This is a genomic window from Microbulbifer mixtoriginis (SeqCode), from assembly GCF_052466765.1.
On sequence record NZ_CP174289.1, the window covers coordinates 4,404,044 to 4,461,714 of the forward strand.

Genomic DNA, 57,671 nt, shown 5'->3' on the forward strand with positions numbered 1-57,671 from the left:
AGCCTGGATGATGAAGTTAATATTTTACTTGTTTAATGGAAAGAGTTAGCACTTCATGCTGGTCATGAAGCTGGTCAAATAGATGCTAAGAAAATGGTAAGCTGAGTAATAAATGAAGAAAATATTAGTAGCGATTGTTGGAATAGTGCTTAACTCCAAGGTGTTAGCATTATCTTTAACTAATATGGGGGAAATCAAGGAAATTAATTCATATACTGATTATGGTAATGGTGATGTGCTTATCTATTTTGATACTGGATTAAATGCGTGCCCCAGCGGTGGCTATATCAGTCCAAGTATGCCGGGATATAAAACTGCACTTTCTATAGCCCTCACGGGCTATACGGCACAAAGAAATGTGAGGATGGAGGTTTTTACGAGCAACTTATGGTCTGGAACTTCATCAAAACAATTCTGCGCCATTCGTAGAATTGATCTAAAGTAGGCTCTGCAAAAGAATTATTTTAAGGTTTTAGTAAGGTTTGATTTCTAATGGTCAGGTCTTACTAGGGCCAATAACTTTATTTTTTATGTTTAATGTATGTGTATTGCAGGTCGATATAGAAGGAAAATTTTGCTCCGGCTAATAAATACAAAGTCTTGTTACGGTATATCTTATAAGTTGCTGGTCAATCCAGGATTTTTTTCTTCAGATTGATACTTATCTGTAACCAACGAATGTTTTCGTTATTGACGTCTGATTTTCTGGGGTGTTTTAGAAGCGTCAAACCATTTGAGTTTTCTGAGATGGTACGATTAAATACTCGGTTATAGTGCCTAGTGATTAACGGCTGTTTAAATGTGCTATTAATATACATCTATTTCTATAACGTGCTCAATAAAGATCAAATAACGGTTGAAAATGCCTCGGCTGAGCTTATCCAAGAATTCATATTTTCTCCGCAGATGCTAGCTATGATCCTACTAGGCGCTGTACTTTGAGAGGTAAATATACCTACCGCCTACTCGATTTGCCCGACGTGCAGGATAGCAAGAGTGGTACACTGATCGGCCTGTACCACCATATCGATGATCACTTGAAGTGGCGGCACAGCTTCACCGATTTTTCCGATGATCTCACCCTGCTGAATTACGAAAGCCAGGGGATGTTTTTGAATATTTTTGGCAAGTTGTGATTTTATGAATTTGAGGGGTGGCCAGAAATCTGAATAAACTGCTAGTTAAGTTGATGTTGGATTTAGTAATTAAGTTGTTACATCAGGTTCCTTTAACTTGAAGATTTGTTTTTACTCACAGTACGAAAAAATGAAGGCTCGGTGGAGTATTTGTACTTAGTTAGATCTTTTTTTTGTGGAATTATCCGATCAGCTTCATTAACTTATTATCACTAAGGCGTAGAGAAGTGAGGCTTCTAATCGCTGCTAAGTAGTGTACTTATCTCTTTCTAGAAAATAGAGGCGTAGCTGTACTCAATTCGGTTTTCTAGGCTTTTTAGATTCAAGCTTTACTTGAATGAATATTCCAAGTGGGCGGTGGCCTATTAGCTAACTCATGATTTCTATTAGCTGGTTGTGTATATGGATCATAATTCTATCTAAATAGAAAATGAAATGACCGTGGGGTATTTTCTACTATTGAGGTTGGAATACTAAGGGCTAGGGGGGGGCGGAGTTTCTTGCGATGTTCGTTAGAAGCTGGAATGATCTAATTTTAAAGTAGCCTGTCTTTGGCCGATATTGATTAATATCGGCCAAAGACAGGCGTGCTATGTTGGCAATCAAATTAAGATCGCAAGAAATCGGCTTGAGATTATTGCTTGGCTAATTTTGATATATCGACTTCAAGCCCTGCCAGGTGAGCAGTAAGCTCCTCAGGGATTTCAGGATTCAATTCACCACCAAGGTGCTCAGCAAGAAACTCTTCCATCTTTATTAAATAAGCCATCAGGTTATTTCGCTTGCTAAATCCATGCCCCTCATCTTTAGCTAAAATATACTCGACAGCCAAATCTTTTTGATACATTTTTATAGCAATTTGATCAGACTCAAGCTGAGTAACACGAGGATCATTTGCACCTTGCACCAACAGTAAAGGAGCTTTAATTTGATCAGTAAAGTTTATAGGTGATCTGTTTTGCATATCTTCTCGATCAGCTTGTACCAATGGGTCACCGATTGCTTTTAATCTGTGAGAAAGAAATTCTCGTTCATACTCCGGGAATGATTCTATCAATGTGATTAAACTTGATGGACCTACAAAAGATATGGCGGCTGCATATACATCTGGGGTGAAAGTCAACCCAGAAAGTGCCGCATAGCCTCCATAAGAGCCACCCATGATGGCCACTCTATTTTTGTCTGCAATACCTTGTTCTACTAAATACTCAACACCATCCGTCAGATCGTGTTGCATCCCACCGGTTCCCCACTGGCGATTGCCCAAAGCAATAAAGGTTTCCCCGAAGCCTGCAGATGCGCGAAAGTTGGGTTGCAACACGGCATAGCCACGATTTGCTAACAGTTGAGACACACGGTTGAAAAAGTCAGCACCAAGTCTCCAGTAATCTCTATACCAAGGGCCACCATGCGGCAATACTACTAGCGGTAACTGACTACTCTTGCCTTTAGGTAGCGTTAAATAGGCCTGGATGGCGATGCCATCACGGGCTTCATAGGTAATAGAACGTCTTTCTGCCAGAGATTCAGGGTTTAACTTTGTATCTTTATCAATCAAGCGCGTTAGCGACTGGTCTGTTTGATTGTAGGTATAAAAAGCTCCCAGATCGACATCGCTAGCAATGTCCAACAACCAAATGCCAGACTCTTCATTTATAGAGATAACATCGATCTCTACTCTGCGAGTAAACTGAGTAGTGATAAATTGCCAGTGTTTTTGGAATTCCTTACTAATCGGATAATCTTCTCGGTATCCATAGTAGTAAGAAACCAGCTGAAGCTCACCATCTTTATTGAAAAGACTCTTGTAAACATCAGCACGTTTATTGGGGTCTGTATGCACATCAGTAATTTCTCTTGAGGCCAGGTTCAATTGCTTTAACCCCGATGTGTCTGCCTCACCGTAACTAGACTCGAAATAGACTCTCTCGAGATCTGAATTATAACTGGACAGGTGTAAGATTTCTCCCGGCTCAGTTTTCAGAGACTTTTGCCAGGATTTATTCTTGTGAATAAATAATTCCATGGATGAATCCGGGTTGGACCTTACACCGGCAACAGGAATTCCCTCTTTGTCTATCAGCACATCATGGAAGTGCTGATTATTCGACATTATTGATGTCAACTTACCAGTTTGGGTGTTCAACTGATAAAAACTTAACAGCTTTGGATCGTCGTGATTAGCGAAGAGGGTTAGACTGTTGGGCTTTTCTGAAGCTTGCCCTAAAATTATGTATCTCGCGCTGTCTTTTGAGGTTAATTTTTGGGTGTCGAGCAAACTTAGATCTTTATCTTTTACCTCCAGATCCAATCTGTAGATCTGGTGCAGTTCATTCCCTTTCGAGTCTTTAGAGACATACATACCGAGCTGATGCTTATCCCAATAAAAGCTATCTGCGCCGTCGGCAAAAGCGGTCAATGGGAAGGCATCTTCAACACTTCCGTTACTCGGCATTACATAGATATTCGGTGCTCCATTGTATTGCTGGAGCCAAGCTAGCCATTGCCCATCAGATGATAGTTTGACCCCACTAATTGCAGAGTCATTAAAGAAGCTCTCAACAGGGAGTAGCTTCTGCTGAATTTCTGCCGATGCTGAATCCTCCACGAGGAGGTTCACACTACAGCCACTAAATGCGGCTGCAAGACTCAGCCAACAGATGGCTTTGCGTACTGACCAGCGATGATTTTGTAATTCCATGAGTTTTACTCCTTATCAACAATGACTACACGGATACTGTAGATAAGCAATAAATTATTGTAAAGCAATAATTTATTGCTTAATTGCGAAAATATTATATTGTTGTATAATGCCTGCCTATCCAGTGGGAGCAAAATTGTGAACTACAAGATCCAGGTTTTAAGTACACGTCTACGTTGGGCAATCGTGGTAATTAGCCTTATTGCTGTTACTAGCTTACCAATCATTTATTTTTTCTATGATATAAATGGCTTCAATAGTAGTAATCCAGTTTTTCAAGAGTTGTGGGGGTTAGGTGATCAGTTCAGACCGATGCTAATCCTCGGCCAATTGCCAACTTTTGTGCTTTCCGGTTTGTTTATCTACTGGCTTTGGCGACTTTTTGGGCAGTATGCCAAGGGTGATTATTTTGGTAAGGAGAGTGACCGATGCTATCTATGGCTAGTTTGGCTATATGGAGTTTCAATCCCATTAGGTATGTTGGAGTCGCTGTGGCTTAGTTATCTATCGTATGTGCATAATAATGAGTTTACTTTATTCTTTGCACTCGATATTGGCAGGCTATTTACATTGTTCGTGCTAGTGAGCGTCCTCTATATTTTGCGTGCAGCAAAACAAATCGATCAAGAAAACAAAGAGTTTGTTTAGCATGGCTATCATTGTCAATCTCGATGTAATGCTGGCCAAGCGAAAAGTCAGTTCAAAGTCGTTGGCAGCAGAGATAGGAATTACTGAGGCTAATCTTTCCCTACTGAAGCGTGGTAAAGTGAAGGGCGTTAGGTTTGACACCCTATCGGCAATATGTGAGGCACTAGAGTGTCAGCCAGGTGATATTTTAGAGTTCAGGCGGGATGAGTGACTTGTTCACTGGATTTTTTATAGGTAAAGGTTAAGGGGCTAGGTTATAGCCAATTAAAATTTCGCCAGAATCTAACATTAGTGTACGGAGTTACCTTTATGAATTAACTCATAGACTCCGTATATCTGCATACATTGTATTACTTTCCTAAACATTTTTTCCGTAGTGGTTCATTAACTTCCCACACTTAAAGCTGACCAGTAATTCAGCAGCTATCTTCTTTTATGGCTAAGCTATACCCTATAATTGTTAGCCGCAATATGGCAATTGGTAGTTTCCACTCATCAATATAAGTTTTCGGGTGATAGTAGTGGCCTTTAAACTGCATATCATTGCATATTTATATTTACTTTCTTTTTCCCTTATAGCTTTTGCTAATAACTTTTCTGGTCAGTCAACCCTTGTGGTGGCACCGCCCTCTGAAGTTGAAATGGCTGTCTCGGAAATGAAAAGTCGAACTGGGGATATAACGTTAACTTGGCATCCTCCCCCAGAGACGGTAGACAGCTATGAGCTTGTAAAGCAAAACAATGATGGAGATTGGTCTAAGCCCATAAAAATTGCTGGGCATTCTTATCGGGTTAAAAAGCTATCTACAGGATCTTGGGGGTTTAAGGTCCGGGCTTGTAATAGTAGTGGATGTGGCGCTTACTCCAATGAAAAGTGGGTAAATGTAGCTATCCCACCTTCTTCGCCAAGAAATGTTACCGCTTCTGGTGCCGAGGGAGAGGGAGTTCAGCAGGTACAGCCTCCTGTACAGTCAGCCCCCTTATCAGTGATTACAGCTTCAGACAATCCAGAATCTCATGGAACGGTCAAAGTTCAATGGGAAGCTCCAGATACTGGAGCAAAAGTATCAGGGTATGAAATTGAACAGTGTAAAGATGATTGCGCAACATGGTCCTCAGTCTATATGGGAGCAAAAGCTGTTTCAGTAACCCTCCCAATTGAAAAAAATAATCGATTAAAGAGTGGCTCTTACAAGTTTCGAGTTCGGTCTTATGCTACGGGAGGTCGTTTTACGTCCTACAGTAAATGGGTAGCATCCCCAAGGATTGCTGTGATCCGAAAGGGGCTGATAAATCCCAAAGAAGTTAGATTTACCCAGGATAGTATTAAGCCAACGTTTTCAAATGGTCGTAAAGTTGAAGATTTAATTCAAAGTCTTAAAGAGGGTAAAGTAACTGCGTATGATGTTCCTCCTATTCGGGTCTTTGGTCGTGACGGAAAGATTTACTCCCTGGATAATAGAAGGCTCAAAGCTTTCCAAGAGGCGAATAAGCCGATAAGAATAATTCCCGCCACATCAGAGGAGTTATCTACCAGATCATTTAAGTTTACCAGTCGTAACGATGGTACATCTATTCGTATCCGTGAAGAAGGTGAAGATCGATGAAATCACTAGATCTGCCAAATAAGCTGGGTGAAATTAAAACAAGGGCTGATTTTTCCAGTTTCATTTTGGATGTACTTGAAGATTTCAAAAATAACGCATCAACCTGGGAAAATACTGATTTAGCCAATTTTCTCGAAGCAATGGCTGCATGGACGGAAGATATGGATGGATTCTATGCAAATCAAGGGAAGGGTATGCCTGAAAATGTTCAGTGGAAAGTCTTTGCTGAAATTATTTATGCAGCAAGAATTTATGAATGATTTGCCAGGGAATCCTACTTATCTCCTAGGATAATATGTTTAGATATTAATAGGCGGTTATCCTGGAGCTTGCCAAATGTTTTCCATTGGTGATTAGGCAGGCAAGATGACACTCCCTGATAATGGTCTAGATGGTGTTGGGTGAAATCCATATTTACACCTTCAAAGTTATTTAAGTGATATAGTGATTCTGAGTAATCTTATTCTGACTCTTGTCGCCGTTTACCTTAAGGTATCCATTTTTTACTCTCCAGATATAAACTGTGAATAAACGTTTCAATTGGGGTCGATACATGAGTAGTCGCTCAATTTTATGCTATTTGACTCTTTATAATGTCATTTATTTAGTATTTGGCTTATTGGTACCTTTAAAGGTTGATTCTGCGACACTGGCTCAGCCCTGCTTTTCAAGGCCTAATCCGTTCTGGCAGGAATCTAGTGCCATAAAAGGCAGTTGCGTTATTGATTCTAGATGTTATGTCATTAATTTATTTGTTGGGAACTCAACGAAAAATAAAAATTGGTTGCCTGTTGGAATTGAGTCCCATCAGTATGTATCAAATCAGGCTTCCAATAACGATCGGTCATCATTCCTCTCTGAGAAGATCGAGGGCTTTGATGAGTTATATGCAAAAGCTCCCGCAGCGAAGAAAGAAATTGACCTCCTAGCTGATAAAATAGCGGCTATGAATGAGGGGAGTGTTGCTAAAGTGCCGATAAAGTCATTAGAGAGATCTAAGGAAAAAGTTATTAATGATTACGGCGGCGACCCAACTCGAATCAAGGATCTTGCAAGGAATACCATTGTGGTACCGCAGGATAAAATCCCTATAGTGGTTGGAATGCTTAGGGCAAAAGGAGCAATGGTAAAAGTTATCGATGGATCTGTGGATCCGTTAGGTTATAGCGGAGTAAACTCTAAAATTAAAACGAGTAGTGGTTTGGTTGCAGAAATACAAGTGAACTCCCCTGAGATGATATATGCAAAAGAATCTCCTGAGTCTGCAATAGCTTTACTGGGTAAGGACGCATATGCATCTATTGCAAGTAGAGCCACAATTGAAGGTGGAAAAGGACATGAGTTATACGAGAAATGGCGCTCTTTGAAAGAAGATGATCCACGAAGAAAGAAGATTGAAGTTGAAAGTAAAAATTACTATACGTCTTTGAGGTCTGAGCTGATGCCGATTAAAACAGGTGAATATTTAAATCTAAGGCATATTTTTATTGACTATCCTTTTGAGTCAGTCATGTTTAGGAGGGATCATCATACTAAAAATATATACAGAAAATTTTATGGTGAAGAGGAAGGTCAAACTCCAATTCCCAATAATAATCGACTGTTTAATGATGCTCTCCGGTATGGGCAAGAAATATCTCAGGAAGAATACCTTAAAGGGAAAGAAAATTAGGGTTAATGTCTAATTATGAGTATATCCAAAGAGTTAAAGATAATAGCCTCTTGGTCTTTATGGTGGTGTGGGGCTTATAAGATGTTTTGAATTTTTTATGGCTGGGTTTGTTGAAGGGGGTGTTCTTTTGTGTCAGATGAAATCATAAGATCTTAAGGTTTTTAAAGGCTTCAACATTGAATTGTTGCTTGTCAGTTTTAATTGTAATTTTGTGGATCATGAAACTGCCTCCCATAGCTGCACGCTAACTCGAAAAATTAAAATCAACCCAGATACAAACATGATCGAAAGTGCGTAGCTGTTGAATTTTTGTATGCTTATTATCTTTAGGAAATGTTTTGCTATAAACATGCCTGTCATAATTCCCAGTCCAATGGTCAAGCCGTAAGTGATTAATTCAGTGTTAAGTGCGCCAAAATGGAAGTAAGCGACAAGTTTCGTCGAGTGCATCATTAAAGAGCTTACCCCCCTGGTTGCGACTAGCTCCTCTTTGTTAAGTCCGTAATTTAAGAAAAAAGGATTTTGTACGGGGCCTACAGCGCCAATAATTGAAGAGAAGAGTGTGGTGACAAAGCCGAGCATGGGAAAGTACGGCAGGTACATAACAAATGAACGTTTCTTATGCCCGAATCCAAACTGAAATATGGTCGAAACTAAGAATAAGCCGACAGTAAACTCTATTAATAGCGGGTGCATCTGGGTATAAACGTAGGCGCCAATAATTGCTCCAGGTATGATGCCTGGGATTAGCCATAATGCCACCTTCCAATCTATGTGCTTCCAAAATAAATACACGCCGAATGGAGATGCAATCGCATTTCCTGTTGTTAATACCGGGGCGACTAAATGGGGGCCAACTAGAAATCCTACTAGGGGGACCAGCAGCAGTGCGCCACCACCTGCAGCCATAATAGAAATGTAGCCAGTAACCAGGCCGAGAATTAGAAGGAGGGTAATGATCATGTGTCAGCGGATTTTCGTGCCTACAATAGGGATTTTTATTTCTTAAAGGTAAGCATAAAAATATTTTAAGGCTAGTGGTTGTGGTAAAGGATATCTATTTTTGATGAGGTCGAATTATATGAAAATATCTACAGTTTCCTCACATTATTTCACGTCAAATCTGTCTTGTTAGGCTGGTAAATAATAGAATGTTATCACTCAATAGTTTTTTATGATGGCAGATAAAAGTACGCTCACATCACTTCACTATTGGGGCTTATCTGTTCTCTCTCTTGCCGTCTTCTTGGTTGCAGGGGACTTTACAGCTTTCTCTCCTGCGTTGCCGGCGATTGCTGCCAATTTTTCCTCAAATTTTACTTCAGTCCACTGGGTAATAAATGCTTACTCTCTTACTTATGGAGTGATCATTGTGACTGGTGGTCGACTGGCAGATGTTTACGGCCGTAGGCGCTTATTTATATTTGGCGTTATTGTCTTTGCGTTGTCCTCGCTTGTGGGTGGTTTGGCACAAGATCTATGGGTCCTTCTCTTATGTCGGGCATTAATGGGGTTTGCTGGAGCGTTGATCTGGTCCGCGATTCTTGGGATGGCTTATAACCTGTTACCTCCAGAGAGAGCCGGTTTGGCGGGAGGGTTAATACTGGCTGCCCTTGGTTTGTCGACATCCCTAGGGCCCGTATTGGGTGGTTTTTTTAGTGAATACCTAACCTGGAGGTGGGTCCTTTTTGTCAACATACCATTAGCATTTATAATAATTTTTTTGTGTTGTAGGAAGTACCCAGCTGATGAAGTAGTGAGAATTAAGGAGGATGTTGATTATCTGGGTGCATTATTGCTTTCAGTGTCACTATTTTGTTTCTTGCTGGCTATGGAAGTGCTGGCTCAAAAGCATGCTTTTGGATTATTTTCCACTTTATTGTTGTGTTCTTCAATGGTATTTCTTGTGGGGTTTGGTTGTAGAGAGATCAGTAAGGGATCTGCTGCGCTAATACCCGTTGAGTTGATAAAAGATACCAGTTTTCTATCTATAGTGTTTAGTGTTTTGTTGGTTGCAACAGCCTTCTTTGCTGTCCTTGTTTATATACCTCTACTTTTTATTAAGGTTCATAAATATAGTGCCCTTATGGCAGGGGCTGCACTTTTGCCAATGATGATAAGCTCCAGTATTTTTTCTTTTATATCTGGATTGATACACGAAAAGTGTGGTGCAAGGCTGTTAATTTGTAGCGGAGCCCTTGGCATGAGTGTCGGGCTCTATTGGCTGTCAGTACTCAATGAAACCACAAGTTATGTTTTTTTTATCCCTGGGTTGGCATTGGTCGGGGCAAGTTTAGGAGTCTATTCACCAGCCGCGGTTACTGCTGCCGTTGCTTTGGTTGATCCCAGTAAGTCAAGTCTCGTGGGGGGGATTGTTTATATGTTCCGTTTTTTGGGTGGTGCGCTTGCTCTTGGGTTCAACGCAATAATCCTAGCCTATTATGATGATATTGCTGAAGGTGTCTACAGGATTTTTGAGGTGGATGCTTTTATAACTTTTCTTGGTTTTTTATTGCCGCTTTATTTTTTGAGGGGTGTTGATGCACGTTTTTCTTGAGGTTCGTTTTGACGCTTTATATATCTTGTCTGCTGGGTAAAATTTTAAGATCAATTTTGATTATCTGTTTGCGGAGCAATTCAATTTAACAGTGCTTTGCAGGGTGTGAGATCTTACTCTTTTTACCGAATGGAAGATTGAAGGCTTTGTGTTTGGGTAAACATCAGCTTCTTTTTCAGTATTTTTCTATTGTGCTTGGCTAATGAATGATTCACTTCATGATTTACAGTTGTGGAAGGGGACTAAGGATTATTTTTAAGTGATGGTCACTAATGAATGCTCTAATGAAATAGTGAGATGGGGATGCTATTTTAGTGTGATTTTTGACTTGACAGGTAAAATTTAACGACTTATAGAAAGGGCTTTAATAATGCTTGGAGTGCAAAGTAGCGGAGTTTTAAAGTTGCTGTATTTGTTGGGGGGCAGAAAATGGAGTAGTCGATAAAACGTGTTTTATGGCTAGGTGAGTAAAAAATAATGAATTTAAAGGGGTTAACGGTTTCCGAAGCCCGCAGTTTGGGGCTGGCGGCGTTAATTTTCTCTATTTTCCTTATTGGGTATGACTATACGGCCTTTTCTGTTGCTCTACCTGCGATCCAAAAAACCTTTAATATCGATCTTACTACAACAATGTGGCTGGTTAATGCTTATGCCTTGGCTTTTGGTGTTTCTGTAATATCGTGTGGGCGTTTAGCCGATATGCTGGGTAGGCGCCGAACTTTCTTCATAGGCGCCTCACTTTTTTCGATGTTCTCATTGCTGGGGGGCTTTTCCATTAACATCTGGATGTTGATGGGGTGCCGCGTAATGTTAAGTATTGGTGGTGCTTTGATGTGGCCCGCCGTGATTGGAATGACATACCACCTTTTGGATAGTAAACGCGCAGGAGTGGCTGGTGGGTTATTAATGCTTGGATGTGCTGTCGCTAACGCACTTGGTCCAATTATTGGCGGTATTGTGACTGATTCTTTAGGCTGGCGGTGGATTCTCTTTCTTAATCTCCCGATAACTTTGGTAGCAATGTTGGTTTGTTGGCGACTGATTGGTAGTGACTTGCCTGAGGCTCCCTCTGAGCGTGTGGACTTAATGGGGCTACTCTTCCTCTCATTGGCATTACTTGCGCTATTGGTTGGATTGGACCTGTCGGTAGATATGGGATTTACTGACTATAGAGCCATACTTTTATTTTTGGCGTTTGCGATTTTCTTTACAGTTTTTATCTTTTTGGATTACCACTCCTCAGAAGAGCCGCTAATTCCCATCGATGTGGTGAAGAATAAGAAGTTCTTAGCGGAGGGAGTGGCGACCCTTCTGGTCTCTGTGGCATTTATTGCTGCACTTATGTTTATCCCCCAATTTCTAAGCAAGGTTTGGAGTTTTTCTGCAATCCAATGTGGTATTGCATTGCTCCCCATGATGCTTGCTTTTGGTGCCACCTCTTTTCTGGCTGGACATCTCTATGGGCGGTATGGGGCCAAGCGCCTTTCCAGTCTAGGGGCCTTATTTATGTGGGCCGGTATGTTGGTTCTTTCGAGGCTTAGTGCTCAAATTGATCCAACTACTTTTGTCCCGGGCCTGATATTGATGGGGGTTGGTATGGGCTTGTTCTACCCAACTGTGACGACGGCAGCGATATTGATCCTTCGTTTCAACCGTGCAAGCCTCGCAGCAGCCATTATTTATATGTTTCAGATTATTGGTGGTGCTATTGGCCTGGGCTTGAATACGACAATCGTTGCACTGGCTCCAGATCTAGCAACAGGTATGAGTAGGGCCTTTTTGATGAATGCACACTTGGCTTTGTTGGGTGTGGTGGTGAGTGTGTTTTTTATTAATGGAAGGAAGCGAATTGTAGGGAATGGTTGCTGTTGAAATAGGAGCTTTTATATTTTATTCGGTGATTACTTCTAAGTATTCCTCTGAGTTTTTTTTGAGTAGATTGGCCCAAAATTATCAAGAAACCTATTGTAAAGTTCTATATCATACTCGCAAAGCTTTTCAATTTTCTTCAATGTCCCCGTTTCGGATTTTATCTGTTGAGCAAGTTCACTGTTTGGGCTTATGTTTATTTGGGGTATGTTTAAATTGACTTTAAAGTCTTCGCTGACCTGGTTTGCCAGCAGGTGTAAGTGTTTGGTTGTGCCAACAATTGAAAATTGTTGCAGGTTGGAAAGTGCTTGTTCGATGTAGTCTGCAGGGCTTGGATTACGGGTTAGGCTTAAATTTGAGAAATAGTAGAGAAAGGTTTGGCCGGCAACAATTCCTTTGTTAGATTGGATGTATTTATTTAAGGGGAGTGTGTTTTTAGACCATTTACTTTCTTTGAAGCTGTTGTAAACATAGAGTGATATCCATCTTTCGATAGGGTCCCTTAATACTGTTAAGAAATTCCATTCGTGATAGAAGTTTCTTATCAGGTTGGGGCGGCAGAAGCAGTGCCCCCGGCCAAAAAAGTTTGATTTAATGGATAGATTGTAAGCAAGTACAGTCTCTCTTACAGACATCATTGAGGTTTCTAATATGTCGGCTGCATATTTACTTTCCTGCAGTTTGATATCGAACTCTCCCAGTCTATGGGGAGTATAAATATCCTTTTTAAGAGATAAGTAAACTGATGAGCCTGCGCATTTAGGGACATGGCTGAAATAGATTTTGGGGGGGGGAGGGTAATTCTGGGGGAGTATTTGGCTATGTGAAACTTTTCCGTCTGAAATATCCTCAGTAGAGGGAGTAAAGGTCAATTTTCGTAAGAGCTTTTTCATTTGAATTTTTGTAATGATAATGAAAAATCTACTTGATAGAGATTGAGTAATAAGTTGTTTGTACTACCTAATATTCGCAGGTTATGCCATAACGGAAGTGCATTAAAGCTAGTTTGCTTTTTAACTTTTGTAAATATAGTTTTTAAGGGGAATAAGACTTATATCCATCACAAACTTAATTTGGCGCGAATTGCCTTTAAAGTTTATATACAATTTTGTGTGAAATAAAAAAGCCCCGCCAAATGGCGGGGCTTTTTAGTGAGATAGGGCGGTTAGTTATACACTAACTTCCTGGATCTCAGTCGCGGCGATGCGCTTGCCTTCTTCGGCAGACTTCTGGAAGTCTTCAATCTGATCGAAGTTCAGGTAGCGGTAGATCTCGCTGGACATGGAATCCAGGTTCTGTGCGTATTCCTGGTACTCAGCCGGAGTCGGCAGTTTACCCAGGATGGCACCTACAGAAGCCAGCTCAGCGGAGGTCAGGTACACGTTGGCACCATCGCCCAGACGGTTGGGGAAGTTACGGGTAGAGGTGGACAGTACGGTGCTGTTCGGAGCCACACGCGCCTGGTTACCCATACACAGGGAGCATCCGGGCATTTCGGTGCGGGCACCGGCAGAGCCGTAGATGTTGTAGTAACCCTCTTCCATCAACTGGTGCTCGTCCATCTTGGTGGGCGGGGAGATCCACATGCGTGTGGAGATGCCACCTTTGTGTTCTTGCAGCAGTTTACCGGCAGCGCGGAAGTGGCCGATGTTGGTCATACAGGAGCCGATAAACACTTCGTCTACCTTATCGCCAGCAACGTCGGACAGCAGGCGAGCGTCGTCCGGATCGTTAGGAGCACAGACGATCGGCTCTTTGATCTCGGCCAGGTCGATCTCGATGACTTCCAGGTACTCGGCGTCGGCGTCCGCTTCCATCAGTTTCGGATTGGCCAGCCACTCTTCCATAGCGCGCGCGCGGCGCTCCAGGGTGCGCTTGGAGCCGTAACCTTCAGCGATCATCCAGCGCAGCAGAGTTACGTTGGAGCGCAGGTACTCGGCCATGGTGTCTTCGGACAGCTTAATGGTACAGCCAGCAGCGGAGCGCTCGGCGGAGGCGTCGGACAGCTCGAATGCCTGCTCTACAGTCAGGTCTTCCAGGCCTTCGATCTCGAGGATGCGGCCGGAGAAGATGTTCTTCTTGCCTTTCTTCTCAACGGTCAGCAGGCCCTGCTTGATGGCGTAGAGAGGAATGGCGTGAACCAGGTCGCGCAGGGTGATGCCAGGCTGCATTTTGCCTTTGAAGCGCACCAGTACGGACTCAGGCATGTCCAGCGGCATAACGCCGGTAGCGGCGGCGAAAGCTACAAGGCCGGAACCTGCAGGGAAGGAGATGCCCATGGGGAAACGGGTGTGGGAGTCACCACCGGTACCTACGGTGTCTGGCAGCAGCATGCGGTTCAGCCAGCTGTGGATGATGCCGTCAGCCGGGCGAAGGGAAACACCGCCACGGTTCATGATGAAGTCCGGCAGGGTGTGCTGGGTGTCGATATCGACGGGCTTGGGGTAGGCCGCAGTGTGACAGAAGGACTGCATTACCAGGTCGGCGGAGAAGCCGAGGCAGGCCAGGTCTTTCAGTTCGTCACGGGTCATGGGGCCAGTGGTGTCCTGGGAGCCCACAGTGGTCATTTTCGGCTCGCAGTAGGTGCCCGGGCGGATACCTTCAACGCCACAAGCTTTACCAACCATCTTCTGCGCCAGAGTGTAACCCTTGCCGGTGTCGGCAGGTTGCTCAGGCTTGCGGAACAGCTCGGAAGGCGCCAGGCCCAGGGCTTCACGGGCTTTGCCGGTCAGGCCGCGACCGATGATCAGGTTGATACGACCGCCAGCCTGAACTTCGTCCAGCAGTACGTCGGACTTCAGTTGGAATTCAGACAGGACTTTGCCGTCTTCGGCCAGGATCTTGCCGTCGTAAGGGCGGATCTCGATCACGTCGCCCATACCCAGTTCGTCAACCGGGGCTTCGAATACCAGTGCGCCGGCATCTTCCATGGTGTTGTAGAAGATCGGAGCAACTTTACCGCCGATACAAATACCGCCACCCTTCTTGTTGGGCACGCCAGGCATTTCTTCACCGAAGTACCATAGCACGGAGTTGGTGGCGGACTTACGGGAAGAACCGGTACCGACTACGTCGCCAACGAAAGCAACGGGCAGGCCCTTGGCTTTAACTTCTTCGATCTGCTTCAGCGGACCGGTAACGCCTGCTTCTTCTGGCTCCAGACCATCGCGCTTCATTTTGTACATGGCCAGCGCGTGCAGGGGGATGTCCGGACGAGACCAGGCATCCGGTGCCGGAGACAGGTCGTCAGTGTTGGTTTCGCCAGTTACCTTGAATACGGCAACTTTGATGCTTTCGGGCACTTTGTTGCGCTTGGTGAACCACTCGGCGTCTGCCCAGGATTGCATTACCGCTTTGGCGAATTCGTTGCCGGCTTTGGCTTTCTCTTCCACATCGTGGAAGGCGTCAAACATCAGCAGAGTGCCTTTCAGCTGCTCGGCAGCCAGTTCGGCCAGATCTTTGTCGTCCAGCAGCTCGACCAGGGTGGAGATGTTGTAGCCGCCCAGCATTTGGCCCAGCAGCTCTACAGCGTGTTTGCGGTCGATCAGCGGGGAGTCCGCGTCGCCCTTGATAATGGCGGACAGGAAGCCGGCTTTAACGTAAGCGGCTTCGTCAACACCGGGGGGTACACGGTGGGTTAGCAGGTCAACTAATTCCTGCTCTTCGCCTTTTGGCGGATTTTTCAGCAGCTCAACCAGGCCAGCGACTTGCTCTGCGTCGAGTGGCTTCGGTGGGATGCCTTGTTCGGCGCGTTCTGCGACGTGTTTACGATAGGCTTCAAGCACGGATAAGTCCCTCTTGGTGTGTGGGGTGGCACCAACAGCGGGTGGAATTCCCGATCTTTGTACTGTTGTCGGGATTTTTTTTTCGAGGCCGCTGAAGGCGGGGTGGCGAATACTACAGCAAAGCCCTACAGCTGTTAAGTTTATCGAAAAATCAATAATTTAAGTGAATTTCGACTATTCGCAGAGCAAATTTTACTGTGCCCGCTGCAGTGGCCTCACCTCTTTTCTTAGTGGCCGAAACAAAATAGTCTACGCGCAATTTTAATCCAGGCCCGCGTTGCCTGATCGGCTAAATCTGGTTAATTGATGTATAAAAAAGTCCGTACACCTTGCATTGGTGTCTGTTCAACGGGAATAGGTGATGATGTCTGTCGTGGGTGCAAGCGTTTTGCCCACGAGGTGATCGACTGGAATGCTTATACCGAAGAGCAGCGCCGTATTATTGCCTCCAGGCGGGAGGGCTATCTAGCCAATGCTGTACGCAGCCAGCTGGAAATCATTGATGAGTCGTTGCTGCTTTCCCAGTTGCGCCATCAACAAATTCGCTTTGATGAAAGCCAAAGTGCCTACTGCTGGGTTTTTGAGCTGCTGCGCGCCGGTGCCAGCCAGATTGGCGATCTGGGTGCTTACGGCCTGCGCCCGACCGCTCAGGCCAGGGGAGTGAGCCTGGTGGAAATTCGCCGGCGCATCGATGAAGATTTTTATGCGTTGTCCGTGGCCTACTATCAGCGCTTTATCGCCCCTGGTTTGATACAAGACTGACTTACAGCCTCAGCTTATTCTTACGTGCCTGGGCTACTGTATTTCCCGAGGCGGCTTACCCCTTTAGAATTGATGTTCATCTTTCCGGTAATGGAGAACCGGCTATCAGCTCAGCTCACAAAAATCCGCGTAGAGTACTTCTCGTGGTTAATCCAAAAAGCCGGAATGGTGCCGAGGCGCATATCGACAGCGTCCTAGCGCGCTGACGGAATAGAGGTTGAAGTCTTGCACTCCGAGGGTCCAGAGAAGACCGAGGCTGCGATCCGGCAGAGTCAAAAGAACCTTGACCTTGTGGTAGTCGGTGGCGGAGATGGCACCACCAGCTCCACCGCTCGGGTATTGAAAGAGTGCCAACTGGCCCTGGCAATTCTACCGATGGGTACCGCGAATGACTTGGCGCGCTCCCTTGGCATTGTCGACCTGGAGCAGGCTTTTGATGTCATTATCGGCAACCATCGCCAGCTAATCGACCTCGGCGTTGTCAGTGGTCACTATTTTTTCAATGTGGCCAATATGGGGCTTGGGGTAAAAGTGACTGAAGCACAAGACTCCGAGCTTAAAAAGCTCTGGGGGGTTCTAAGTTATCTGAGAGCCTTCTTTTTATGCTTATTAGCCGTAGCGAGGAGGATTACCGTGCAGCGGCCGGGCAACTTGAAGAAAAGTCGGCAGCTAATTTCTTAAACACAATTACCAAACGCCGGCAGGTGCTTGCGGACGAGTTAGAGCGGGCAATTCGTGCCGAAGATAGTTTACCCTCTGAGCCGGATAGGGACCTCAAGGCTGGTGAACAGCTGCTACAGAGCTTTGCGCCCCGACTGGCTGAGGACAAAACCAAAGAGATTTTCAAAAAGCGCCAAGACGCCGATCGTGGGCTACTTGCGCGTCTTAACGATGATGAGTTGAGTGCTCTTGATAAATCCCACAAGGCCTTAAAGAAGCCTGCCGGATTCAACTCGAAGAAACATTGGCGGAGCTGGCTCAAAGGCTCCGGTAGCCCTTTGGGCGTTCCGGTTAACCGGCGCTAGCGTTGCTGTCGCAAGAAGACACGCAGGGCAGGTAGGAATGGCTCTGTGGAAATAGCCAGGTCCCTTCTTTGTCGGCGCCGGCTAACACTGGGTTGATGATCGACCCGAGTAAATTCAGGCAATCGCCCGGCTTCATTCGCAGCCACTAGTATCGGCATGGAGGAGTAACCCACTTGTCGATACTGGTCTTCCCCTCCAGCTTCCTGTGCGAAGAAAATTTCGGCGACCTGTAGATTGGGGCGGCTCTGCACCTGTACCTGGCGCAGGTCCTCCTGTTGGCTTTTGTGCAGGCCGGCAAGCAGTTGCCGTTGGTATTGGATGCCGGGATCTGCACCGGTTGGGTCCATCTGGACCAACTTTTTTTCACACCACTGCACTGTGACTTTGCGAATGGACTTGCGCGCCTTTATCCAGGAGAGTGTGATGGCATCCGGATGCTGCTCGCAGAGTAAAACCAGACGGTAGCACTGGCGCAGGTGCGCGCGGGGGTAGCCCGCTTGCGCCAGTACCTCGCGTACGTTGCGGTCTCGCTCTGCCATGGGCCGCTCTGCTAAGGCTGATCGGTACTCGGCGATAGCATTGGCAAAGGCCTCTTTGTCGCTGTTGAGTTGTTTTGCCAGTGCCAGAGTCTTGTCTGGAACCGCCAATAGACCCGGGATTTGCAGGGTTGCACGGGCATCGCCTCCGGTTCCTAGAGGTTCGGCATAATCCAGCTGGTTATACAGGGCGCCAGCAAGAGAAAAGGGCCGCTCAAAGCTTTCTTGCAAGGATTGGGCTGCTTCCAAGGCAAAAGGTGGCTGCAGCAGATAGTGTTGCCAGGGCTTACCGGCAGTTTGAAGTTGTTCAAGAGAGTCGCGTAATTCTGCTGCGCTGCTGTGGATCTGCTCCAGTAAGGGGGGGATGCTGAGTGCCAATTGCCGATGGTCTTTCATCGCCGAGTTCCACTATCCAAAAGATCAATATTTTAATGCACTTAATAAACCGTTAACAAATTTCTATTTGGACTGTTTAAAACTGGGGGGTGCCTGGCGGGTGAAGTTGGTTAGAGGTTGGCTAGAGGTTGACTGAAGGGGGGGCGTCATAGGGAAAAGGATAGATAGCTATTTACAGTAAAAGCTGCCCTGGAGAGCAGCGCTTGATTTCTGTTGGGGCCTGCCTTTCTGCTGTTGTGCCGCTATAATCCCGCGCCAAATGATGATACCAGATGAAATACTGATCCCATGAGTGCCCAAGTTCCCGATTTGTCCGCGATTCACGAATTCCTGCTGTGCGCCACCCCGGATGCCTGGATTGAGGCAGCACTGGCTGAGCCGGAAATGATGCTGGTGGACCACGCCAACTGTGAAAAGAAGGCGGCCGGTACAGCGCTCAACCTGATGTTTCGCTATCTGGGGGATTTTGAGCTGCTGCACAAGATGTCGCGTTTGGCTCGTGAGGAGTTGCGCCACTTCGAGCAAGTACTGGCTATTATGGAAAAGCGCGGCATTGCCTATCCCCACGTGAGCGCCTCCCGCTACGCGGCTGGGTTGCGTGCCGAGGTGCGCAGCGCAGAGCCAGGGCGCCTTGTGGATACTCTGATTTGTGGAGCCATTATTGAGGCACGCTCCTGTGAACGCTTTGCCCGTATAGCGCCACACTTGGATGAAGAGCTGCAAAAATTTTACCTGTCTCTGCTGAAATCTGAAGCTCGCCATTTCCGCGACTATCTACATCTCGCGCAAAAAGCCGCAGATGAAGATATTGAGCCGCGGGTGCAAGCGTTGTTAGCGCTGGAGAAAGAGCTCGTGCTGAGTGGCGATGGTGAGTTTCGTTTTCATAGCGGTGTGCCGGGAAAGTCGCAGGGCTAGGGTCCGTTAAAAATCATTGAACCGTCACTGATGGAGATCACTTTCTTGCCTAACTAGACAGGAGGGCTATGAAGTTGTTCTACATCAGTTGCAGGCAGTACATTGGACACCAAAATGCTGTGTGCCTATTTAGGTGCTACTTAGGAGCTACCGCGGTTTAGGCGCTACCCTGATGCTAGTCCACTGGGAAGCAACGGCGCTTAAGGTATTCATTTCTGATCAAGACTAGCCAGTAGGCGTATAAAATCCTGTAGCTCTCTGTCGTTCGAATAATCGATAGAAAACTTATTGTGAAAAAAGACGGTGAGCTTCACTTTTGCTGAGTTGATAAATACGGTGTAGCCATCAAAGTCGGTGCTCACTGTCAGCCCCTTGTAGTGCCAGCCGTCTGTTTCCTTGTGTCCCTCCCGGGTGACACGATCAAATACCCGCAAGGCCTGTTTGACATCAATTTTGCTCTCCTCTTCCATGCTGGCTTCCCCGTGCCACTAAACTTGTTGTTTCTGTTCTCCCTTACTGTATGGAAGATTAGACAGCATGGATAGTAGCGGCTATCAGCAGCCGGTGGTGGATACCCGTTTATTTGATGCCCTGGCTTACCTGGGGCTCTGTCCTTTTGTTGTCGGTCTATTGTTGCAGCTAACTGAAGTCTCCCTCCTGGGTATTGATGCCAGCCTATTCTTTACCGCTTATAGCGCAGTGATTCTCAGCTTTTTGTGTGGTATCTGGTGGGGGGGCGCGCTGAACCGGCCCGGCCATCCTCACCGGTTGGCGTTGATCGTGCTCAGTAATGTGGTTGCGCTTGCCGGGTGGGTGGGATTAATGCTTTATCAAAGTGCTTGGGGGTTGCCCATTCTCGCAATAGGTTTTGCCTTTGTGGCCTGGATGGAGGCCCGCTTAAATCCCAATCTGCCTGGTCGGGAGCAGTATTTTCGTACTCGCAGTATCGTGACCTATCTGGTGATTGCTTGCCATATCGGCATGATACTGCTGCGTTAACACTTGGAGTAACCGTTTCTCCGTCGTTCTGAAAGCTAGACTTTCACCAGAAAGCGACACGAGAGTGCCAGGTATGAAGTCGATTGCCCCTCCAGCATTGGATCAATTATTTTTTGAAGCTAGAACACACAGTTACTGGCAAGATAAACCGGTGCCGCAAGAGTTGCTGAAAAAGTTGCACAATCTTGTCAGGATGGCGCCCACCAGCGCTAACTGTTGCCCGATGCGGGTTGTTTTTATTGTGAGCAAGGAGGGAAAAGCCCGGCTTAAACCGGCTTTGAATGCGGGCAATATTGAGAAAACCATGTCGGCACCGGTGACAGCAATCATCGCATTTGATATGCGCTTTTACGAATATCTTCCCAAGTTGTTTCCCCACACACCGGCGCGTGAGTGGTTTGCCGATAATCCAGAGTTGGCAGAAACCACGGCATTTCGCAATGGCTCAATACAGGGTGGCTACTTTATTCTGGCGGCTAGGGCTCTGGGCCTGGACTGCGGTCCTATGTCTGGGTTTGATAATACCCTAGTAGATCATGAATTTTTCAGTGATCAGTCCTCAACCCTAGCCTTTGTACAGGAACACTGTCCAGGCCATATTAAATCCAACTTTCTCTGTAATCTGGGATACGGTGTGGATGCCAAGTTACATCCGCGCAACCCGCGCTTTGAATTCGATGAGGTATGCCAAGTTGTTTGAGGGCACTGTGTGAATGCCACCAAGATTTTAAGAGGAAGGTTAAAAGTGAGTTGGATGAATGGCTCATAGGCAATTGCAAAATCTATTTCGCCCGAATAATTACTTTTTACCCAGAGATGAAGAGGTTTTGTATGAGTTGTTTGGCAGGGATATCAGCCGGCCGGTAGTTGAGCGTTTTCTCGCGTTTCAGGATACTGAATATTTACGCTGTGTCTCATCTAAAAATAAAGGAATTTACCGGGCTGACCAAATGCTTCTGGATTGCTATGCCAGAAAAATTAATGAAGAAGCGGTTTTGGGTAAAAAACTGCTGTTCAGCAAGGAGGAGCTAGAGCCAATTATTTCGGCGTATCGAAATGAAACGCGATACATGAATCTGGGGGAAGAGAGGGTGTCTTTACCCCATGACGTGATTTCTACCGAAGAATTTATTCTGCACTTACAGGCCACCATTGTTAAAGCCTTGGAAAAAAAGAAAGAGGCCGATGACTTTGTCGTGGTAATTCCTACCACCAGTTATAAAGGGGAGCTTATTCCCAAGGCAATCTGCAGCAAGGCAAAACTGGATGATGAAACTTTCAAAAAGCAGTGTCAGTTGGGTTTGGTGAGAAACCAACACCTGCAATATGTGCTCAGTAAATCTTATCTTTGGACCCTAGCCCATGCCTGGCCCTTTATCACAGGTAGTGAGGTGGGCAGGGGGCGCTTTCGCGGGGTTGTATTCCGGCAGTTTGATCTTGGGTGGGACCTGATCTGCCCTGATCTCGATAGTGATACCAATGTTTTTGTCATTACCGATGCCAGTTGTTCCGGTGGCGAGGCTGAGCAAATTCGCAGTCGCTTGCTGAGGTGTGATAGGAGCGAGAAATCTGCGGTTATTATTCCACTATGTAAAAAGAAAGCCTTAGAGCGGTTGAGTAAAACCCCTGACGGTTTTGCCGATATTATCACAGGGGTTGTGCTGGAGGACTTTAAGCGGCAGTGGAAAGATATGGGGCAGAGAGCGAGCTATAAAATACTGCGGGGAGGGAGTTAAGGCTGAAAACGTGTATTTGGCCATCATCAAATTTTCGTGATGCTGTTTAAAAGGAGGGCTTGGAAACCATCAGGTAAACGATAGCAATCGTTAAGGGAAAGGCCAGAGCACCTAGCAGGCACCAGGTGCGCATGATCCAGCGGATTTGACTGTGGCTATTTTCTTGGTTTGCATGTGCGCGCAATTGATATTGAAGGTAGACAACCGGTAGCCACAATAGGAAAACCGCTAGGGTTAGCCCGGCAGCCAATTGCAGCCAGGTTTGTTCTATCCATGCCGGGTTAATCACCAGCATCCCCAAGGCACTTCCCAGTAAACCGAGTACTGCGCTGCCGGTAAATATCCAGTCTGCTCGCACCGTTTCCTTGCTCACCCACTGAATCACCTGGGAATCACCGGACAGCCAGCCGCGCAAAGTATACCAGGCAATCCCGGTACCGGTTCCGAGTACGATAATGGCGCAGAGAATATGTAGTGTCTTGAGTGCGAGGTAGTAATTCATAAAGCAGCAGACCAAAATAAACCGGCAATAAGGTAGAGTTTTAGCGCAGAACTTTCAATCCTATAGGTTTGATTTGGCTATGAGTTTCAAACCAGAAAAAATTATCAGCGGTGGGCAGACCGGTGCGGATACTGGTGGCTTGATTGCCGGGCAACGATTGGGTATTGCCACCGGTGGTACTGCCCCGCAGGGGTATTGGACCGAAGCTGGAGAGCGCGCCGATTTCCTCAAAAGATTCGGGCTGATTGAGCTGGCATCTGGGAATTTAGCAGAGCGCACTCGGGAGAATATCCGTAATTCTGATGCAACTTTGATTTTTACCGACAATCCCGGCAGTGATGGTACCTCTTATACCATTAAGTTTTGCCGGGAGCAGGGGAAACCCTTTTTAGTGATTGATCCCTGGGATGACTGTTGCAAACAAATTCGCGATTTTATCGGTAAAAATAAACCTTATATTTTAAATGTGGCCGGCAATAGGGAATCAAATTCTCAGGGAATTACCTGGCGCACGGCCGAGACCATACTGCGGGTATTTAGTGGTTAATTGGTTGCGACTGTTGGTTCGAGACTTGTGGTTGTGGCGCGCGCAGGCGTAGCTCTAGGTCTGTATGCTGGCCCACGGAAAACCAGAAAAAAACGCACAGCGCAGTGACTGTTGCGCCGAGGGTAAAGTATTGCACCCACTTTGGCTCCGGTCCGCCGGGTAGCCAGTGTTTCTCTGCGACGCTGCGGCGGCGATTCAATATCAGCGCATAGAAAATAACGGTGGCAATAACAAATATCAGCGACCAGCGTGTCTGCTGGCCATCGGAGCCCACCAGTGCCACCAGGCAATAGATTGCGGCAATTAGCAGTATTACAGTAAACAGTGTGTATTGTTGCTGCGGTATTTTGCCGTAAGCGAGTACCCGCAATGCAATTGCCGAGTAGATATAGGGCAGTAATGTCATGATGACCGCCACTGAGGCGATCTTGCCAAATTGCTGGCTGGCGCTGGGAGAAATGGTGGCGAGTACCAATAGGGACATCAGAATGGCCACCAATGTCAGGCCGACAGAGGGCACCCCTTTAGGGTTGGTTTTGGCAAAGGCTTTGGAGAAGAGACCGTCATCAGCTGCGGCCTTGGCAGATTGCCCTACCAAAAGAATCCAGCCGCCGAGAGAGCCGATACAACCTACTGCTGCACAGACTGCAACAATATTCGCGGCGGTATTACCTAACGCCAAACGTGCGGCGTCGGCAAAAGGTGCCGAAGAGGCGATGAGTTCCTTGTTGGGCAGCATGCCCATAATGACTGAAGAGCTCAGGACATAGGCTACCGATGCCAACAATACCCCGCCAACAGTGGCGATCGGCACATTGCGGCTGGGGTTTCTCACCACTGCGGCGGATACAGATGCGGTTTCCACGCCGATAAATGCCCACAGGGTAAAGGTGAGGGTGGCCATAATTGCACTGGCATTACTCTTGCCGGAGACATTCCAGCTGGCGTTGAATGTCTGGCTATCAAACCAGAACCAACCAAAGAGTGCTGTACCGAGAATGGGAATAAATACCAAACTGGTGGTGAGCGATTGGATACGACCAACCATACGCGGCCCGAGGATATTCGCGTAGGTAAGTAGCCAGATCATGGCCACCTGGGCCAGGGCGAAGGTCATAGGGTCCTGGAGCGGGGGGAAGAAATGGGTGATATAGCCCAGCCCGGCGGTGATCAGTGCGACATTGCCGATGACATTGGCCAGCCAATACACGAGGTTGGTCTGGTAGCCGATATAGTCGCCAAACGCCCTGCGTGCGTAGGCATAAGGGCCTCCGGCGGCTGGGTCCAAGGCGGCAAGGCGGGCAAAAACCAGTGCTAGTGATACGGCGCCCACGATGGTGATCAACCAGCCAATCAGAGAAATGCTGCCTATAACTGCCAAGTTAGCAGGCAGCATAAATACGCCGGAGCCCATCATATTGCCGGCCACCATCAGCGTGGCTGGCACCAGGCCGATTTTATTACTCTCCGCCGTCTGGGGGGTTATGGCGCGGCCCCCCGGCTCAGGGTGTAGACATGGTAGTGCCCCTTGTGTACTTCGACACCGTGGTTGTCATGGCCGAAGCCGGGAAACTCCCGGTCGAAGGACTCCAGCACGCGTAAATATTCCAGGGCAGGACTGCCCTCGCTGCCAAAATTTTCCCCCGGCATCAATAGCGGAATACCCGGTGGGTAGGGAATAACCCCGGTTGCTGCGCTCCGCCCAGACAACTGGCTCAAGGGAAGCAATTCCACTTCGCCGCGCACCAGGGCTTCATAGGCCTGCACAGGGCTGCAGTCGGCCTGTGGCAGAGCAGAAAAACCAGCGGACATTTTTGCTGTGCTGCGCAATTCCTTCATACGGGTAAACATTTTTTGCGCCAGGTCGCGTAGGCCTATATCGGCATAACCAGAGTGTTTGGCCAGCAGATTGGGCAGACACTGGCTGAGAGGCTGGTTGGCATCGTAGTCCCGTTTGAAGGCGAGTAGTGCGTTGATCAGCGTGCCCCATTTGCCCTTGGTTATGCCGATGGAAAACAGGAACAGGATGGTAAAATCAGTGGTCTTCTCGACAATAATGCCGAGGTTATCCAGGTACTTGCTGATAATGCCGGCTGGAATACCCCATTCCGCCAGCTGACTGTTGCGCTGCATGCCCGGGGTAGTGATTGAGACCTTAATGGGGTCGAGCATGCAATAGCCTTTCTCTAGCTCGCCGAATCCGTGCCAGGAGTCTCCGGGATCCAACAGCCAGCAGCTGGCTTCGCTGCACAGTAGCTCTGTAGGTGCGCTGTGAAAGGCGTATTTCTGGCCGCTTGAAGGTTCTGTTACCTGATCCGGCTGCCAGCCATCAAAAAACCACTCCCCTTTTTCCCCATACTCTCGTTTCAGCCGTGCCAACACTTGGCGAAAAGCCACCGCCTCAGCGATAGATTCGCCCGTGAGCGCAGTGCCGCCAGGTCCGTCCATCATTGCCGCACTGACATCATTCGAGGCCATGATGGAGTAGAGGGGTGAAGTGGAGGCGTGCAACATAAAGGCCTCGTTAAAGCGGCCGTGTTCGATGGGGCTGCGCCCATCGCGGATATGAATCATGGAGGCCTGCGATAGGGCCGCCAGCAGTTTGTGTGTGGACTGGGTGGCAAATTTTGTCGGGCCTGTGTGAGGCTCATCGTCCTCGCTGTCGTACATCGCGAAGCGATCCCGGTAGATTGGGTTGAAACGCGCATAGGCGTACCAAGCCTCATCAAAATGCAGCCGGTCTACGGACTCACCCAGCAATTCCTCCACCCGGCGCACGTTATAGCAGAGGCCGTCATAGGTGGAGTTGGTGATCACCGCATGTATCGCCCGCTGGCTATCGGCGCTGCCCGCCAGGGGATTGTTAGTAATGGCCTCTGAAATGGCTGCTTTCGTCAACTGATCCGGGGGAATCGGGCCAATCAAGCCGTAGTGATTGCGCAGTGGTATCAGGTAAGTAGGAACAGCGCCGGACATGGTGATGGCATGTTCTACAGACTTGTGACAATTGCGGTCGCACAGGGCCAGCTGGCCGCGGGTCACAGAGGCCATCACAATCACGCGATTGGAGGTGGAGGAGCCGTTGGTGACATAGTAAGTGCGATCTGCGCCGAATACCTTGGCTGCGTAGCGTTCCCCTGCGGCAATGGGGCCTGTGTGATCGAGTAGGGAGCCCAGCTCTGTTACAGAGATGGACAAATCTGAACGCAGCATATTTTCGCCGAAAAAATCATAGAAGGCGCGCCCTGCAGGGGACTTTAAAAAAGCGGTGCCACCAGTGTGGCCGGGCGTGTGCCAGGAGTATTCATGCACATGGGAAAAATGGGTTAGGGCGGCAAACATGGGCGGCAGCACCGCCTGGCTGTAGCGCCTTATTGCACCCTGGATACGCCCGCCGATAAAAGTGGGGGTGTCCTCCAGAATCCAAATGAAGTCATTGGCCAGCTCCAGGGCGCGGCGCGGCATATTGCTGACGGTTTCGCGGTCGGCGAGCAGAAATACCGGCAGATGCAGATTACGTGCTCGCAACTGCTCCAGCACATTCAGCGCTGGGGGGTGACCGCTGCCGGGCAGTTCCCAGTTCAGTAGCAGACATTGTATTGCTGGGTTGGCGCGCAACATGGCACTGGCATCGTCACTGGAAACCGTGGTGATCAGGTCGATGCGGCGCTGCGCCAGCTCCTCCTGCAGGCGTGTGGCGGCGCGGCCAGGAGCGCTGTTGCTGGCAATCTCCCCACTGGCGAGCAGGGCCAACATATTGGTGGGCACTTGTTTTCCGAGCTGGTGCATGAACCTCCCGCCTGGGTTGCGTCTCGGGTCGAGTTGGCCGGCTCCCCGTCAGCGCAGAAAGTTGTCTTTCAGCAGGTCGACCACTTCATCAGCGCGTCCGTTGAGTATGGCTTTGAGGCCAAATAGCGCGGTGGAAGACACCTGCTGCGCTGTCACCTCCGGGGGCATCACCAGTTCCAGCCGGTTTACAGTGACGTCCAGTAAGGCAGGTCCTTTGACTGCCAGCCAGCGTTTCATCGCGTCTTCGAGATCACCCGCTCTCTCGACTTTTTCTCCAGGAATACCAATCACTTCCGCCATGCGGCTGAAGTCGGGGTTCTGCAGGTCGGTGTAGCTATCCAACAGTCCCTCAATACGCTGTTCCATTTCCACAAAGCCGAGGGAGTGATTGTTAAAGACCAATAGTTTGAGTGGGATTTTTTCCTGCACCAGGGTCAATAGATCGCCCATTAGCATGGTCATTCCGCCATCGCCACACATCGCAATTACCTGGCGGTTGGGGTCTGCCTTAGCCATACCCAGACCCTGGGGGTAGGCATTGGCCATGGTGCCGTGGGAGAGACTGGTGAGGAAGGAGCGCTTGCCATTAGCGCGCAGGTGGCGCAGCAGCCAAACCATGGGAGAGCCGCCATCGGCGGTAAATGCAGCTTCGTCGCTGGCGAGTTTGTCCAGGGCTTGGGCAACGTACTGTGGGTGAATCAGTTTGGGGTCTGGCTCGTGGCCCCGCTCTTCCAACTGCTCCAGGTCTTTTTGATAGCGACCGAGCAGGTCCTGGAGAAATGCATTGTCACTGCGGTCTTTTAATCTTGGCAATAGGGCTTCAATGGTCGCGCCGACATCGCCGACCAGGCCCATATGAATGGGCGTGCGTCGCCCGAGATGGGAAGCCGCAATATCCACCTGAATAATGGTGGCTTTTTCCGGGTAAAACTGGGTGTAGGCGAAATCGTTACCCAGGCACAACAGCAGGTCACAGGTTTGAACTGCGCGATAACCGGCAGGGTTGCCGAGGATACCATTCATGCCCACGTTGCAAGGATTGTCGTATTCCAGATATTCCTTGGAGCGGGTGGTATGCACTATGGGTGCTGCCAGCTGCTGTCCCAGCTTAACTACTGCATCGTGCGCGAAGCGGCAGCCGATACCGCCATAGATAACAATTTTCCCTGCTTGGTTGAGTTTTTCTGCCAGCGCATCCAGCTCCTCATCAGTGGGGCGTGCTATCCACTGGGGGCGATGAACAGCCCAGGGAATTGAGTCTTTGATCTTGGTCTTGAAGATATCGCCACTGACCTCAACCACCGCAACGCCTCTGTGGTTGAGGGCTGCCTGAGCAGCTTGGCTCACAATGCGGCGAGCCTGCTCAGGGTCGGAAAGGGTTTCACAGAATACTGCGCACTGCTCGTAGAGTTTGATCTGATCGACATCCTGCGGGAATCCCAACCCCTGCTCGGCTCGGTCAATGCGGGTGGCGATCAGCAATACCGGTGCGCCATTGCGGTGGCTCTCAAAGATGCCGTTGAGAAAATGCAGGCTGCCGGGGCCAGCGGTACCGGCACAGACACTGAGCTCCCCGCTCAAGTAAGACTCACCGCCCGCAGCCAGGGCACCCACCTCTTCGTGACGAACGTGGACCCACTCCAGCTTGGACTGGCGCACGGCGGAGGTGAAATGATTGATGGTATCGCCGACGATGCCATAGCAGCGCTTTGCTCCGGCTTTTACCAGGGCATCGACAATAATTTCCGAAACGGTCTCCATGGAAATCTCCAGAGTAAGGGGCAGGGCTTACAAGCGCCGCAGTGCGGAGTGATCATCGTGGTGAGCCAGGTTGACCGCGGGCCGGAATGAATCAGCCCTGGCGGCCTGCCACCAATGCCGGTAAGGCGTCTCCTCAGGGGCGTCTATCAAAGCGTTCTCATTGAGAAAGTGCCAGATGCGATCAATAGGATATGACTCGGTACCATTGATGCGGTGATAGAGATGGTAGGGTTGTAGGTCGCGCGGTTCGGTTAAACCGGCGGCGGCGACAATCTCCCCCAGGGCTTCCAGGGTCTTGGCCTGGAAAGCCGCCGCGCGCTTGCTCTGCACATCCACCACCAGGCCCCGCTGGCGCTTGGGGTCCTGGGTCGTGACACCGGTAGGACAGGTGTCGGTGTGGCAGCGTCGCGACTGAATACAGCCGATGGAAAACATAAAAGGCCGCGCGGCATTGCACCAATCGGCGCCTATCGCCAGACAGGCTGCGAGTTCAGAAGCAGAGTAGATTTTACCGCTCGCCGCCAGGCGCACTTTATCGCGCAAGCCGGTAGCGACTAAGGCATTGCGGACTACGATCAGCCCCGACAGCAGTGGCATACCCACATGGTTGGATAATTCCAATGGCGCGGCACCCGTCCCGCCTTCGGCGCCATCGACCACGATAAAGTCGAGATATTTCTCTGTTTCCAGCATGGCTTTCATAATGGCCAGTACTTCAAAGACCTGCCCCACGCACAGTTTGACGCCCACCGGTTTGCCACCGGATAGGTTGCGCATCTGATCGGCAAATTCGAGCATTTCAATAGGGGTGGAAAACATCGAGTGGGCGCGTGGAGATACGCAGTCGACGCCCGGCTGGACTTTGCGGGTTGAGGCAATTTCCTGGGTAACTTTTGCTCCGGGTAATACACCGCCATGGCCAGGTTTAGCGCCCTGGCTCAGTTTAATTTCCGTCATTTTTACCTGATCATCGCAGGCTTCGCGAAAAAGGTCGGGATCGAAGCTGCCGTCATCCTTACGGGCACCGAAATAGCCGCTTCCCAGCTCCCACACCAGGTCCCCACCGTGTTTGCGGTGATAGGGGCTGATGCCACCTTCTCCGGTGTCGTGATAGAAACCACCGATAGCTGCGCCCTGATTCAGTGCCTCAATCGCAGCGGCGGATAAGGCGCCGAAGCTCATGGCGGAAATATTTAATAGCGTTGCCGAATAGGGTTTTGCACAGCGGCCAGAACCTACTTCGATGCGGGACTTTATATCAGCCTCTTTGGCCGGGTTAATGGAGTGCGTGAGCCACATGTATTCATCACTGCGTACATCCAGCTCCGTACCAAAGGGGTGCATATCCGAGAAACCGTCGGCGCGGGCGTAGACCAGTCTGCGCGCCTCATAGCTAAATGGTCTGCCCTCCTCATCACCCTCCACTATGTAAGCGCGGAAGTAGGGGCGCAGATTCATAAATAACCAGCGTATGCGCCCGGCAACGGGGAAATTACGTGTCAAACTCCAGTTGGGCTGGAGCATGTCATAAATGCCCAGTAGCACTAAGAACAGGCTGAGTAGCAATGCGATCACCCACCAGGCATCGACAGCAATGGTGAGTATTAAAAATATCGGTGTCAGAACCAGGGCGGTCACTGGAATGATGGCGCGCTTGATTCCATTCCGACTGGCATAGGCGCGCCAGGCTGTGGAGATGATCATAGTGTGTGGGTTCAATCTCATTACTGGGAGTTCCGATAATGAACCTAGATCATCACAGGGGGCTTTGCCGCTATCGGTCCACGATCTGCCGCAAAACTGACCACCCCCAGTATGAATCTTGCCAATCTACTGTTTGTAGGCGCGTAAATACTGGCTTTAGGCATTGAGTGTATGCAGCTGTTTATTTCCATGCGGGGAGGCCTGCAATACTTAATAAGGGAACGGGCCTCTGAATAGTTCAGTAATTTCAATTGAGGCTTGAAGGTCGAGTGGTATGGGGGTGGGTCTTTGCGAATGGATGAGTCCTTTGCCTGAGCATTCCAGTAGTCGCCTAACAAGATTCTGGCAGAAATAAGATTGATTGAGCGTTCATGGGAGATAAGCATGTCGGGATGGAAGCATGCTGCGGATGTACCCTTATCGATTACCGAGAGGAGTATCTACAACTTACATTACCGAAAAGCCTTGGCAGATATGATCGCCCGTGCAATCAGTATCAAGGGCGCGCTCCAGATCGACCTGTTCAGAGAGGCGGTTCAACGAACTGTCAATACTTACCCTATTGTTCGTTGTCGCTATACCCGCGAGCCTGTTCGACGGATTTTTGCAGATGTCGAATTGGATATATTGGATGTTCGGGGCATGAGTGACTCTCATGTAAAGAGCTTCTTAACCCAATACAGTAATGCGCCAATAGCACTGGATACTGATCAGCTGTTGAGCTTAAGCCTTATCCGTACCGGAGAGGATGAATACATCTTCTTAACGAAGTGTCATCACATTATTACCGATGGGATTAGTTTGTCACTGCTTTGGGGGTTGATACTGAGCACTTATCTGGACCTTGAGAGCGGGGCTGGTTTCCGTCCACAGCCCGAAATCATTGATTACGCCGATTACGTGGGTTTTGAAAATAACTACATCCGTAGCCAGCGGGGACAAAAAGCTCTACAACATTGGCAAAATAAGCTGGCCCGACAAAGAGGCGCGATTGAAGTGGCCTCATCAGGGAAAGGAGTCTCTCTGTATTGTGAAGACTTGGTTTGCACCCTGTATAAGAAAGAGTTCTCCCATATTAAAGAGCGGGCAAGGGCTGCCGGGGTCAGTCACTTTGTCTATCTGTGCGCAGGATTTCAGCAGGCTTTATTCGAACTCCTACAAAAAGATTTTTGGATGAATACGAGCTTGTCACTGCGGATAAAAAGAGAACATCGGAAGGTTTTGGGGCCAATGTTTCGCCAGGTAAACCTGGCGGTGGTTGCTGAGGAAACCTGGAAGGGAAAACTACGGCGGCTGGCCAAAGAAATCCAGTATGCCGTACGAACGGTTTACGTGGCTGATTCGATTGGTCCCCATGGTGTTATTGGCAATAACCTGCCTGCTCCCTGCACCTATTTGATTAACTTTCTGCAAACAGAGGTACAGCAGGAGGGGCTACAAGCGATTTATAACGATGCTTCCTCGAACTGGGTCAATTTAAATGAGAGAGTAAAAATGTGCTCAATGAGTTTGCCCACCCGAATTACACCCTATGGAATCTATCTCTCTCTTGCGGCCTACGGTGGGCACCTTCATAGTAACTTTGTCTATAACGCCAACTGTTTCAGCCGTGACACCGTGCAAAAACTCAGTGATCGGTGGCGTTTTATTTTAGAGAATGGCTGTTAGGCCGAGTTTGCTTGAATTACTGCGCCAAAAATATCAGCAAACTCTCAGTGGGGATGGGCGCAAATCATTCACTTTGCACCAGCGTTGGCCTGGTTACCGCCCTAGCCGGCAAGTGCTGGCATTCGCTCGCGGGAGTGGGTCTCTATAGCCGTAACAATTGAGTGATCATTCAGTTCAAGCAGAATCTCATCCAGACTCAGTAACTGCCAGCAGGCTCTTGCTCCTGCCTCTTCCATTTCTCCGCGTAGAAACTTACGCGCTAGTGCTGCCGCTGGGGCTGCAGGAATCCAGGGGCCATCGCCATTTAGGCCTAATACCTGCCAGCTGCGCGAGGCGCTTTCTCCATGGGCATTTTCCCCTGTAGTACGCACGATCATGCCGCCGTGTGGTGTGCCTCCCGGCCAGCGGTCACTGATCTTATGGCCAAGCTGGGCTAGGCGCGCAGTGGTTGCCGGTAGTTGTAGGCGCGCCAATTGGGCGCAAGCGGATAGGCCGATTTGCAGGGTTAGAGGCTCAAGGCCAGTGGCGAAGCGAGCACTGTGCATCTTGGGAAAATACTTCGGGCAGAGCTCTAGGTCGGGCACATCAAAGTCGCACAGCCAGCGTTTGCCCACTGGGTGGGCCAGGTTGATGGGGCGTAGATTTTTCCCTGCGTGGGATTCGCGCCAGTAGCCGCTCTGCAGCTGTGGAAAGCTGTGGCCAAGGGATTCAAAGCCAGCGCGTACAGTCGCCAAGCCACGATCTATTCGGTGTGCAGGTGCTATGGCAATGTCTACGGAGTGAATCACTGGCAGTTCAAGCTGGATCTCGGCGATTGCGGCGGAGCTCAGCCCGGGTAGGCTACTGGCGCCCGATACCATACTAATGCCTGCGGCCTCTGCGGCGGGGGACAGGCGGTGAAAATCGCACACGAAGCGACGACCATCGGAAATATCAATGTAGGGCGTGCGTGACTCAATGCAGGCTTTTGCAACCCGATAATCACTCTCTTTTTGGAAGGGGCCTGCGCAGTGAATCAAAAGATCCAGGTGGAGGGCTTTGAGTTGCGCAGCCAAGTTGACGGCATCTCTCTCCAGGCGTAAACCTTCGGCGAGCCCGCCGAGTCCTTCGGCACACTGGTCTGCCAGAGCCTTGTTGCGGCCGGCAATAATCAGCTGAATATTGGGCTCGGAGTTCAGCATTTGCGCAATGCGCGCGCCAAAGTTGCCGTAGCCGCCGAGTATTAATACGCGTTTGTTCAGGTTATTAATCACCTGGATCGCACTCCTCTCCCCTGAGGTTAGTTAGAGTGGATCATGCAATGGGGCAGTGACGTAAATCAAGAGAATCTTAGTGACTATTGATTAAATGACTGGCTGGCGGTTTATCACGATTTGCCTTTGCTTGGTGAGTACCGACGAATAAATAGTAATCTTAGGGGGACAACTATGACGTAAAAAGGGTCAACGGATTACCCCCGGCAGGGTTCGTTATTCACGCCTTATCGGCTGTTAAAGAAAACCAGGCGCTATCCCTTAGCCTTATCTAGTTTGTGTCTTACAGGGGCTAATCGATGACACTATTCACTTACTTGACGGTAACCTAATCGGCGGTCTTGTATATTATTTATTCATATCTTTTGGTGTTTGGCGCGGACTTTTCTCTGGGGAGGTTAATATGCGGCAAAACGGTAATGCCCATATTCTGGTGTTGGGGGGAGATGGCTTTTGCGGTTGGCCTACGGCCTTGTTTTTATCGCGGCAGGGGTACAGGGTCACTATCGTGGATAACTTCTCAAGGCGTCGTATCGATGAGGAGTTGGGGGTGGAATCCCTGACACCGATTGAGAGTATTGGGCAGCGCTTGCAGTGTTGGTGGGAGACGACCGGGCTAAATATCGGGCTGCACAGGCTGGATTTGGCTTGTGACTACGAGCCGCTAATGGAGTTGATTGCCGAGACCCAGCCCGCTGCTATTGTGCACTTTGCTGAGCAACGCGCAGCGCCATATTCCATGAAATCCTCGCGTCATAAACGCTACACCGTTTCCAACAATATCAATGCCACTAATAATCTTCTCGCCGCAGTGGTGGACGCCGGCGTCGATTGCCATATCGTTCATCTCGGTACTATGGGAGTTTATGGTTATGGCTCTGCGGGCATGAAGATTCCAGAAGGTTATCTGGATGTGGAAATACCGATGGCTGACGGCCAGAGGGTGTCCCAGCAGATACTCTATCCCACTAACCCTGGCAGTATTTACCATCTGACGAAATCCCAGGATCAGCTGCTCTTTGCCTACTACAACAAAAATGATGGTGTGCGAATTACAGATTTACACCAGGGGATAGTGTGGGGAACACAAACAGTGGAAACCTCCCTGGATGAGCGCCTAATCAACCGCTTCGACTATGACGGTGATTATGGCACTGTACTGAACCGCTTTCTGATGCAAGCCGCTACCGGCCATGAATTGACTGTACACGGTACCGGCGGGCAAACCCGTGCATTTATTCATATCTCCGATACCGTGCGCTGTATCCAACTGGCGATCAACTCTCCTCCCGCCGCAGGAGAGCGGGTGCGTATCATGAACCAAATGACCGAAACCCATCGGGTGCGTGATCTCGCCAAAATGATTGCCGATGTGAGCGGAGCCAAGGTGGCATTTGTCGACAATCCGCGCAATGAGGCTGCGGAAAATGATTTATTTGTGGAGAATGCCAGCCTCTGTAACCTGGGGTTAAAGCCGACTTTTTTGGCCCAGGGATTACTGGAGGAAATCTCTGAAGTAGCAGGTAAATATGCCTATCGCTGCAATGCAGACCTGATCCCGTGTCGCTCTTACTGGCGCACCCACAAAGTCCAGGAAAGTACTCCAGATGTTGAGACACCACACCTGCACAAGGTACTTGAGGGGGCCCAGAATTTGATTCGGCCCACTAACTCTTAGCCGACGACTGGAACTCCTATGCCAGGCTGGGATTGCTCTGCGAATGTGCCTCTGTCGATTACGGAGCAGAGTATTTACAACCTGAATCACCGCAAGGTACTGGCGGACCTGATTACCCGCGCCATGCGTATTAAGGGGGACGTAGATGTCGAACTGTTTGAGCGGGCTGTGCCCACGGTTGTAAACGCTTATCCTATTTTCCGATGCCGCTACCGGGATGAGCCGGCTATTCGAAGTTTTGATGATATCGAACTGGACTACATGGATATTCGCCATATGAGTGAGGCGCATATCACCAGCTTCCTGCGCCAGTTCAGCAGCTCCCCCATGGATTTAAATTCGGACCAGCTGCTAGGCCTCAGCCTTTTTCGCACCGGTGAGGATGAATATATTTTCTTGACCAAGTGCCACCACATTATTACCGATGGCATTAGTCTGTCTCTGTTGTGGGCCGAATCCCTAGCTGCCTACCTGGCAATGGGAGCAGGGAAATCCTATAAACCCCGCGGGGAGTCCACCGATTTTGCCGACTATATCAATTTTGAAGAGACATATCTTGGGACGGAGCGTGGGCAAAAAGCCAGTTACTATTGGCGCAATAAGCTAGAGCTGCAGAGAGAAGCCGTTTGGCAGGCTTCGCACCAAGAGATTGTCTCAATTAATTGTGATGAGGTGATTCTCAATATTGACGGAGCCGATTTTACGCAGATTCAAGCCAATGTCAGTGATGCAGAAATCAGCTTGTTTGTCTTCTTATGCGCCGCCTACGAGCAAACTTTATGTGAATTTCTTCATCATGATTTTTGGCTAAATACCAGCTTGTCTCTGCGCTTAAAGCGAGAGCACCGCTATATTCTTGGTCCCATGTTTCGCTATGGCAATTTGTCAGTTTGCAGAAATGAATCCTGGTCAGAAAAACTCGTGCGCCTGTCACGAGAGATCCGGCATGCGATGCGCACGGCCTACGCTGCTGATTCAATTGGCCCTCACGGCAGTATCGGTCACAACCTTAACGCCTCAAGCTGCTTTCTAATTACTTTTCTTCAGGCGGAGGAGCATCATGAAGGGTTTACCGCTGTGTATACCGGCGAAACTTCAGAGTGGGTAGAAATTAGTGAGAATTTGAAAATACATACGACCCCGCTGCCAACGCGTCTCACCCCTTACGGAATTTACCTCTCACTGGCAGTTTATGGCGGCCAGTTACGGGCGAGCTTTATCTATAATGTGAACTGTTTCAGCTTTAAGCAGGTGGAGAGCATTGCAGATCGCTGGTGCCTTCGCTCAATTTATGGAGCGGATGAGAAAATGCCTCCCCTGTGAGTCTCCCACGGGCATTTCTGAGTGTCAGGCAGTGCGTATACCTAACTAGTGTTAAACAGATTGCAGTAGCCACCATGTCTCGTTGTGCCTTTATTACCCTCGTAAACAGCCAGGATTATGTGATTGGTGCGGTTGCGCTAAAACGTTCGCTGGAAAGGGTGAGGGCTGCATACCCTTTGATAGCAATGGTGGTTGCCGATTCTGTGGATACGGAACCGCTGGAATTATCTGGATGCCTGGTGCGGGAGGTCAGCCCACCAGATTTTTCTGAGGCATTTATCCAGCGCCACGAGCGCGCAGGACTTCACATGCGCGCGCCTTTTGATAAGGGGGAAAAACCGAGGTTCCATATTCCACTGAATAATTTTTGCAAGCTGTCCCTCTGGCAGCTGGAGGAATATGACAAGCTAATTTTTCTCGATGCAGATATGTTGGTACTGCGCAATATCGACCACCTGATGGGATACCCTGAATTTTGTGCCGCGCCCAATCTCTATGAAAACTTGGACGGCTTTGGTCGAATGAATTCTGGCCTGTTTACCGCCGTACCTTGTGTAGAAACCTACCGAGCAATGATGACCTTGTTAGACAAGCCGGGCGCTTTTTGGCGGCGCACGGACCAGACTTTTCTGCAGGCATTTTTCCCTCGCTGGCACGGTATGCCTTATATCTACAATGCCTTGCAATATCTGTATCTGAATCTACCGCAATTATGGTTGTGGAGTAGCATCCATGTGATTCACTATCAATACGAAAAACCCTGGCAAAAGGACCATACGAAAATGGAGCAGCTCAGACCCTTGATCGAATTGTGGTGGGCAGTCAATCAGGGTCGTGATATCGGTGCGAGAATCGAGCAGTTGACCCATGAGCAGAGTCAATCAGTGAGTAGTGCCCAGTGAATATCGGCATCACTGGCGCCAGTGGCTATGTGGGGCAGTTTATTGTCCGTTACTTTCTCGATCATGGTTATAAAGTGCGAGCACTATCCCGCACAGGTCATAAATCTGGGTTATTTCCTTTTGCTACAGGTAGCAACTTTGAGTGGGTTGCTGGCGATATGGCGGATCGTGCAGTTCTATCCAGATTTGTTAGTGGTTTGAATGCGATAGTGCACTGTGCCTATGATCACTTGCCTGGGCGTTATCGTGGTGGGGAAGGGGAGAATCTTTCCGGTTATCTCCAATCTAACCTGAACAGTACGCTGCTACTGATGCAAGTGGCTCATACTGCCTCCGTGGATAAATTTGTTTTTATTTCCAGCAGGGCCGTGTACGCGACGGGGTGTTTGCGAGGCAACTTGTACGAGCATCAGGCGGCCTTGCCCGATACATTTTATGGGGCTTACAAATCGGCGGTGGAAGCGATGGTTTCCGCTTGGGCCCAGCAGCGTCAATGGCATGCGGTCTCCCTGCGTCTCACCGGAGTCTATGGTGTGGTGAATCCCCTCGAGCGCAGTAAGTGGTATGACATTGCTCGCGCAGTGGTGAGCGGTGAGCCCTTCACTCAAACCAGAGTTGCCACAGAAGTGCATGGGGAAGATGTCGCCAGGGCAGTGGAGTTGGTCCTATCGGAGGCGGATGCCAAGGGGAGGGCGGTGAATTGCAGTGATCGCCTAGTGAGTTTCCGAGAGGTGGCGGAGATTTTGCAGTCCATGTTGGGAAAGCCTAGCCCTCTGCCTCCGGAAGCTCAGGGGGAGCGGCCAGCAATAATGGATTGCGCTTATTTACAGGCCAAAGGGTTCCGCTTTGGTGGGGCGAAGCGCCTGCGCCACAGCCTGCGCCTCTTGGCGGAGGCTGTGAAGCTCGAACAAAAGCTCTGTCACTAACTATTGGGAAGCTGGATGTGGATAGCCCTGCTTCAGCCGATTGGCCAGTGCATCAGTTCCAATGTTTCCCCTCTCGCTTTTAGGCACCAGGCATTGCGATCCCAGTCTCCCAGTACAATGCGCTCCGCTGCAGCGTCATCAAGTGAGAAGGGGTGGCGACCGGGCCTGTGGGTGTGGCCGTGGATCAAGGTATTTACGTTGTATTCACGCATCACTCTTTCCACTTCCTCAGGGGTAACATCCATGATGTCTTCCGCTTTGCGACTATTCATGGCTTTGGAGGCGGCGCGAATCTGTGCGGCGATAGCGCGGCGTTCTTCCAAAGGCTTGGCCAGCAACCCCTGTTGCCAATTGGGGTCCCGCGCCTGGCGCCGAAAAGTCATATATTCCTCGTCGCGAGTGCAGAGGCTGTCGCCATGCATTAAGAGAACCTGCCGGCCAGCCAAAGTGAGGGTAGTTGGGTCTTGCAGTAGCACCGCACCTGTGCGCTGGGCAAAATCGGTACCGAGCAGGAAATCGCGGTTGCCATGCATTAGGTACAGTTCCACCCCGGTGCCACTGTAGTGGCTTAACTCCCGCACCACCTCTTCAATCAGGGGGGCATCGTCGTCATCGCCAATCCAGGCCTCGAAGAAGTCGCCGAGAATATACAGTGCTTCGGCACCGGCGGCGGGGCCGCGCAGAAAATCAAAAAAAGCCTGGGTAATCTCCGGTCGGTTCTCATCGAGGTGCAGATCGGAAATAAAATAAATAGACAATGTCCCCGCCTTAGAGCCTAAATGGGCTCGAAAAATTACTTGTCTGCGTAGTCGTCAGAAATGCTGATACCGGTGATTTCGATGGTTTCCATGGGTACGTCCTGATGAAAGCCCTTGCTGCCGGTTTTTACGCTCTTGATCTTATTGACCACGTCCATACCGTCGGCCACTTTGCCGAACACGCAGTAACCCCAGCCTTGGGTGTCTTTGCTGCGGAAGTTCAGGAAGTCGTTGTCCTTTACATTGATAAAGAACTGGGAGCTGGCGGAGTGGGGGTCCATGGTGCGGGCCATGGCCAGGGTGCCGGTGTCATTCTTCAGGCCGTTGTCCGCTTCGTTTTCAATGGACTCGCGGGTTTCTTTCTGCTCCATGTCGGGGGTCATGCCGCCACCCTGAATCATGAAGTTGTCGATCACCCGGTGGAAAATGGTCCCAGTGTAAAAATCGTCACGGCAGTACTGCAGGAAGTTGGCTGCGGTCTTTGGGGCCTTGTCGAAATCCAGTTCGATAGCAATATCTCCGTGGGTAGTGTGCAAGGTGATCATAAAATGTCCTATGAGGGTTGATTTCGGCCGGCATGATACCTTTTAGTCAGGAGCTGTAAAACGCCGAGTCGCGATATCATAATGGATTGCCTAAAAAGTGTGCGCCAACAGCAAAAATCATCGTCTGGCGCTCAGCTAAATAGGATATTCTGTGGCTCAACTAGGGTATAATTCGCCGTTTATGTTCGCACAGCTGTAAATAAGAGAATCCTATGACATCCGAGAGCAAGCCCGCTCACTTTTTACAGAACCTTATTCGCGAAGACCTGGCAGAGGGCCGGGTATCCCAGGTGGCAACCCGCTTTCCACCGGAGCCGAATGGATATCTACATATTGGACACGCCAAATCCATCTGCCTGAACTTTGGTTTGGCACAGGAGTTTGGCGGCACCTGCAATTTACGTTTTGATGACACCAACCCCGCTAAGGAAGAGGAAGAGTTTGTCGAGGCGATTAAGCGCGACGTTTCTTGGCTCGGTTTTGAGTGGAATGGCGAGGCCAAATATTCCTCGGATAATTTTGACCAATTGTACGAGTGGGCACTGCACCTGATTAAAGATGGCAAGGCCTACGTGTGCGATCTGTCCGCAGAAGAAGCCCGTCACTACCGCGGCACGCTGAAAGAGCCGGGTAAGAACAGCCCTTACCGGGATCGCTCCGTCGAGGAAAACCTGGCGCTGTTTGAAAAGATGCGCAACGGTGAAATGGAAGAGGGCCAGTGCAGCCTGCGTGCCAAGATCGATATGGCCGCACCCAATATTAACCTGCGCGACCCGATTATCTACCGCATCAAAAAGATGGCTCACCACCAGACCGGTGATAAGTGGTGCATTTACCCCAGCTACGATTTCGCTCACGGCCAGTGTGATGCGATTGAGGGTATCAGCCACTCTATCTGTACCCTGGAATTCGAAGATCACAAGCCGTTGTACGACTGGCTGATCGAGAACCTGCCGGTGCCCTCGCGTCCGCGTCAGTACGAGTTTGCCCGCCTGCACCTCAACTATACCGTGGTGTCCAAGCGCAAGCTCAAGCAACTGGTAGACGAAGGCCATGTAGACGGATGGGATGATCCCCGCATGCCGACCCTGTCCGGTATGCGCCGTCGCGGCTTTACCCCGGCTTCCATTCGCAACTTCTGCGAGATGATCGGTGTAACCCGCTCCGACTCAGTTGTCGATGTGGGCATGCTGGAATACAGCATTCGCGACGATCTGGATAAAAATGCACCGCGCGCCATGTGTGTGATGGAGCCTTTGAAGGTCACCCTGAAAAATTACCCGGAAGGCCAGGAAGAGATGCTGTCAGCACCCGGCCACCCGGTGCGCGATGATCTGCCGGCCCGTGAACTTCCTTTTGGCCGCACTCTCTATATTGAGAAAGAGGATTTCCGCGAAGAGGCCAACAAGAAGTACAAGCGCCTGGTGTTGGGCAAAAAGGTACGTTTGCGCAACGCCTATGTGATCTTTGCCGAAGAAGTCGTGAAGAATGATGCCGGTGAAATTGTTGAGGTGATCTGCTCGGTTGATCTGGACACCCTGGGTAAGGACCCGGCCGACGGTGTTAAGCCGAAGGGCGTGATTCATTGGGTATCTGCCGATAACAATGTCGATTGCGAAGTGCGTCTCTACGATCGCCTGTTCAACGATGCGGCGCCGGATGCCGGCGGTAAGAACTTCCTCGACTGCGTAAACCCGGACAACCTGCAAATCCTAAAAGGCTGTAAGGCGGAAATCGGCCTGGCCAAAGCGGAACCAGAGCGGGGCTACCAGTTCGAGCGCAACGGCTACTTCTGTCGCGACAGCAAGTACGGCAGCGCAGAAGCGCCGGTGTTTAACCGCACCATTGGTCTGCGCGACAGCTGGGCCAAAGAGCAAAACAAATAGCAAAGCGGAGAGCTGCCCGAGCGGCAGTTTTCGCGGTTGGGTCAGGGGCTGGCCCAGCCACACAGCAAAAAGAATTTGAGAGAAAAGATGTCTCTACAGGTCTACAACACTTTTTCCGGGAAGAAAGAACCCTTCGTACCACTGGTGGAAGATCAGGTGCGCATGTATGTGTGTGGCCCCACCGTGTACAACCGCGTGCATATTGGCAATGCCCGCCCTGTGGTGGTGTTTGACACCCTGTACCGGGTACTGAAAAGAAATTTCAGCGATGTGATTTACGCGCGCAATATCACCGATATTGACGACAAAATCATGAAGACCGCGCGGGATAACGGCGAGGAAATCGCTGTACTATCTGCCCGCTATGCCCAGGCTTACTACGAGGATATGGCCGCGCTCAATAACCTGGAGCCGGATATCGTTCCCTACGCCACCCAGCACCTGCCGGAAATGATCGCGATGATCGAAAGCCTGCTGGAGAAGGGTCACGCTTACGCCGCCGAGGGCCATGTGCTGTTCGCGGTGGAGTCCATGCAGGAATACGGTCAGCTGTCCAAGCGCTCCCTCGACGATATGCTCGCCGGTGCGCGGGTGGAAGTAGCGCCTTACAAAAAGTACGCCGGCGACTTCGTACTGTGGAAGCCGTCCGCCGATGACGAGCCCGGCTGGGACAGCCCCTGGGGCCGTGGGCGCCCGGGTTGGCACTTGGAGTGCTCGGCCATGATCAAGAAGCACCTGGGTGACACTATCGATATCCATGGCGGCGGTCGCGACCTGACCTTCCCGCACCACGAGAACGAGCGCGCCCAAAGCTGCTGCGCCAATGGCGTGGATTTTGTGCGCTACTGGATGCACAACGGCTACGTGAATATCGACGGCGAGAAGATGTCCAAGTCCCTTGGCAACTTCCGCATGGTCAAAGACCTGCTGGCGCTTTACCCTGGCGAGGTACTGCGCTTCGCACTGCTATCTGCCCACTACCGTTCAGAACTGAATTTCAGTGCTGACCTGCTGGATCAGGCTTGGCGCACCCTGGATACCCTCTACGGTGCACTGCGTGAAACCGCAGTGGTTGAGGCGCAAGCGGCAGATTTGACTGACACTGCTTTCCTTAAAGCGCTGGAAGACGACCTGAATACGCCGATCGCCATTAGCGAATTGCACCAGATTGCCCGCGATTTGAACAAGGCCGAAGACGCCGATAAAGCACGCCTAAAAGGTTTGTTGCTGGCGGCCGGTGAAATGCTTGGCATTTTGCAGCAAGACCCGGAAGCTTGGTTCAAGCAGGCCCGCGGTGGCGAAGAAACTATTTCCGCAGAGGAAATTGAAGTGCTGATTGAAGAGCGCGTGCAGAGCAAGAAAAACCGTGACTTTGCCCGCGCCGATGAGATTCGCGAAGAGTTAAAATCCAAGGGTGTGGTGCTTGAGGATAGCCGTGAGGGCACTAAGTGGCGCCGCGAGTAGGGCGTCTCTAACCCCTAAACGACATCCTTTAACTACGCCTATTGATTCTCCCTGTCTGGTCGCAGCTGGGGAGAAAAAGCCATTCGAATTTCATTTGTAGAAGCGAACTATGAAAAAAGTACTCGTTCTGATCTGCTCCGCTGTTGCCCTTGTCGCACTGACCGCCTGTGAGCCCAAGCGCGGCTCCGATGCCTGGTGTGAAAAAATGGATAAGGTGCCCAAGGGCCAATGGACCCTGGATGATGGACGCGACTACACCAAGTACTGCGTCTTCAACCAAAAGCCGGAAGAGGAATAAGCGGGCCTATAGTCGTTGTTCTTCGTCGATTCCTACCAGCACTTCTTCCGCCCGCTGACCGGTAAATACCGCGAACAGGTGGTTGAGTGCTTGCGTCTTTTGTATGAGCGTCTGTACACCGCCAAGGCTGACTACGGTGAGTCTTTGCTGCGCGAGCAGATCCTGGAAATTTTTGCCGAGGCCCTGACCCGCGCGCCCCAACTCGATAGTGAAGATGGAGTGCAGGACCCCGAGGGCCGCTTCCGCAACCTGCGCGATCAGGCCGTCTGGGTACTGAACAGTTTGGTGGAATTCGGTTGGCTGGAGAAGCAGGTGGACAGCGCCACGCTCACCGCCACCTATCCGTTTAGCCGCCGAGGCCGACTTTTCACTCAGCCGCTAGTGGAAGTGAATGGCACTCGCGTGCGCACCCGCCACCGCAATACCCGCAACACCTTGAATGCCCTGGAGGCCTTTGCCAGCCGAGGTGAAATACACGACTTGATCGATGCCTGGGAATACTCCGAGCGTATCGTGGCGGATTTCACCGATATGATCGCCGAGCTGGAAGAGCGCAAGCGGGAAATGGTGTGCGAGGTGGAGGCCCAATTGCTGGTGCAGCAGGCTACCGATGAGTTTTTCTCCTTTATGGAGAGCCGCTTCCAGCCGGACCTGGCTATCCGTTTGTCTGCGGACAGCGTGGAAAAACATCGCGATTCCATCAATCGGGTGATTGACTGCATTCGCAGAAAGGAGGATATGCAGAAAGCGGAGTGGGAGAAGCGCCTGCGCCAGCTGCTGCCGGAATTGATGCAGCCGGGCCACTCCCTGCTGTGGCTAATGCTCGATACCATCGAGGACCGCATGCGTCGTGCCTGCGAGGTGAAGTTGCCCGCTTTGCGCCGCGCACTACAGGGCTTTACCAAGCGCGCGGATATTATTATTCGCCAGCTCAGCTACCTGCACAGCCAGGCCGAGGGCGAGTTTGCCGACCTGTGCCAGCGTCTCGGTGAGAGCCAGCAAAAAACACATATCCTCGAACAGCTGGGCGAACAGCTGGGCGGCTTCCAGCTGCGCCTGTTTGACCCCAAGCAAACCCAGCTGTGGCAGCGCAACCGCCGCCAACCGGTAAATACCCGGGTCGAAGATGAAACCCCCATCGGTGAGGAGAACCGCCGCGAGATCGAGCTGCAACAACTGCTCGACCAGGCGTTTAACTTCAACAACAGTAACCTGCGCGATTATCTGAGCGATGCCCTCGGCACCGGCCGCCAGATCAACAGCCGCAACCTGCCATTGCGGGATGCGCGTGATCTGCTCGCTATGAGCCATGTGATCGAAGCGGCGGCGGTGAACCAGAGCGGTGCCGCCGACTTGCAGGTGAAATTTACCGGTGAAATCGCCAGCAATGATTATTTCACCGAATTTGACGAATATATCCTGGAGCTGAAAAACAGTGATTGAACAGGCTTTGGAAGAGGCCCTGGCGCAGTGTCGCCTGAACCGCAGTGAATTCTCCGAGCTGCTGGTGCGCCTGTTGGATTACGGCGTTATCTGCCGGGATGAAAGCGTTATCGAAACCACGCTTTACGATCGCTTCCAGCGCTGCGAGCAGCTGGTACGCGAGTGGTTGGCCCCGCTGGGATTGCGTTTGCAGCACGACAGCCGTTTCCAGTTTATCCGAGTGTATCCGCCCGGCGCCGAAGTGCCGGGACTGCCGGATCAGGAAGAGCCGCACCACGGCGGCTTCCGCGCCCGCCTCAGTCAGCAGGAAGTGGCCGCGATTCTCGCCCTGCGCGTGGAATACGATAAAGCGCTGCGGGAAGGGCAGGTGGATGAGAGTGGTTGCGCCGCGCTATCGATGGAAGCCCTGGAACTGGGCATGCGCAATCTGCTGAAAATGTCCCTGCCGGATAAGCACGCCGAGCGTAAAAACCTGCTGAAGAAATTGCGCCAGCTGCGTTTGGTACAGTTCAGCAGCGAAGAGGTGGAGGCTAGTGCGGAAGTGTGGCTGCGCGTGCGCCCGACTATCGCCCACTTTGTCAGCGAGTCGGTATTGCACCAGCTGATCGACAGCGAAGTCCCGCCCGTCGTGGAGAGCAAGGCCACTCAAACTGATGAAATTGATGAGGCTGAAGAGGCGGAACAAGAGCAAGCGCTCGAACGCATCACTCCAGAAGTCGAAGATAACAGCCTGTTTGAGAGTGAAGCGGCTTCTTAGTTAAAAATTGAGGCCGCAGTAGCGGCTATAAAAAATCGAAAACATTCGACCGTCCGGGTTTGCGTAAATCGCGCCCGGGAGCCTCGGAGAAGGGTGTCGGCTTCCCGCCAGCAAAAAGACCCTGCTTTTGAAAAGACCGTTTTTTTGAAAAGACTATGTTCCTAAAAAAACTGATCCTGATTAACTGGGGCAATATCCCGCAGTTGGAATATGATTTCGGCCCGATCAACCTGTTTTCCGGTGGCAACGGTTCCGGTAAAACCACGGCGGCTGATGCTATCCAGACATTGATGACCGCCGCCCACGATACCCTGTTTACCTTTAACCCGGGGCAGGATGAAACCACCCAGCGCGGGCGCGGTGGCAAGCAGGTACGGACGCTAGCTTCCTATGTACTGGGTTGTGACGACGGCAGTTACGCTCGTGTAGAGCCCACTGACTGTTACATCGCCGGTATTTTCCATCCCACCAGCGGTGAAGACGATGCTGAGCCTTTTACTGCAGTGATGGGTATTCGTGCGCACCTGGATAACAGCAGCAAGCCCGTCCAGGCTCGCCAAAGTGATTTGCGCTTTTTCGTATTCCCCGGTGAACAGTTGGTGATGGGGGATTTTGTCCGGGACTACACCGATGGCAAACACCTGCTGCCGCTGGATAAATTCAATCAAGTCCTGAGCAAGCAGTTCGAAAAAGTAGAGCAGTACGACAAGAAAAAGGCCTACCTGCGCCGCCTTTACGGTGCCCTGCGCGGACGCCGCGATGCGGTCTCCGATCGCGAGGCCATGCACGCCGCGCGCACCTTTGCCAACTTTATGGCCTATAAGCCGGTAAAAAGCATCAACGATTTTGTCGCCCAGGAAGTGTTGGAAAAACGCGATCTGGGTGATGCCATCCGCTCCGTCTCCGAACTGATGAAAACCATTCACAGCATGGAGCAGGAAGCCCGCCAGATTGTGGAGCGGGTCAGTTCCCTGGAGGCCATCGCCCAGTCGGTAGAGCTCTACCGGGAGCAGTGGTTGCAGTTGCGGGTGCAGGAATATTTGTGCGCACGCCATCGCCAGCAGCGGGTACAAAAGAGTTATCTGAGTGGCAAGAATGACCAGAAAAAACTGCGCAGCGATCTGGACAACAATGAGCGTGAAGTGCGCGTCGCCTCCGAACGCGTCGAGCAGCTCAACGGCCAGCTGGTAGAGCTTCAAGCCCAGCGTCTGGGTATTGATGCGCTGCGCAATAAGGACGAACTGGAGCAGCGTATTAACAATGCCCTGAGCCTTCTGTCCCAGCAGCACACCCCCATGTCTGCCGAAGAGGCCCGCTGGCGCGAGAACCGTGAGGCTGCCGAAGAATTATTAAACCTGCTCAACTCGACCTCCGCCGAGCTGGAAATTCCCGCTTTCTCTGATAAAGCACTGGTGCAGGCGATCAAGCAGGTAGCCCGCGAGGAAGACCTGCCGGATCTGCACAAGCTGTTAGGCAAGGACTGGATTGACCTGGCTGCATTGGAGCCACTGCGCGAGCGCGCTGCCAGCAGTGAGGCCCTACAGAACCGCCTCTACGACCTGCTGGATAGTAGTGGCAAAGCTGGCGTCGGTGATGAGGTTTCCCCCAAAGAGCAGATTGCCCAGCAGGCTTCCCGCTGGGAGCAAAAAGTACAGCAGCTGCAAAAGCAGTTGCGCACCCAGGAGAGCCGCATTCAGCATCTCCAGGCCAACCGCGTACGCTACCCCCAATCGGTGGAAGCGGCCCTGGCCGCAATTCGCGAGCAGTGCCCGCAGGCGGAGCCCCGTGTCCTGTGTGATTATGTGGAAGTGCTGGATGAGCGCTGGCAGATGGCGATTGAAGGCTATCTGGGCGGCGCGCGCTTCTCGATTATTGTGGAGCCGGAACACGAGGCCCGCGCGATTCGCATCGTGCGCAGCCTGCCCGGGCGCAACAACCGCGCCCGTGTGATCCAGGGGGACAAAGCCCGCCGCGATGCGGAGCGCCTGGATACGCCGTCGGGCTCCATTATCGAACTGATGGAGTTCACCCATAAAACTGCCGAGCATTATCTGCGCGCTTCCTACGGTGCCGTGGTACAGGTGGAGGATGAGCACGAGCTGCGCGGCACCCGCCGGGGCCTGACTGCCGACGGTATGGCCAGTGGCAACTACAGCATGTGGCGCTGCGATATGGACGATGCCGAGCTGGTCTTCGGCCAGGGCGCCCGCGCCCGCGCACTGGCGGCGCAGCAGCGCGCTATGGAGCAGTTGCTGGAAGAGGCCGCCCACGTCAACGAGCGCCACCAGCTCTACCGCCGGGTCACCAACGCGGTGCGAGGGTTGGCGAATATCAAGCTGTTGTCCATTGTGGATTCCGCCCTGGCGGCACAGCGGGAATGGCGCAGCGCCGAGCGGGCTCTGGAAAACCTGGACCTGAAGGACTTCGAGCAGTTCGAGCAGCAGGTCGATGAACTCAAGGCCCAGCTCAAAGATCAGCAAAAGCAGCTGTCTGACCTCCAGCGCAAGCATGGCTCTCTGGAGACCAAGCTAAGAAGCAACGAAAAACTCTTATACGCGCTGTCTGGCGAGCTGGAATCCCTGGACGATGCTGCCAGTGACAGCGAGGAAATGGTAAGGCGCATTACCGCCATCGATCCCACCTTCGATGCCGAGCAAGTGCTGGTTACTGCCGACGAGCAGGTAGAGCGCGCCGCCGACAACTTCGACTTCTCAGCGGATATCGAAAGTTGGCATGGACAGCTGGAGAAATACAGTCGCCAGTTGGATCGCGCGGTGATGGAGTACAACGCCACCTGTGCCAGCGTCGATACCCTGGTGTTTGAGCCGGACTTGAGTGGCGGCCACAAAGATGGCTTGTTCAAGTTGATCAGCGGTCTCGGAGATCAGGTAGAGACCCTGCGCAACCGCCTGAAGAATAACCTGCTGGTGGAGCGCCACGATCAACTGCTGGGATTGAAAAAATCCTTTAACACCACTTTTGTAACCCACTTGTGCCACGCTATTTACCAGTCCATTAACGATGGTAAGCGCGTGTTGGATGATCTGAATAAAGAGCTGGAGCATCACCGCTTTGGTGCCGACCGCGAGCGCTTCCGTTTCGACTACCAGTGGGTGGCGGAATTCAAGGAATATTGGAGCTTCTTTAAGGCGGTAATTGAACTGCCGAATCTGGGCGAAGAGCAGAGCCTGTTCGACACGGACTTGGCGCCCAAGCACCGTAAGGTGCGGGATCGCCTGTTGAGTATGCTGCTGAGTGAGGACGAGCAGGTGGCACGGCGCGAGCTGGATCGAATCAGCGACTACCGCAACTACCGCAGCTATGAGATCTATAAGGAACCGGAAGGTAAGGAGCCGATTGCGCTCAGCCAGTACGGCACCGGTTCCGGTGGTCAGCTGGAAACGCCGGCTTATATTATCCGCTCCGCAGCGGTCACTTCGGCCTTCCGCTTTGGTGAAAGCGGCAGCCATTTGCAAATGGTGCTGGTGGATGAAGCCTTCTCCAAAATGGATGAGTCCCGCTCCAAGGAAGTGATTCGTTACCTGACTGAAACCCTTGGGCTACAGCTGCTGTTCATTATGCCCAGCAGTAAATCGGGGCCTTTTATGGACCTGATCTCGAATCAGTTTGTATTCAGTAAGTGCCCCAGTGCCAAGCCCATCGGCCAGCTGAATACGCGGGTGTATGTCGATCGCAAGGTGTGCAACCAGGAGCGTATCGCCGAACTCTGGGCCAATCACCGCCGCGCGATTCGCCAGCAGGCGTCGCTGGATTTTATGGACCTGGTAGAAGTAGAGGGATAGGTATTTTCGGGGGGAACCCCTCCATTGGCAGGGAGGCAACCGATGGAAAAGACATTGCCCTATTGGGTAGAGGAAAACCCGCTGTTAATCGGCATCCTGAATTTTATTCTGGATCGGCGGGACAGCCAGCTGGAACGGGGCAAGGAAGCCCGCATTAGTTTCAGGCTGGATTTGCGCGCTGGCAGTAAGCGCTGGTTGGAAGTGTTGGAGCCCCTCAGAGACCCCGACCAAGACGAGCAAGAGCTGTGGAATGAATTGCAGCACTTTGCCAGTGAGTATCAATGTTTTGCAGTAAAACCGAACCCTAAACGGCGACCGGGTGTCGCAGAGTGGCAGGGCGCTCAGCTGATCTTTCGGGACGCCAGTGAAGAGCAGCTGCGCCTGTGGCTCAATCGTCCATCCCCCAGCTTGCTCAAGTCTGCCTGGACCAGTCTGCTGGAGCCCTATGCCGATCGCTTTGAGAATCCCGCGGCTTTTCCCGTAGAGGGTTTGGAGCTTCAAGCGGGCTTCGACTCTGCCGAGGAGATGGTCTCCTGCTGGGCCGCGATAAGTCGGGAATTGATTTTTGCCGAGCAAATCACCTGGCGGCAATTGGCCGCGCGCTGCTTTAAAGGGGATTCCAAATATCTTGATTTACCTAGTCGCCAGTCCCTGGTGCGCAACCTGTTTCCGGAGCTGAGCCGAAAAATTCGCGAGCGCCAGTTATTACTTCACGCCTACCTGCCGGAACAGTTTGCGCAGGTGATTTTTATAGAGAACCAGGATACTTTTATCAGCTTGGCGGAATTGCAGCCCAGCTCTACGGCGCTGGTGTACAGCGAGGGCTATCAGGGTGGCGCGGAGCGGATTCGCAATTATGGCATTACTCGCTTTAGCACGATTAATTCGGCCACTACAGTTTCTCGGCAGCAATTTTCACAGTGGTGGTATGGCGATAATTTGGGTTCACTTCCCGTTTTTTTTTGGGGGGATCTGGATTATGAAGGGCTGCGTATAGCCGCCGCGCTGAAGAAAAGTTTTCCTGGGTTGCAGTGTTGGCAGCCCGGCTATGATTTGTTACTCAACTCTCTGCACGCCGGCAAAGCCCATTCTCCCGACTTGGCAGAAAAGCTCGGGCAAAAACCCATCGAAATGATCGGCTGCCAATATGCGGATAATTATTTGATCCCAGCTATCTCGGCCAATAATTGTTTTGTGGATCAGGAGGCCGTCAAAATAGAGGCTTTGCTGGAGACACTTCCTTAACGCTGGGCTTTTTGTCGCTATCGGATAAATTTTTCTTCCTCTTAACTCTGTGCTGGCTGTTGCAGTCGTTTCAGTCAGCCTTAAAGCTTGTTTTTTATGCGCGAGATCTCGGAAGATACAGAAAATATACGGTAAAAATGCCCTTTAAAAATAACAAGGGAAGTTTCTGGAGATCTCTATGCGTCAGTTTTCCATTTTGGTCATTTTTGCTTTGGCCTTCGGCGGCGCCGCTGTTTTATATGAGAAGGAAAGCCGTAAAGTTAAAGGCGTACTGACTCAGATTACCGAACTGCAGGCGCAGATGGGAGATTTGCAGGCAGAGGTCAATCGGCTCAACAGCGAGCTGGAAGCGGTTAAGCTGGCCGAGCGCCGACGACCAACGCTAAGCACTATGGCCAGCCGTATCCGCCGGGAGTCCAGCACCTCCATGCCGCCCAAGCCCGTCGTGGAAAAGCGATTCGAGCAAAAACGCTCCGCTTTAATTGCCTCCGATGTCACCAAGGCACCCCCTGCTATCCAATCGGGGGAGGAGCAGGGTGACCGCGAGAGTAATGAGTGGTCACGTCCCACGATGGATGCAGACCAATATCAACGGGAGTCCTCAAAAGAGGAGGTACTGGACCCCTACCAGTAATTTTCAATCACCGGTTGATTCCTGCTGTAAAGCCCGCAAAATACCTGCCTCTTGGCACACAATACGCCAGGTATTTCGCGGGTTTGCTGTGTCTGGCAAACGCGCTTTATAGCCACTGATTGTGAGGGGGCGTCCGGCCATGTCGTTAAATAAATTCTACTCATCGCTCAATAGTCAACTCGAAGGTCTGCTATCCGCCGAGAGGGATTGGTTGGCCAATACTGCCAATGCCAGTGCTCTGTTGTTTATGGAGTTGGAGGATATCAATTGGGCGGGCTTCTACTTTTTGTATGGTGATGAGCTGCGTCTGGGGCCCTTTCAGGGCAAACCCGCCTGTACTCGTATTCCCGTAGGTGCCGGAGTTTGCGGTACGGCGGTATCCAGCGGTGAGTCTCAACTGGTAGAGGATGTGCACCAGTTTCCAGGCCATATCGCCTGCGATGCGGTTTCTGCTTCTGAAGTGGTCGTTCCACTTTACGATAATAACGGCCACTGCCTTGGGGTGCTCGATATCGATAGCCCGACCGTTGCCCGTTTCACCGCAGAAGACCTGGCTGGCTTACAGGGCTTTGCCCAAGTGCTGCTGAAATCTTCAGACCTGCCACAAAGCTAATGGCACTACTGTGGCAGAAGCAGGTGGGAGACACCTGTTATGAGGTGCGCAACCACGGCGCCAGCGTACGTTTGTACAGCAACAGGGTTTTCCATTCCCAGTGGAATCCCCGCGATCCCCTTAAGGGCTCCCTGTGGGAGCTGCTTCTGCTGCCGGCCTTCTTTCTGCCAGAGAAGCGTCTGAATTCTGTATTGCTGTTAGGTGTTGGGGGCGGTGCCTTGATCCGCTTGTTACAGGCTTACACTTCGGCGAAACGTATTGTTGGGGTGGACCTGGACCCGGTTCACTTACAGGTGGCCCGCCGCTTCTTCGGAGTTAAGGATGTAGAGCTGGTACATGCCGATGCCAAAGAGTATGTGGCAGATTACCTGCAAAACCCCTCTGCTGAGCCGTTTGATCTGGTCATCGATGACATATTTGGTCATTTTCATGGGGTGGCACAGCGCGCCGTGCCCGCAAGTCAAGAATGGTGCGCCAACTTGATGCGCCTATTGCATCGGGATGGGGTTTTAGTGAGTAACTTTGGCGATCTTCAGGAGCTCCGAGACAGTGCCTGGCGTCAAAAGGCTTTGCACAGCCGTCTGCGTGGCGCCTGGATGGCCTACATGCCCCAATACGAAAATCATATTCTGGCGGTGAGTAGGAAAACGCTTTCACTGGGGGAGCTGAAGAAGCGCGCTCCAGCTAAAATCAATCCCGGTAGCCCCAGTTGTCGCCTGTATGCTCATCATCGACTTCTGCGTTGAGTTATCTGTCTGGAGCGCCCTGGCGGCTCGATAGGCAAAGAGAAAACTGCCACTGTCGTTTTTTTGTTGGGTGTTGTTGGCGCCCTTTCTCACTGCCTGTCTATACTGACATTAGCGACTTATTACTCCAGGGCTCGTTAATGCGGTACAAAACAGTTGAGGAAGTTATTCAGGAAGGAAGGGATTTTCATGCCAAATTGGCGCTGCAATACGAAGAGTATGAGCAGCTTGCCACCAACAAGCGGGTTGAGCTGCTCCTAGATCAGCTTCGACGACGGGAAGACTCCATGAAGCATTCACTGGAGAACTTCCACGCCGATTTGCCGCCAGGTGCCTTGCACACCTGGGTGCAATTTGCCCCGGAAGGGCGCGAGAAGGAGTTTCTGCAGCGCCTGCGCAGTATCGATATAGATAATCTAGATGACATTGCCAAACTGGCTATGGATATTGAGATTTATCTGGCTGACCAATACCGGGATCTGGCCCAGGGGGCGGAGACTCCCTCGGCACGTGAAGCCTTCGAGCGCTTGCGACAATTGGAAGAGCTGGAGGAGCACACCCTCTCGATGAACCTGTTTAATTTGCGCGACTACTAATCCTACCGACTCAGCTGGTCCGCAAATTTGATTTTTGTCTCCTGGCGACTGCTCGCCTAGTTTAGATAAACGCCGGCAAACTGCGCCCTAAGGGCGCAGCCGGTATACACAGAAGCCTTTTTCTTTGGTGATCAACTGCACCTCAGAAAAGTAACGCGGCCCCTTCTTGGACAGCGGAATAAACTCATTCACCACAAAGAGTGCCGTACCGGTTATTTTCAATAACCGTGCGCTTTGTTGCAGAAAGCGATCGGTGAGATCGCCCTCCACCTGGAACCCCTGATGGAAGGGCGGGTTGCATAGCACCAGGTCCGCAGCACCGCTTTCCAGCTCTGCCCCGGCATCGGAGGGCAGAACGACGCCCTTGATACCCTGAGTTTGAAAATTTTTCTTACAGGCGAGTAGGGCAGCGGCATTATTGTCGATAGCGGTAAAGTGGAAGCTCCCCAGTGTCGCTAGTCGGGCACTGAGATAACCGTAGCCACAGCCGAGGTCGATGACTTGGGCACCTTCCTTGGGAAGCTCGGTGGTGAGCTGTTGGGCCAGCAGGGCGCTGCCCTTATCAATCTTATTCCAGCCAAACAGACCGGGCTTGCTATAAAGACCCCCAAGCTCCGGCAGGCTGCGTAGCTGCGGGTAATCCTCCTCACCGATAGGTGTTCCACCCTGGGGATGCTCTACCCGGTTAACACTGCAATAATCGTTGCCGTACTTTTGCAGATGCTTACTGCCATCCAGGCGCTCGGCAACTTTAGCCGCATAGCTTTTAATGCCGCTCTGCTTTTCTCCTAACAACACCAGTTCACCGCCTTCACCGAGAAACCGTGGGGCTTGGTTGATGATATGGTGAACGACGGCTTTTTCCTTGGAGACCGAATAAACAATGCGGCGGTAGCGGCGATCCAGCTCTTCAAGGTGAAAGTCGTTATAGAAGCTGCGCCCAACCTTACCCTGGGCCAGCTCGGCAATATCCCAGCGGTTGGTAAGAAGGTCACCTTCGAAGTGAAAGCCCGGCTGTAGTAAAGGCTTGCTGTTTTCATCGGCGATCCACAGGGTTTCACTCGGGACCTGTGAGATTTCCTGGAGGAGAAGCGAGGACATAGTCTTTATTGTACCGAAGCGATTTCTTCAGAAGTTAACAGCCGGTATTCGCCTTCCTGGAGCTCTTCATCCAGGAAGATATCGCCGATTCTCTCCCGGTGCAGTTCGATTACCCGGTTGCCCAGGGCGGCAAACATACGCTTGACCTGGTGGTAGCGGCCCTCACCGATAGTGATGCGCACCTCGTTGGCATAGAGAATCTCAAGCTTGGCCGGCTTGGTTCTTTTCTTTTCATTGTTGAGCCAGATGCCTTTGGCAAACTTTGCCACCGCATCTTCCTCAATTTTCTCTGCCAGCAGAGCGTAATAGGTTTTCTCACAGTGGTGGTTCGGTGAGGTCACTTTGTGTGACCACTGGCCATCATCGGTGAGTAGCACCAGCCCAGTGGTATCGATATCCAGGCGCCCGGCAATATGCAGCTTGGCTTTGTTGGGCTCGTCAATCAGGTCCAGCACCGTAGGGTGTTCGCCATCTTTGGTCGCGCTTACATAGCCCAGTGGTTTGTTCAACATAATGTAGCGTGGCCCCGGCTCGTGCAGGGGCTCGCCGTCCAAGTACAGTTCATCGCTGGCCTGTACCTTGGCGGCCGGATCGGTGACTATCTCACCGTTTACGCTGATACGCTCCGCCTTGGCGGCACGCTTCACATCGGAACGGGAGAGGTCAGTCACCTGGCTGACCGCCTTATCTAGTCGTATAAAACTAGCCAATCTTGCGTTCACCGGAATCGACAGATTGGTAGATCAGGGTATTGATGGTCATGGGGCCAACACCGCCGGGCACCGGGGTGTAGGCGGTAACGCGCTCAGTTAGCGGACCCAGTTCGATATCGCCCACACCGCCTGGATGGTAGCCGGCATCGACAACCACTGCGCCATCTTTAATCCACTCGGCCTTAATAAACTCAGGTTTGCCCACGGCGCCCACTACGATATCGGCGCGGCGGATATGTTCGGCCAGGTCTTGAGTGCGGGAGTGGCAGATGGTTACGGTGGCATTGGCATTCAACAACATGGCAGCCATCGGCTTGCCCAGAATGGGGCTGCGGCCCACGACCACGGCGTGCTTGCCTTCCATTTCGATATTGTAGGCTTCCAGCAGGCGCATAATGCCTTTAGGGGTTGCACAGCCATAGGCCTCTTCACCCATGGCCATACGGCCAAAGCCAAGGCAGGTCACGCCATCTACATCTTTCTCCAGGCTAATCGCGTCGAAACAGGCACGCTCATCGATCTGTGCCGGCACCGGGTGCTGAAGTAGGATACCGTGGACGTTGGGGTTGGCGTTGAGCGCCTCAATCTTGGCGAGTAACTCCTCAGTGGTGGTGGAGGAGGGCAGTTCCACCTGCATGGAATCCATGCCGATACGGCGGCAAGCATTGCCCTTCATTTTTACATAGGTAGCTGAAGCGGGGTCATCACCCACCAGGATGGTCGCCAGGATTGGCGTTTGCCCACCGCTCTTCTCTTTTAGTACGGCTACCCGAGCCGAGAGTTCTTCTTCAGTTTTCTGTGCCAGGGCCTTGCCGTCCAGAACCAGTGCAGACATAGATGCTATCTCTAACAATAAAAAATCGATGGCTAATAGACCGGAGTCTGCTCCAGCACCTACTGTATATAGAAGGGCGGAAGCAGGCGATTTTTAAAAACGCTTACTTTTTATCCGGTCGGATTCGCGAAGTGCGCCATTTTCGCACAGGTTGGAAATAATTTCGCCACTTCTGGGCCCAGATAGGCAAAAGGATAAACTTCTTTAAAAATAATAGCTTAGAAGCGTTGACATGGGCCGGGGGTATCATTACTATGCACGCACTTCGCAGCTACAGCGACTTACACAACCACCTACGGGGCGGTTAACAGAGTCAAAGAGGTGCGAATGATTGGAAAAACGGGGCATAGCGCAGTCTGGTAGCGCGCCTGCTTTGGGAGCAGGATGTCGGGGGTTCGAATCCCTCTGCCCCGACCAATTTTCCGGGTTCACCTTGCGCCCGTAGCTCAGCTGGATAGAGCATCCGCCTTCTAAGCGGATGGTCGCAGGTTCGAGTCCTGCCGGGCGTGCCATCTTCACAAGATGGTGCTGGTTTGGCAAAAAGGACTTAGTCTGAAGCCAGATTGGCTGCAAGAGATATCCGGCAATCAGTACTGCCACAAGGTGCTGAAGTATATCACTTTTATGGTGGCCGTAGCTCAGTTGGTAGAGCACAGGATTGTGGCTCCTGAGGTCGCGGGTTCGATCCCCGTCGGCCACCCCAGATTCTTCCTTGTTTATCAAGGACTTAAAACCCCGCCTAGTGCGGGGTTTTTTAGTTTCTGATCCCTGTGTGGTAATTTGGTGTGGTAATTTTGGCCTCAATCTATGTTGAGGTTTTTTTAATTGTGAGCTTGAGGTCAAAGGGAAGAAGACTTGTATGGCTAATCAATTAGAGCATTTCCAATCGATTCTGAACGAGCTAGATGAATCATCGAAATTAAAAAGTAAATTTAACCGGCTAAGTCAGCTACCTCCCGATAGTGGGATTCATGACATTGAAAAGTCTCGTTCAGGATTAAAGGCATGGAAACTGGAGCTGCAGGGCTCTTGCCGAGTGGCGCGGATAATAAGGGGTTTATTGAAATCCTCCTCTTTCAGATCGAATTCAGATGTTAATTTGCGCGACACACTAATCCTTGAAGCCGAAAAAAAGATTGAGTGCGCAGAAAGTTATATCGAGACTACAGATGCGCAGATCGAGCTTATCGAAGATTTGCTTCGCGGTATGCAAGAGAAGGAGCAAAAAGAGTTTATAAAGCGAACGTTGTCTGAGGCTAAACGTGCTAATTCGCTTGCTGAAGAGGGGTTAAGGATTGCTGCTGATAGTTCGACGGCGGCGAAAGTGAGTGCAAGTGCAGCCAAGCAAAGTGCTCAAGTTGCAGGAGATGGAGTCAAGCTTACAAAAAAGATGTTCTGGGCAGCAGTTGTTTCGGCCTTGGTAGCTGTTGGTGCGCTCATAGGTCAGATCTACTCTCAAAATAAAGATGTTTCTGTAAATCTAAACTCCCCTGTGGTTTTACAACCAGTCCCTCTCTCTGATGAATCAATAAGTAACCTAACTCATGCAATTGCAGTTGAGTTATCTAAAGCAAAAGGTGAGCAGGTCACTTTATCGCCTGAATCAATTGAAGGCTTGAGAGATGTGTTGATACTTGAGCTTGAAAGAGATGCTCGTATTGAAGTTGTAGAAACCAAAGAGGATGTGGAGCAAAAGGCAAACTAAATTATTTGCCTTTCTTTGGGCGCTTCCGGTCTAGGCTGACAACTTTATCCGCTGTTCGATTGTATCGCTCTGCCATAGAGCGGGTTTTGTGTCCGGTAAATTTCTGCACGTCACCGTCAAAATCACTGGCGG

At 50.8% G+C, this 57,671-nt stretch carries 52 protein-coding genes and 3 tRNA genes (1 of these 55 cut by a window edge); 37 read left to right on the forward strand and 18 right to left on the reverse strand.

Annotated elements, in window-relative coordinates:
* Positions 1–112 precede the first annotated feature (112 nt).
* Together ACJJIV_RS19040 and ACJJIV_RS19045 are read left to right on the forward strand one after the other, a co-directional pair.
* The gene (locus ACJJIV_RS19040) at positions 113–445 is read left to right on the forward strand and encodes a hypothetical protein (protein WP_444889975.1); all 333 of its coding nucleotides are present in this window, start codon (positions 113–115) and stop codon (positions 443–445) included.
* A 493-nt stretch (positions 446–938) separates the two neighbouring features.
* Complete coding sequence (locus ACJJIV_RS19045) at positions 939–1,136, forward strand: hypothetical protein (RefSeq protein ID WP_444889976.1); 198 nt, start codon at positions 939–941, stop codon at positions 1,134–1,136.
* 634 nt (positions 1,137–1,770) lie between these two features.
* Here ACJJIV_RS19045 and ACJJIV_RS19050 read toward each other — a convergent pair.
* Positions 1,771–3,837, reverse strand: coding sequence for a S9 family peptidase (locus tag ACJJIV_RS19050; protein ID WP_444889977.1), 2,067 nt, complete (start codon positions 3,835–3,837; stop codon positions 1,771–1,773).
* 138 nt (positions 3,838–3,975) lie between these two features.
* On the opposite strand from ACJJIV_RS19050, the gene ACJJIV_RS19055 reads away from it, so the two are divergent.
* The 5 genes from ACJJIV_RS19055 to ACJJIV_RS19075 all read left to right on the forward strand — a co-directional run bounded on the left by ACJJIV_RS19055 (position 3,976) and on the right by ACJJIV_RS19075 (position 7,764).
* Positions 3,976–4,485, forward strand: a complete 510-nt coding sequence (locus ACJJIV_RS19055; RefSeq protein ID WP_444889978.1) for a hypothetical protein — start codon at positions 3,976–3,978, stop codon at positions 4,483–4,485.
* Position 4,486: 1 nt separating this feature from the next.
* Positions 4,487–4,696 (forward strand): helix-turn-helix domain-containing protein, encoded by a 210-nt coding sequence (locus ACJJIV_RS19060; protein ID WP_252082131.1) that lies wholly within the window; start codon positions 4,487–4,489, stop codon positions 4,694–4,696.
* A gap of 310 nt (positions 4,697–5,006) precedes the next feature.
* The gene (locus ACJJIV_RS19065) at positions 5,007–6,092 is read left to right on the forward strand and encodes a fibronectin type III domain-containing protein (protein ID WP_444889979.1); all 1,086 of its coding nucleotides are present in this window, start codon (positions 5,007–5,009) and stop codon (positions 6,090–6,092) included.
* On the forward strand, positions 6,089–6,352 hold the full coding sequence (locus ACJJIV_RS19070; RefSeq protein WP_252082129.1) for a DUF7660 family protein: 264 nt from the start codon (positions 6,089–6,091) through the stop codon (positions 6,350–6,352). Before ACJJIV_RS19065 ends, ACJJIV_RS19070 begins: the two co-directional genes overlap by 4 nt.
* Positions 6,353–6,645: 293 nt before the next feature.
* Positions 6,646–7,764 (forward strand): hypothetical protein, encoded by a 1,119-nt coding sequence (locus ACJJIV_RS19075; RefSeq protein WP_444889980.1) that lies wholly within the window; start codon positions 6,646–6,648, stop codon positions 7,762–7,764.
* A 216-nt stretch (positions 7,765–7,980) separates the two neighbouring features.
* Here ACJJIV_RS19075 and ACJJIV_RS19080 read toward each other — a convergent pair whose 3' ends face one another.
* Positions 7,981–8,727, reverse strand: coding sequence for a sulfite exporter TauE/SafE family protein (locus tag ACJJIV_RS19080; RefSeq protein WP_444886542.1), 747 nt, complete (start codon positions 8,725–8,727; stop codon positions 7,981–7,983).
* Between the two features lie 214 nt (positions 8,728–8,941).
* Here ACJJIV_RS19080 and ACJJIV_RS19085 point away from each other — a divergent pair, with 214 nt between their 5' ends.
* Both ACJJIV_RS19085 and ACJJIV_RS19090 read left to right on the forward strand, forming a co-directional pair.
* A complete protein-coding gene (locus ACJJIV_RS19085) occupies positions 8,942–10,321 on the forward strand; it encodes an MFS transporter (protein ID WP_444889981.1) in 1,380 nt (459 codons plus the stop codon).
* A gap of 477 nt (positions 10,322–10,798) precedes the next feature.
* Positions 10,799–12,193, forward strand: a complete 1,395-nt coding sequence (locus ACJJIV_RS19090) for an MFS transporter (protein WP_444889982.1) — start codon at positions 10,799–10,801, stop codon at positions 12,191–12,193.
* Positions 12,194–12,228: 35 nt separating this feature from the next.
* Here ACJJIV_RS19090 and ACJJIV_RS19095 read toward each other — a convergent pair whose 3' ends face one another.
* Entirely contained in the window at positions 12,229–13,083 is an 855-nt protein-coding gene (locus ACJJIV_RS19095; protein ID WP_444889983.1) for a hypothetical protein, read from the reverse strand.
* Between the two features lie 276 nt (positions 13,084–13,359).
* Positions 13,360–15,975 (reverse strand): bifunctional aconitate hydratase 2/2-methylisocitrate dehydratase, encoded by a 2,616-nt coding sequence (acnB, locus tag ACJJIV_RS19100; RefSeq protein ID WP_444889984.1) that lies wholly within the window; start codon positions 15,973–15,975, stop codon positions 13,360–13,362.
* 306 nt (positions 15,976–16,281) lie between these two features.
* Here acnB and ACJJIV_RS19105 point away from each other — a divergent pair, with 306 nt between their 5' ends.
* The 3 genes from ACJJIV_RS19105 (at position 16,282) to ACJJIV_RS19115 (ending at position 17,762) form a co-directional block, all read left to right on the forward strand.
* Positions 16,282–16,737, forward strand: a complete 456-nt coding sequence (locus ACJJIV_RS19105; protein WP_444889985.1) for a DUF1289 domain-containing protein — start codon at positions 16,282–16,284, stop codon at positions 16,735–16,737.
* Positions 16,738–16,947: 210 nt separating this feature from the next.
* Positions 16,948–17,418: a diacylglycerol kinase family protein gene (locus ACJJIV_RS19110; RefSeq protein WP_444891731.1), complete on the forward strand. Its 471-nt coding sequence runs from the start codon at positions 16,948–16,950 to the stop codon at positions 17,416–17,418.
* Positions 17,340–17,762: a hypothetical protein gene (locus ACJJIV_RS19115; RefSeq protein WP_444889986.1), complete on the forward strand. Its 423-nt coding sequence runs from the start codon at positions 17,340–17,342 to the stop codon at positions 17,760–17,762. The genes ACJJIV_RS19110 and ACJJIV_RS19115 overlap by 79 nt, the downstream gene beginning before the upstream one ends.
* On the opposite strand, the gene ACJJIV_RS19120 is transcribed toward ACJJIV_RS19115, so the two are convergent.
* Positions 17,759–18,694, reverse strand: a complete 936-nt coding sequence (locus ACJJIV_RS19120; RefSeq protein ID WP_252082119.1) for a hypothetical protein — start codon at positions 18,692–18,694, stop codon at positions 17,759–17,761. The two genes, ACJJIV_RS19115 and ACJJIV_RS19120, sit on opposite strands and share 4 nt — an antisense overlap.
* A gap of 288 nt (positions 18,695–18,982) precedes the next feature.
* Between ACJJIV_RS19120 and ACJJIV_RS19125 the strand changes: the two genes are divergently transcribed.
* On the forward strand, positions 18,983–19,609 hold the full coding sequence (locus ACJJIV_RS19125) for a MiaE family protein (RefSeq protein ID WP_252082118.1): 627 nt from the start codon (positions 18,983–18,985) through the stop codon (positions 19,607–19,609).
* 209 nt (positions 19,610–19,818) lie between these two features.
* Here the strand turns inward: ACJJIV_RS19125 and ACJJIV_RS19130 are convergent, their stop codons facing one another.
* Entirely contained in the window at positions 19,819–20,079 is a 261-nt protein-coding gene (locus ACJJIV_RS19130) for a DUF3081 family protein (RefSeq protein ID WP_444889987.1), read from the reverse strand.
* A 67-nt stretch (positions 20,080–20,146) separates the two neighbouring features.
* Here ACJJIV_RS19130 and ACJJIV_RS19135 point away from each other — a divergent pair, with 67 nt between their 5' ends.
* The 3 genes from ACJJIV_RS19135 (at position 20,147) to ACJJIV_RS19145 (ending at position 22,344) form a co-directional block, all read left to right on the forward strand.
* Positions 20,147–20,608: a DUF3429 domain-containing protein gene (locus ACJJIV_RS19135; protein WP_252082116.1), complete on the forward strand. Its 462-nt coding sequence runs from the start codon at positions 20,147–20,149 to the stop codon at positions 20,606–20,608.
* Between the two features lie 73 nt (positions 20,609–20,681).
* The gene (locus ACJJIV_RS19140; RefSeq protein WP_252082115.1) at positions 20,682–21,308 is read left to right on the forward strand and encodes a malonic semialdehyde reductase; all 627 of its coding nucleotides are present in this window, start codon (positions 20,682–20,684) and stop codon (positions 21,306–21,308) included.
* A 58-nt stretch (positions 21,309–21,366) separates the two neighbouring features.
* Positions 21,367–22,344 carry a hypothetical protein gene (locus tag ACJJIV_RS19145; protein ID WP_444889988.1) on the forward strand — a complete coding sequence of 326 codons (978 nt, stop codon included), beginning with the start codon at positions 21,367–21,369 and terminating at the stop codon, positions 22,342–22,344.
* 46 nt (positions 22,345–22,390) lie between these two features.
* Here the strand turns inward: ACJJIV_RS19145 and ACJJIV_RS19150 are convergent, their stop codons facing one another.
* Complete coding sequence (locus ACJJIV_RS19150) at positions 22,391–22,846, reverse strand: DUF2269 domain-containing protein (RefSeq protein ID WP_252082113.1); 456 nt, start codon at positions 22,844–22,846, stop codon at positions 22,391–22,393.
* 79 nt (positions 22,847–22,925) lie between these two features.
* Here ACJJIV_RS19150 and ACJJIV_RS19155 point away from each other — a divergent pair, with 79 nt between their 5' ends.
* Complete coding sequence (locus ACJJIV_RS19155) at positions 22,926–23,393, forward strand: YpsA SLOG family protein (protein WP_444889989.1); 468 nt, start codon at positions 22,926–22,928, stop codon at positions 23,391–23,393.
* Here ACJJIV_RS19155 and adiC read toward each other — a convergent pair.
* Genes adiC through ACJJIV_RS19175 form a run of 4 tightly spaced genes read right to left on the reverse strand, consistent with a single transcriptional unit; the run spans position 23,383 to position 30,668 of the window.
* The gene (adiC, locus tag ACJJIV_RS19160) at positions 23,383–24,879 is read right to left on the reverse strand and encodes an arginine/agmatine antiporter (RefSeq protein ID WP_444891732.1); all 1,497 of its coding nucleotides are present in this window, start codon (positions 24,877–24,879) and stop codon (positions 23,383–23,385) included. The two genes, ACJJIV_RS19155 and adiC, sit on opposite strands and share 11 nt — an antisense overlap.
* The gene (locus tag ACJJIV_RS19165) at positions 24,876–27,182 is read right to left on the reverse strand and encodes an Orn/Lys/Arg family decarboxylase (protein WP_444889990.1); all 2,307 of its coding nucleotides are present in this window, start codon (positions 27,180–27,182) and stop codon (positions 24,876–24,878) included. The genes adiC and ACJJIV_RS19165 overlap by 4 nt, the downstream gene beginning before the upstream one ends.
* Before the next feature lie 48 nt (positions 27,183–27,230).
* The gene (locus tag ACJJIV_RS19170; RefSeq protein ID WP_444889991.1) at positions 27,231–28,943 is read right to left on the reverse strand and encodes a thiamine pyrophosphate-dependent enzyme; all 1,713 of its coding nucleotides are present in this window, start codon (positions 28,941–28,943) and stop codon (positions 27,231–27,233) included.
* Positions 28,944–28,970: 27 nt separating this feature from the next.
* Positions 28,971–30,668, reverse strand: a complete 1,698-nt coding sequence (locus tag ACJJIV_RS19175; protein ID WP_444889992.1) for an FMN-binding glutamate synthase family protein — start codon at positions 30,666–30,668, stop codon at positions 28,971–28,973.
* 363 nt (positions 30,669–31,031) lie between these two features.
* On the opposite strand from ACJJIV_RS19175, the gene ACJJIV_RS19180 reads away from it, so the two are divergent.
* Positions 31,032–32,315 (forward strand): condensation domain-containing protein, encoded by a 1,284-nt coding sequence (locus ACJJIV_RS19180; RefSeq protein ID WP_444889993.1) that lies wholly within the window; start codon positions 31,032–31,034, stop codon positions 32,313–32,315.
* Positions 32,316–32,416: 101 nt separating this feature from the next.
* Here the strand turns inward: ACJJIV_RS19180 and ACJJIV_RS19185 are convergent, their stop codons facing one another.
* Positions 32,417–33,568 carry a saccharopine dehydrogenase NADP-binding domain-containing protein gene (locus ACJJIV_RS19185; RefSeq protein WP_444889994.1) on the reverse strand — a complete coding sequence of 384 codons (1,152 nt, stop codon included), beginning with the start codon at positions 33,566–33,568 and terminating at the stop codon, positions 32,417–32,419.
* A 403-nt stretch (positions 33,569–33,971) separates the two neighbouring features.
* Between ACJJIV_RS19185 and ACJJIV_RS19190 the strand changes: the two genes are divergently transcribed.
* The 4 genes from ACJJIV_RS19190 (at position 33,972) to ACJJIV_RS19205 (ending at position 38,397) form a co-directional block, all read left to right on the forward strand.
* Positions 33,972–35,246: an NAD-dependent epimerase/dehydratase family protein gene (locus ACJJIV_RS19190; protein ID WP_444889995.1), complete on the forward strand. Its 1,275-nt coding sequence runs from the start codon at positions 33,972–33,974 to the stop codon at positions 35,244–35,246.
* Between the two features lie 18 nt (positions 35,247–35,264).
* A complete protein-coding gene (locus ACJJIV_RS19195) occupies positions 35,265–36,569 on the forward strand; it encodes a condensation domain-containing protein (protein WP_252082104.1) in 1,305 nt (434 codons plus the stop codon).
* A 74-nt stretch (positions 36,570–36,643) separates the two neighbouring features.
* Positions 36,644–37,471 (forward strand): glycosyltransferase, encoded by an 828-nt coding sequence (locus tag ACJJIV_RS19200; RefSeq protein ID WP_444889996.1) that lies wholly within the window; start codon positions 36,644–36,646, stop codon positions 37,469–37,471.
* The gene (locus ACJJIV_RS19205; RefSeq protein ID WP_444889997.1) at positions 37,468–38,397 is read left to right on the forward strand and encodes an NAD-dependent epimerase/dehydratase family protein; all 930 of its coding nucleotides are present in this window, start codon (positions 37,468–37,470) and stop codon (positions 38,395–38,397) included. The genes ACJJIV_RS19200 and ACJJIV_RS19205 overlap by 4 nt, the downstream gene beginning before the upstream one ends.
* Before the next feature lie 32 nt (positions 38,398–38,429).
* Here ACJJIV_RS19205 and ACJJIV_RS19210 read toward each other — a convergent pair whose 3' ends face one another.
* A complete protein-coding gene (locus tag ACJJIV_RS19210) occupies positions 38,430–39,155 on the reverse strand; it encodes a UDP-2,3-diacylglucosamine diphosphatase (protein WP_444889998.1) in 726 nt (241 codons plus the stop codon).
* 35 nt (positions 39,156–39,190) lie between these two features.
* Positions 39,191–39,700, reverse strand: coding sequence for a peptidylprolyl isomerase (locus ACJJIV_RS19215; RefSeq protein ID WP_252082100.1), 510 nt, complete (start codon positions 39,698–39,700; stop codon positions 39,191–39,193).
* A 212-nt stretch (positions 39,701–39,912) separates the two neighbouring features.
* Between ACJJIV_RS19215 and ACJJIV_RS19220 the strand changes: the two genes are divergently transcribed.
* The 11 genes from ACJJIV_RS19220 (at position 39,913) to ACJJIV_RS19270 (ending at position 53,185) form a co-directional block, all read left to right on the forward strand.
* Entirely contained in the window at positions 39,913–41,586 is a 1,674-nt protein-coding gene (locus tag ACJJIV_RS19220; RefSeq protein WP_444889999.1) for a glutamine--tRNA ligase/YqeY domain fusion protein, read from the forward strand.
* A gap of 87 nt (positions 41,587–41,673) precedes the next feature.
* Positions 41,674–43,050, forward strand: coding sequence for a cysteine--tRNA ligase (gene cysS / locus ACJJIV_RS19225; RefSeq protein WP_444890000.1), 1,377 nt, complete (start codon positions 41,674–41,676; stop codon positions 43,048–43,050).
* Positions 43,051–43,159: 109 nt separating this feature from the next.
* Entirely contained in the window at positions 43,160–43,348 is a 189-nt protein-coding gene (locus tag ACJJIV_RS19230; RefSeq protein ID WP_252082097.1) for a DUF3012 domain-containing protein, read from the forward strand.
* Positions 43,349–43,363: 15 nt separating this feature from the next.
* Positions 43,364–44,791, forward strand: a complete 1,428-nt coding sequence (locus ACJJIV_RS19235; protein ID WP_444890001.1) for a Wadjet anti-phage system protein JetA family protein — start codon at positions 43,364–43,366, stop codon at positions 44,789–44,791.
* The gene (locus ACJJIV_RS19240; RefSeq protein WP_444890002.1) at positions 44,784–45,548 is read left to right on the forward strand and encodes a DUF4194 domain-containing protein; all 765 of its coding nucleotides are present in this window, start codon (positions 44,784–44,786) and stop codon (positions 45,546–45,548) included. The genes ACJJIV_RS19235 and ACJJIV_RS19240 overlap by 8 nt, the downstream gene beginning before the upstream one ends.
* 155 nt (positions 45,549–45,703) lie before the next feature.
* Positions 45,704–49,351: an ATP-binding protein gene (locus ACJJIV_RS19245; RefSeq protein WP_444890003.1), complete on the forward strand. Its 3,648-nt coding sequence runs from the start codon at positions 45,704–45,706 to the stop codon at positions 49,349–49,351.
* Between the two features lie 42 nt (positions 49,352–49,393).
* Positions 49,394–50,596: a Wadjet anti-phage system protein JetD domain-containing protein gene (locus tag ACJJIV_RS19250; protein WP_444890004.1), complete on the forward strand. Its 1,203-nt coding sequence runs from the start codon at positions 49,394–49,396 to the stop codon at positions 50,594–50,596.
* A 178-nt stretch (positions 50,597–50,774) separates the two neighbouring features.
* Complete coding sequence (locus ACJJIV_RS19255; RefSeq protein WP_444890005.1) at positions 50,775–51,230, forward strand: hypothetical protein; 456 nt, start codon at positions 50,775–50,777, stop codon at positions 51,228–51,230.
* 139 nt (positions 51,231–51,369) lie between these two features.
* Positions 51,370–51,843: a free L-methionine (R)-S-oxide reductase MsrC gene (gene msrC / locus ACJJIV_RS19260; protein WP_444890006.1), complete on the forward strand. Its 474-nt coding sequence runs from the start codon at positions 51,370–51,372 to the stop codon at positions 51,841–51,843.
* Positions 51,843–52,589, forward strand: coding sequence for a methyltransferase domain-containing protein (locus ACJJIV_RS19265; protein WP_444890007.1), 747 nt, complete (start codon positions 51,843–51,845; stop codon positions 52,587–52,589). Before msrC ends, ACJJIV_RS19265 begins: the two co-directional genes overlap by 1 nt.
* A gap of 140 nt (positions 52,590–52,729) precedes the next feature.
* Positions 52,730–53,185 (forward strand): hypothetical protein, encoded by a 456-nt coding sequence (locus ACJJIV_RS19270; RefSeq protein ID WP_152453116.1) that lies wholly within the window; start codon positions 52,730–52,732, stop codon positions 53,183–53,185.
* Positions 53,186–53,272: 87 nt separating this feature from the next.
* On the opposite strand, the gene ACJJIV_RS19275 is transcribed toward ACJJIV_RS19270, so the two are convergent.
* Genes ACJJIV_RS19275 through folD form a run of 3 tightly spaced genes read right to left on the reverse strand, consistent with a single transcriptional unit; the run spans position 53,273 to position 55,834 of the window.
* On the reverse strand, positions 53,273–54,286 hold the full coding sequence (locus tag ACJJIV_RS19275) for a class I SAM-dependent methyltransferase (protein WP_444890008.1): 1,014 nt from the start codon (positions 54,284–54,286) through the stop codon (positions 53,273–53,275).
* Positions 54,287–54,291: 5 nt separating this feature from the next.
* Complete coding sequence (rsuA, locus tag ACJJIV_RS19280; RefSeq protein ID WP_444884484.1) at positions 54,292–54,996, reverse strand: 16S rRNA pseudouridine(516) synthase RsuA; 705 nt, start codon at positions 54,994–54,996, stop codon at positions 54,292–54,294.
* Positions 54,989–55,834, reverse strand: a complete 846-nt coding sequence (folD, locus tag ACJJIV_RS19285; protein WP_444890009.1) for a bifunctional methylenetetrahydrofolate dehydrogenase/methenyltetrahydrofolate cyclohydrolase FolD — start codon at positions 55,832–55,834, stop codon at positions 54,989–54,991. The genes rsuA and folD overlap by 8 nt, the downstream gene beginning before the upstream one ends.
* A gap of 340 nt (positions 55,835–56,174) precedes the next feature.
* Here folD and ACJJIV_RS19290 point away from each other — a divergent pair.
* The 4 genes from ACJJIV_RS19290 (at position 56,175) to ACJJIV_RS19305 (ending at position 57,539) form a co-directional block, all read left to right on the forward strand.
* Positions 56,175–56,251, forward strand: a tRNA-Pro gene (locus tag ACJJIV_RS19290).
* Positions 56,252–56,269: 18 nt separating this feature from the next.
* Positions 56,270–56,346 (forward strand) — tRNA-Arg (locus ACJJIV_RS19295).
* A 115-nt stretch (positions 56,347–56,461) separates the two neighbouring features.
* Positions 56,462–56,537, forward strand: a tRNA-His gene (locus ACJJIV_RS19300).
* Between the two features lie 156 nt (positions 56,538–56,693).
* On the forward strand, positions 56,694–57,539 hold the full coding sequence (locus tag ACJJIV_RS19305; protein WP_444890010.1) for a hypothetical protein: 846 nt from the start codon (positions 56,694–56,696) through the stop codon (positions 57,537–57,539).
* Between the two features lies 1 nt (position 57,540).
* Here the strand turns inward: ACJJIV_RS19305 and ACJJIV_RS19310 are convergent, their stop codons facing one another.
* Positions 57,541–57,671: the 3' end of a tyrosine-type recombinase/integrase gene (locus ACJJIV_RS19310; protein ID WP_444890011.1), read on the reverse strand. It continues 904 nt past the right edge of the window; the window shows 131 of its 1,035 coding nt (coding positions 905–1,035); the start codon falls outside the window, past its right edge — the gene reads right to left on this strand; its stop codon occupies positions 57,541–57,543.

Bases quoted from the DNA above. Each gene is read 5' to 3' on its own strand.
- ACJJIV_RS19040 (WP_444889975.1), top strand. From the start codon at position 113: ATGAAGAAAATATTAGTAGCGATTGTTGGAATAGTGCTTAACTCCAAG.
- ACJJIV_RS19050 (WP_444889977.1), bottom strand. From the start codon at position 3,837: ATGGAATTACAAAATCATCGCTGGTCAGTACGCAAAGCCATCTGTTGG.
- ACJJIV_RS19060 (WP_252082131.1), top strand. From the start codon at position 4,487: ATGGCTATCATTGTCAATCTCGATGTAATGCTGGCCAAGCGAAAAGTC.
- ACJJIV_RS19070 (WP_252082129.1), top strand. From the start codon at position 6,089: ATGAAATCACTAGATCTGCCAAATAAGCTGGGTGAAATTAAAACAAGG.
- ACJJIV_RS19075 (WP_444889980.1), top strand. From the start codon at position 6,646: ATGAGTAGTCGCTCAATTTTATGCTATTTGACTCTTTATAATGTCATT.
- ACJJIV_RS19080 (WP_444886542.1), bottom strand. From the start codon at position 8,727: ATGATCATTACCCTCCTTCTAATTCTCGGCCTGGTTACTGGCTACATT.
- ACJJIV_RS19085 (WP_444889981.1), top strand. From the start codon at position 8,942: ATGGCAGATAAAAGTACGCTCACATCACTTCACTATTGGGGCTTATCT.
- ACJJIV_RS19090 (WP_444889982.1), top strand. From the start codon at position 10,799: ATGAATTTAAAGGGGTTAACGGTTTCCGAAGCCCGCAGTTTGGGGCTG.
- ACJJIV_RS19095 (WP_444889983.1), bottom strand. From the start codon at position 13,083: ATGAAAAAGCTCTTACGAAAATTGACCTTTACTCCCTCTACTGAGGAT.
- ACJJIV_RS19105 (WP_444889985.1), top strand. From the start codon at position 16,282: ATGTATAAAAAAGTCCGTACACCTTGCATTGGTGTCTGTTCAACGGGA.
- ACJJIV_RS19115 (WP_444889986.1), top strand. From the start codon at position 17,340: ATGCTTATTAGCCGTAGCGAGGAGGATTACCGTGCAGCGGCCGGGCAA.
- ACJJIV_RS19120 (WP_252082119.1), bottom strand. From the start codon at position 18,694: ATGAAAGACCATCGGCAATTGGCACTCAGCATCCCCCCCTTACTGGAG.
- ACJJIV_RS19125 (WP_252082118.1), top strand. From the start codon at position 18,983: ATGAGTGCCCAAGTTCCCGATTTGTCCGCGATTCACGAATTCCTGCTG.
- ACJJIV_RS19130 (WP_444889987.1), bottom strand. From the start codon at position 20,079: ATGGAAGAGGAGAGCAAAATTGATGTCAAACAGGCCTTGCGGGTATTT.
- ACJJIV_RS19135 (WP_252082116.1), top strand. From the start codon at position 20,147: ATGGATAGTAGCGGCTATCAGCAGCCGGTGGTGGATACCCGTTTATTT.
- ACJJIV_RS19140 (WP_252082115.1), top strand. From the start codon at position 20,682: ATGAAGTCGATTGCCCCTCCAGCATTGGATCAATTATTTTTTGAAGCT.
- ACJJIV_RS19145 (WP_444889988.1), top strand. From the start codon at position 21,367: ATGGCTCATAGGCAATTGCAAAATCTATTTCGCCCGAATAATTACTTT.
- ACJJIV_RS19150 (WP_252082113.1), bottom strand. From the start codon at position 22,846: ATGAATTACTACCTCGCACTCAAGACACTACATATTCTCTGCGCCATT.
- ACJJIV_RS19155 (WP_444889989.1), top strand. From the start codon at position 22,926: ATGAGTTTCAAACCAGAAAAAATTATCAGCGGTGGGCAGACCGGTGCG.
- ACJJIV_RS19165 (WP_444889990.1), bottom strand. From the start codon at position 27,182: ATGCACCAGCTCGGAAAACAAGTGCCCACCAATATGTTGGCCCTGCTC.
- ACJJIV_RS19170 (WP_444889991.1), bottom strand. From the start codon at position 28,943: ATGGAGACCGTTTCGGAAATTATTGTCGATGCCCTGGTAAAAGCCGGA.
- ACJJIV_RS19175 (WP_444889992.1), bottom strand. From the start codon at position 30,668: ATGAGATTGAACCCACACACTATGATCATCTCCACAGCCTGGCGCGCC.
- ACJJIV_RS19180 (WP_444889993.1), top strand. From the start codon at position 31,032: ATGTCGGGATGGAAGCATGCTGCGGATGTACCCTTATCGATTACCGAG.
- ACJJIV_RS19190 (WP_444889995.1), top strand. From the start codon at position 33,972: ATGCGGCAAAACGGTAATGCCCATATTCTGGTGTTGGGGGGAGATGGC.
- ACJJIV_RS19195 (WP_252082104.1), top strand. From the start codon at position 35,265: ATGCCAGGCTGGGATTGCTCTGCGAATGTGCCTCTGTCGATTACGGAG.
- ACJJIV_RS19200 (WP_444889996.1), top strand. From the start codon at position 36,644: ATGTCTCGTTGTGCCTTTATTACCCTCGTAAACAGCCAGGATTATGTG.
- ACJJIV_RS19215 (WP_252082100.1), bottom strand. From the start codon at position 39,700: ATGATCACCTTGCACACTACCCACGGAGATATTGCTATCGAACTGGAT.
- ACJJIV_RS19220 (WP_444889999.1), top strand. From the start codon at position 39,913: ATGACATCCGAGAGCAAGCCCGCTCACTTTTTACAGAACCTTATTCGC.
- cysS (WP_444890000.1), top strand. From the start codon at position 41,674: ATGTCTCTACAGGTCTACAACACTTTTTCCGGGAAGAAAGAACCCTTC.
- ACJJIV_RS19230 (WP_252082097.1), top strand. From the start codon at position 43,160: ATGAAAAAAGTACTCGTTCTGATCTGCTCCGCTGTTGCCCTTGTCGCA.
- ACJJIV_RS19245 (WP_444890003.1), top strand. From the start codon at position 45,704: ATGTTCCTAAAAAAACTGATCCTGATTAACTGGGGCAATATCCCGCAG.
- ACJJIV_RS19250 (WP_444890004.1), top strand. From the start codon at position 49,394: ATGGAAAAGACATTGCCCTATTGGGTAGAGGAAAACCCGCTGTTAATC.
- ACJJIV_RS19255 (WP_444890005.1), top strand. From the start codon at position 50,775: ATGCGTCAGTTTTCCATTTTGGTCATTTTTGCTTTGGCCTTCGGCGGC.
- msrC (WP_444890006.1), top strand. From the start codon at position 51,370: ATGTCGTTAAATAAATTCTACTCATCGCTCAATAGTCAACTCGAAGGT.
- ACJJIV_RS19265 (WP_444890007.1), top strand. From the start codon at position 51,843: ATGGCACTACTGTGGCAGAAGCAGGTGGGAGACACCTGTTATGAGGTG.
- ACJJIV_RS19270 (WP_152453116.1), top strand. From the start codon at position 52,730: ATGCGGTACAAAACAGTTGAGGAAGTTATTCAGGAAGGAAGGGATTTT.
- ACJJIV_RS19275 (WP_444890008.1), bottom strand. From the start codon at position 54,286: ATGTCCTCGCTTCTCCTCCAGGAAATCTCACAGGTCCCGAGTGAAACC.
- folD (WP_444890009.1), bottom strand. From the start codon at position 55,834: ATGTCTGCACTGGTTCTGGACGGCAAGGCCCTGGCACAGAAAACTGAA.
- ACJJIV_RS19305 (WP_444890010.1), top strand. From the start codon at position 56,694: ATGGCTAATCAATTAGAGCATTTCCAATCGATTCTGAACGAGCTAGAT.